Origin of the sequence: Phocaeicola fibrisolvens, from assembly GCF_025567125.1 — a bacterium.
Taxonomy (GTDB): domain Bacteria; phylum Bacteroidota; class Bacteroidia; order Bacteroidales; family Bacteroidaceae; genus Phocaeicola; species Phocaeicola fibrisolvens.
The window spans coordinates 1-57,671 of sequence record NZ_JAOQJI010000021.1; the positions used below are offsets into that span (position 1 = coordinate 1).

At 44.8% G+C, this 57,671-nt stretch carries 33 protein-coding genes and 2 pseudogenes (1 of these 35 running past the window's edge); 6 read left to right on the plus strand and 29 right to left on the minus strand.

The window, feature by feature from the left end:
- Positions 1 to 384 precede the first annotated feature (384 nt).
- From OCV81_RS09970 to OCV81_RS09980, 3 genes are all read left to right on the plus strand, one after another.
- Positions 385 to 753 (plus strand): helix-turn-helix domain-containing protein, encoded by a 369-nt coding sequence (locus OCV81_RS09970; RefSeq protein ID WP_148329881.1) that lies wholly within the window; start codon positions 385 to 387, stop codon positions 751 to 753.
- Between the two features lie 65 nt (positions 754 to 818).
- Positions 819 to 2,465, plus strand: a complete 1,647-nt coding sequence (locus OCV81_RS09975; protein WP_148329882.1) for an NAD(P)/FAD-dependent oxidoreductase — start codon at positions 819 to 821, stop codon at positions 2,463 to 2,465.
- A 12-nt stretch (positions 2,466 to 2,477) separates the two neighbouring features.
- The gene (locus OCV81_RS09980) at positions 2,478 to 3,062 is read left to right on the plus strand and encodes a response regulator transcription factor (protein WP_148329883.1); all 585 of its coding nucleotides are present in this window, start codon (positions 2,478 to 2,480) and stop codon (positions 3,060 to 3,062) included.
- A 1-nt stretch (position 3,063) separates the two neighbouring features.
- Here the strand turns inward: OCV81_RS09980 and OCV81_RS09985 are convergent, their stop codons facing one another.
- Positions 3,064 to 4,260: an esterase gene (locus tag OCV81_RS09985; protein ID WP_148329884.1), complete on the minus strand. Its 1,197-nt coding sequence runs from the start codon at positions 4,258 to 4,260 to the stop codon at positions 3,064 to 3,066.
- Between the two features lie 129 nt (positions 4,261 to 4,389).
- Here OCV81_RS09985 and OCV81_RS09990 point away from each other — a divergent pair, with 129 nt between their 5' ends.
- Positions 4,390 to 6,846, plus strand: coding sequence for a TonB-dependent receptor (locus tag OCV81_RS09990; protein ID WP_148329885.1), 2,457 nt, complete (start codon positions 4,390 to 4,392; stop codon positions 6,844 to 6,846).
- 224 nt (positions 6,847 to 7,070) lie between these two features.
- Here OCV81_RS09990 and OCV81_RS09995 read toward each other — a convergent pair whose 3' ends face one another.
- The 5 genes from OCV81_RS09995 to OCV81_RS10015 are packed head-to-tail and all read right to left on the minus strand — an operon-like array spanning position 7,071 to position 14,397.
- Positions 7,071 to 9,080: an alpha-glucuronidase gene (locus OCV81_RS09995; protein ID WP_148329886.1), complete on the minus strand. Its 2,010-nt coding sequence runs from the start codon at positions 9,078 to 9,080 to the stop codon at positions 7,071 to 7,073.
- A complete protein-coding gene (locus tag OCV81_RS10000; protein WP_022353021.1) occupies positions 9,073 to 10,050 on the minus strand; it encodes a glycoside hydrolase family 43 protein in 978 nt (325 codons plus the stop codon). Before OCV81_RS10000 ends, OCV81_RS09995 begins: the two co-directional genes overlap by 8 nt.
- Positions 10,051 to 10,098: 48 nt before the next feature.
- The gene (locus OCV81_RS10005; protein WP_148329887.1) at positions 10,099 to 11,247 is read right to left on the minus strand and encodes an endo-1,4-beta-xylanase; all 1,149 of its coding nucleotides are present in this window, start codon (positions 11,245 to 11,247) and stop codon (positions 10,099 to 10,101) included.
- 19 nt (positions 11,248 to 11,266) lie between these two features.
- Positions 11,267 to 12,763, minus strand: a complete 1,497-nt coding sequence (locus tag OCV81_RS10010) for an MFS transporter (RefSeq protein WP_148329888.1) — start codon at positions 12,761 to 12,763, stop codon at positions 11,267 to 11,269.
- 2 nt (positions 12,764 to 12,765) lie between these two features.
- Positions 12,766 to 14,397, minus strand: coding sequence for a sialate O-acetylesterase (locus tag OCV81_RS10015; protein WP_148329889.1), 1,632 nt, complete (start codon positions 14,395 to 14,397; stop codon positions 12,766 to 12,768).
- A 347-nt stretch (positions 14,398 to 14,744) separates the two neighbouring features.
- Between OCV81_RS10015 and OCV81_RS10020 the strand changes: the two genes are divergently transcribed.
- Positions 14,745 to 18,839, plus strand: coding sequence for a hybrid sensor histidine kinase/response regulator transcription factor (locus OCV81_RS10020; RefSeq protein WP_148329890.1), 4,095 nt, complete (start codon positions 14,745 to 14,747; stop codon positions 18,837 to 18,839).
- Positions 18,840 to 18,896: 57 nt separating this feature from the next.
- On the opposite strand, the pseudogene OCV81_RS10025 reads toward OCV81_RS10020, so the two are convergent.
- The 13 genes and pseudogenes from OCV81_RS10025 to OCV81_RS10085 form a co-directional block, all read right to left on the minus strand.
- Positions 18,897 to 19,754: pseudogene (locus OCV81_RS10025) on the minus strand (sialate O-acetylesterase); the annotation flags it as partial.
- A gap of 54 nt (positions 19,755 to 19,808) precedes the next feature.
- Entirely contained in the window at positions 19,809 to 22,307 is a 2,499-nt protein-coding gene (locus OCV81_RS10030; protein ID WP_148329891.1) for a glycoside hydrolase family 31 protein, read from the minus strand.
- Positions 22,308 to 22,493: 186 nt separating this feature from the next.
- Positions 22,494 to 23,828: a glycoside hydrolase family 43 protein gene (locus tag OCV81_RS10035; RefSeq protein ID WP_262640316.1), complete on the minus strand. Its 1,335-nt coding sequence runs from the start codon at positions 23,826 to 23,828 to the stop codon at positions 22,494 to 22,496.
- Between the two features lie 71 nt (positions 23,829 to 23,899).
- Positions 23,900 to 26,298 (minus strand): annotated as a pseudogene (locus OCV81_RS10040) (TIM-barrel domain-containing protein).
- A gap of 41 nt (positions 26,299 to 26,339) precedes the next feature.
- On the minus strand, positions 26,340 to 27,674 hold the full coding sequence (locus tag OCV81_RS10045) for a glycoside hydrolase family 43 protein (RefSeq protein ID WP_148329894.1): 1,335 nt from the start codon (positions 27,672 to 27,674) through the stop codon (positions 26,340 to 26,342).
- Positions 27,675 to 27,711: 37 nt separating this feature from the next.
- Entirely contained in the window at positions 27,712 to 29,430 is a 1,719-nt protein-coding gene (locus OCV81_RS10050) for a family 43 glycosylhydrolase (RefSeq protein WP_148329895.1), read from the minus strand.
- Positions 29,431 to 29,449: 19 nt separating this feature from the next.
- Positions 29,450 to 30,835 carry a glycoside hydrolase family 43 protein gene (locus OCV81_RS10055; RefSeq protein WP_148329896.1) on the minus strand — a complete coding sequence of 462 codons (1,386 nt, stop codon included), beginning with the start codon at positions 30,833 to 30,835 and terminating at the stop codon, positions 29,450 to 29,452.
- A gap of 16 nt (positions 30,836 to 30,851) precedes the next feature.
- A complete protein-coding gene (locus OCV81_RS10060; RefSeq protein ID WP_148329897.1) occupies positions 30,852 to 32,813 on the minus strand; it encodes a glycoside hydrolase family 97 protein in 1,962 nt (653 codons plus the stop codon).
- 68 nt (positions 32,814 to 32,881) lie between these two features.
- Complete coding sequence (locus OCV81_RS10065; RefSeq protein WP_148329898.1) at positions 32,882 to 34,930, minus strand: TlpA family protein disulfide reductase; 2,049 nt, start codon at positions 34,928 to 34,930, stop codon at positions 32,882 to 32,884.
- A 129-nt stretch (positions 34,931 to 35,059) separates the two neighbouring features.
- Positions 35,060 to 37,453 (minus strand): beta-L-arabinofuranosidase domain-containing protein, encoded by a 2,394-nt coding sequence (locus tag OCV81_RS10070; RefSeq protein ID WP_394802533.1) that lies wholly within the window; start codon positions 37,451 to 37,453, stop codon positions 35,060 to 35,062.
- 30 nt (positions 37,454 to 37,483) lie between these two features.
- Complete coding sequence (locus tag OCV81_RS10075; protein WP_148329899.1) at positions 37,484 to 39,091, minus strand: glycoside hydrolase family 43 protein; 1,608 nt, start codon at positions 39,089 to 39,091, stop codon at positions 37,484 to 37,486.
- 36 nt (positions 39,092 to 39,127) lie between these two features.
- Positions 39,128 to 41,578, minus strand: a complete 2,451-nt coding sequence (locus OCV81_RS10080) for a glycoside hydrolase family 95 protein (protein ID WP_148329900.1) — start codon at positions 41,576 to 41,578, stop codon at positions 39,128 to 39,130.
- Between the two features lie 6 nt (positions 41,579 to 41,584).
- Entirely contained in the window at positions 41,585 to 42,457 is an 873-nt protein-coding gene (locus OCV81_RS10085; protein WP_148329901.1) for an alpha/beta hydrolase, read from the minus strand.
- 421 nt (positions 42,458 to 42,878) lie between these two features.
- Between OCV81_RS10085 and OCV81_RS10090 the strand changes: the two genes are divergently transcribed.
- A complete protein-coding gene (locus tag OCV81_RS10090) occupies positions 42,879 to 44,516 on the plus strand; it encodes a glycoside hydrolase family 43 protein (RefSeq protein WP_394802534.1) in 1,638 nt (545 codons plus the stop codon).
- Positions 44,517 to 44,613: 97 nt separating this feature from the next.
- Here the strand turns inward: OCV81_RS10090 and OCV81_RS10095 are convergent, their stop codons facing one another.
- The 10 genes from OCV81_RS10095 to fucP form a co-directional block, all read right to left on the minus strand.
- A complete protein-coding gene (locus OCV81_RS10095; RefSeq protein ID WP_148329903.1) occupies positions 44,614 to 47,115 on the minus strand; it encodes a glycosyl hydrolase family 8 in 2,502 nt (833 codons plus the stop codon).
- Between the two features lie 87 nt (positions 47,116 to 47,202).
- The gene (locus OCV81_RS10100) at positions 47,203 to 49,023 is read right to left on the minus strand and encodes a RagB/SusD family nutrient uptake outer membrane protein (RefSeq protein ID WP_262640314.1); all 1,821 of its coding nucleotides are present in this window, start codon (positions 49,021 to 49,023) and stop codon (positions 47,203 to 47,205) included.
- Positions 49,024 to 49,047: 24 nt separating this feature from the next.
- Positions 49,048 to 52,137, minus strand: coding sequence for a SusC/RagA family TonB-linked outer membrane protein (locus OCV81_RS10105; RefSeq protein ID WP_262640315.1), 3,090 nt, complete (start codon positions 52,135 to 52,137; stop codon positions 49,048 to 49,050).
- Between the two features lie 660 nt (positions 52,138 to 52,797).
- Positions 52,798 to 53,085 (minus strand): winged helix-turn-helix domain-containing protein, encoded by a 288-nt coding sequence (locus OCV81_RS10110; protein WP_148329906.1) that lies wholly within the window; start codon positions 53,083 to 53,085, stop codon positions 52,798 to 52,800.
- Positions 53,079 to 53,696, minus strand: a complete 618-nt coding sequence (locus OCV81_RS10115) for a hypothetical protein (RefSeq protein ID WP_022352921.1) — start codon at positions 53,694 to 53,696, stop codon at positions 53,079 to 53,081. Before OCV81_RS10115 ends, OCV81_RS10110 begins: the two co-directional genes overlap by 7 nt.
- Positions 53,697 to 53,831: 135 nt before the next feature.
- Positions 53,832 to 54,053 (minus strand): 2TM domain-containing protein, encoded by a 222-nt coding sequence (locus tag OCV81_RS10120; RefSeq protein WP_317259223.1) that lies wholly within the window; start codon positions 54,051 to 54,053, stop codon positions 53,832 to 53,834.
- 206 nt (positions 54,054 to 54,259) lie between these two features.
- The gene (locus OCV81_RS10125) at positions 54,260 to 55,645 is read right to left on the minus strand and encodes a cytochrome-c peroxidase (RefSeq protein WP_148329908.1); all 1,386 of its coding nucleotides are present in this window, start codon (positions 55,643 to 55,645) and stop codon (positions 54,260 to 54,262) included.
- A 47-nt stretch (positions 55,646 to 55,692) separates the two neighbouring features.
- Complete coding sequence (locus tag OCV81_RS10130; RefSeq protein WP_022352924.1) at positions 55,693 to 56,475, minus strand: cytochrome c biogenesis protein; 783 nt, start codon at positions 56,473 to 56,475, stop codon at positions 55,693 to 55,695.
- 45 nt (positions 56,476 to 56,520) lie between these two features.
- Positions 56,521 to 57,408, minus strand: coding sequence for a cytochrome c biogenesis protein ResB (locus OCV81_RS10135; RefSeq protein ID WP_148329909.1), 888 nt, complete (start codon positions 57,406 to 57,408; stop codon positions 56,521 to 56,523).
- Positions 57,409 to 57,525: 117 nt separating this feature from the next.
- Positions 57,526 to 57,671 carry the 3' portion of an L-fucose:H+ symporter permease gene (gene fucP, locus OCV81_RS10140; protein WP_148329910.1) on the minus strand. The gene runs 1,168 nt beyond the window's last position, so only the last 146 of its 1,314 coding nucleotides appear in the window; its start codon lies beyond the right edge, outside the window — the gene reads right to left on this strand; its stop codon occupies positions 57,526 to 57,528.

The window sequence follows — 57,671 nt, forward strand, 5'->3', positions numbered from 1 at the left end:
AAATTTTCAGCATATCATTGACTGACAAAACCCACTTACGTGACCTGTTCGACAAGACTAATTTCAATGATGTCAAAGATCTAAATGATCCCCTGATTCCGGGCTATTTGATTAATTGTTTAACTCGTCCCATTTTAACGGGACACTAATGAAGGTTAATATATAACTAAAATCTTTTTCCTATTAAAACCAAAACCATTGATATCATTGTTATATTTTATACATACACATCGTGTTTAAATGGACAAAACCAGGAGCCCAGCACTCCTTCTTTTCTTTTCATCTTTTTTTATAACTTAGCTGCATGAATCAGTAAATCACAATGCAAATATCAAACATTTGTTTTACATAACCAAATATTTAATTGATTTTTTCGCTATTTTTATGGATATCATTGAAAGATTGCAAAAAATAATTGAACATGAAAACCTAAGTGTTTCTGCCTTTGCAAGGAAAATTGGCGTTGTAGACCAAACAATTAGAGGTATAGTCGTCCAAAAAAGGAATAAGCCCAGCTTTGATATGCTTGTAAAAATTCTTCAAACATTTGATTGGCTCAGTGCCGAGTGGCTTATAATGGGCAAAGGAAGCATGGAAAAGACAAAACCAACAGAGAAAACAGACGATTCACAACAATTAATCGAGTTTATGAAATATTTACGGGAAAAAGACGAAAAGATAGAACTTCTCATAAAAGAGATGACAGAGTTAAAAGCAAAATACGATATTGTTTCCAAAAAGTTAGAAAAATAAAGACTCTACAAATCGCCTAACCGAGCAAGAAATCTTATCTTTGCAAAAAAGTCACCATAAAAAATATGATTCACGAATACCAACTCCGCATTCTGCCCGAACAGGCAGCCTGTGAACAGTCACTCAAACAATACATCAGTCGGGAAAAAGGGCTGGACATCCGCACTATCAACGCTATCCGTACCCTGAAACGCAGCATCGATGCCCGCCAACGTACCATTTACATCAATCTGACCGTCCGTGTTTTCGTCAATGAAACGCCTTCGGAAGAAGAGTTTGAACGCACGAATTATCCCAATATAGAAGGCCGCCCCGCGGTAATTGTCGTAGGAGCCGGCCCGGGAGGTCTGTTTGCCGCCCTGAAACTGATAGAACTGGGATTACGCCCCATCGTGATAGAACGCGGAAAGAATGTACGTGAGCGAAAAGAAGACCTGGCCCGTATCAGCCGGGAACACAAAGTAGATGCCGAGTCTAACTACAGTTTCGGCGAAGGAGGAGCTGGCGCTTACTCCGACGGGAAACTCTACACCCGCAGCAAGAAGCGGGGCAGCGTAGAAAAAATCTTGAATGTGTTCTGTCAGCACGGAGCCAGTCCGACCATCTTGTCGGATGCACACCCGCACATCGGAACCGACAAACTGCCAAGGGTCATCGAGAATATGCGAAACACCATCCTGGCCTGCGGCGGAGAAGTACACTTCCAGACCCGAATGGAGGCCCTCCTGATTGAAGGACAGAAAGTGAAAGGCATTGAAACTCACGACGGAAAGACTTTCTTAGGACCGGTAATCTTAGCTACGGGACATTCTGCCAGGGACGTGTACCGCTGGCTGTATGCCCACGGTGTACAACTGGAGACCAAAGGAATCGCCATTGGCGTACGGTTGGAACATCCGTCCATGCTGATTGACCAGATACAATATCATAATAAAAACGGGCGTGGGAAATACCTTCCCGCCGCCGAATACAGTTTCGTGCAACAGGTAGACGGACGAGGAGTCTACAGTTTCTGCATGTGTCCGGGAGGATTTGTGGTTCCGGCAGCCAGTGGCCCTCACCAGCTGGTGGTAAACGGCATGAGCCCGAGCAACCGCGGTACAAAGTGGAGCAACTCGGGCATGGTGGTCGAGACGCGACCGGAAGACTTGCTGCTTCCGGAAATGCAACTCCAGGCAGATCCTATCTCCGGTTCCCAGGAAGCCCTCACAGAAGAACTGATACTCCGCGACGGAAAGCTGCCCGATGGCACTGTCCATACACTGGCCATGATGCGTTTCCAGGAAAAACTGGAGCAAATCTGCTGGCAACAGGGAAACATGCGACAGACAGCTCCTTCCCAACGTATGGTAGACTTTACCCGGAAAAAGCTGAGTTACGACCTGCCGGCCACCTCGTACAGCCCGGGACTGGTATCCTCCCCCCTGCATTTCTGGATGCCGCCGTTCCTGAGCGAACGCCTCAGCAAGGGGTTCCAACTTTTTGGGAAAAGCTCCCGCGGCTTTCTAACCAACGAAGCCGTCATGATTGCGGTAGAAACCCGCACTTCCTCTCCTGTACGCATCGTACGTGACAAGGATACCCTGCAACACCTCACCGTGGAAGGCCTGTTCCCTTGCGGAGAGGGAGCCGGTTATGCCGGAGGAATCGTTTCGGCCGGAATCGATGGCGAACGCTGCGCCGAGGCTGTAGCCCATTACCTGAACCATTAATCCCTACGCCTTATGCACCAGCCTGAAATAGCCATTATCGAGCCCAATACCCTGACAGCCCTCGGATTGCGTACCATCTTGGAAGAACTGATTCCGGAAGCTGTCATCCGTACATTTTCCTCTTTCGAACGACTGATTGACGACACCCCCGACATGTATGCGCATTATTTCGTTTCAGCTCATGTCTATTTCGAGCATACCTCGTTCTTTCTGGAACGGAAGCCCAAATGCATTGTCTTGTCTGCCGGAGAACCTTCCTTGCTGACAGGCATCCCGAGCCTGAATATCCTTCTTCCACAGGAACAGCTGGTGAAAACCATCATGCAGACCCGGAAAAGAGGACACGAACTGACCCATCATCCCGTACCCGCCGCACCGACGGATACGGAACATGAACTGACTCCACGGGAAATAGAGGTGCTCCGGCTGGTGACCAAAGGACTCATCAACAAGGAAATTGCCGAGAAACTGCACATCAGCCTGACCACGGTGATTTCACACCGGAAAAACATTACTGAAAAATTAGGCATCAAGTCCGTATCCGGCCTGGCCATCTATGCGGTCATGCACGGATACGTGGAAGCCGACCGGGTGTGATTCAGCGGAACAGCTCGGGGAGCAGATGGTTCAGGTATTTCCGCCAGTTGCGCCATTCATGGCCGCCGTCGGTTTCCATATACTCATACTTGTATCCGTGCTTGTCAAGCAGCTGACGATATTTCACATTGTCCTGATACAGGAAATCCCCGTTGCCGATGGCAATGAAATACAGCTTGGGAGCCTCTGCAAACTGGGCAGCCAGCTTTTCTTCCAAGTTCTCATAAATATACGCATTCTCACTTTTTGACTGACGGTTGATGGCGGCAGAAAACAGTCCCACGTAGCCGAACTTATCCGGATAATTGGCCGAGATATACAAAGAATGGAATCCTCCCATCGACAGCCCGGCAATGGCCCGGTGTGCCTTGTCATTCACCGTGCGGTAATGCGTCTCCACATAGTTCATAATATCCGGAAAGGCCTTTTCGAAAGAACCTTCCATGGTTTTCGGGTTTATGAACGAAGGCTTGTACATACTGTTCGGGTATTCTCCGGGCACAGCCTCCTGCCCTCCGTTACCGTTGGGCATCACCACAATCATCGGTTTTGCTTTTCCCTGTGCAATCAGGTTGTCCAGAATCTGCACGGCACGTCCCAACTCACTCCAGGCGTTCTCATCGCCACCGGCTCCGTGCAACAGGTAGAGCACCGGATAACTTTCCTGACTGTCTTCATACCCGGCCGGAGTATAGACCGTCATCCGGCGGCGTTCCATCCCCAGTGTGGGACTCGGATACCACACCTTTGAGACGGTACCATGAGGTACTTCCCGTACCAGATAATTCTGCGACAGCTCCCCGTCGACCAGGAAATAGTTGGTATAGGTGGCAATGTCGCGCAACATATACACATTGTTGGGATCGAGCATACGCATGCCGTCTACATAGAAACAATAGGTGTGCAATTCCGGCGCAGGCACCGAGGTGGTATAAGTCCACACTCCGTTTTCTTCTTTCTGCATTGGAATCTTTCCAGCCACTTCCACTTCTCCCAGTGGAGTCTGTTGCCGGGTCTTCTCAAAAAAATCGGCCTCCACAGACACGTGCTTCGCTTCCGGAGCCCACAGACGGAAAGTGACGGTCTGGTTCTTTACTTCGGGCGAAACCAGATTGCCCGTATTCACAGCCACAGTTTCCTGCGCCCAGACGCCAAGTGCGCACACACACATCGCCGCCAAACTCAAAAATCTTCTCATATCATATACCTTATTATATATAACTCCTTCACGATACACAAAATTAGCAAAATCCTCATTTATTAGGATTGCCCGTCCCCTCAATTTGCGTTTACTTTGCACCCGTTAACTAAACTATATTTCAACAGAATGAAAAAAAATACCGCTATCGCTTTTTTATGGGCTGCTTCGGCATCCAGCGTATGGGCTGTGGGTACTCCCGTGGATGCCTTGCCCAAAGACACTACCAAAGTCATCGACATTGAAGAAGTAGTCGTCATTGCCACACCGAAGGAAAACAACCGTCTGCGCCAGCAGGCCGCTTCATCGACCTCGTTTTCCCAAAGTGCCCTGCGCAACCAGTCGGTCACTTCCGTAAAGTCTTTGTCGGCTCTGGTGCCGAACCTGTTCATCCCCGACTACGGTTCCAAGCTGACCACTTCTGTCTATATCCGCGGTATCGGTTCACGTATCAATACACCGGCAGTAGGTCTCTACGTCGATAACATTCCTTTCATCGACAAGTCGGCTTTCGACTTCAATTACTCGGATATCGAACGTATCGACGTCATGCGCGGACCACAGGGAACGCTCTACGGACGCAACACCATGGGCGGACTTATCCGTGTGTTCACCAAATCACCCTTCACTTATCAGGGCACAGACCTTCGCTTGGGAGCGGCCACTTACAACAACTACAACGCCTCGCTCACCCACTACCACCGTATTTCCAGCCAGTTCGCCTTCTCGGTAGGTTTGTTCTACGACCATAAGGGAGGGTTCTTCAAGAATGACTTCAACGGCAAACGGATTGATACCGACAATGAATTCGGCGGACGTATCCGTGCCATCTACCTGCCCACCGACAACCTGAAACTTGATTTCACCGTGAACTACGAATACGCCAACCAGGGAGGTTATCCGTATGAATACACCGGAAAGGTAAAAGGAGAGGAAGACCGAGCTCAATACATCGGACACATCTCCTACGACAATGCCTGCGGCTACAAGCGTAACCTGCTGAACACCGGATTGAATCTAGAATATCAGGCCGACAATTTCATTCTGAGCAGTGTGACCGGCTTCCAATACCTGCGTGACCACATGGATTTGGACCAGGACTTCACGGAACAGAACATCTATACCATGATGCAGAAGCAGAACTCCAAGACACTGAGCGAGGAAATTGTCCTCAAATCCAAACCCGGACGCCGCTGGCAGTGGACTACCGGAGTGAGCGGCTTCTACCAATGGCTCGACACGGAGGCTCCCGTCACTTTCCAGAAAGACGGAATCAACTGGCTGAACTCTACCATCAACACCAATGCCAATAAATACATGCCGACCATATCGGCCGGTCCGATGACCATGAAAATGACTTTCAATGACGTCATCAACGGCGAACAACTGGTCATCCCGGGACAATTCAGCACGCCTATCCTGAATGCGGCCGTGTTCCATCAGTCCACCTTCAACGACCTTTTCGGTCTGAAAGGTCTTTCACTGACCGCCGGTCTCCGCATGGACTATGAAAGCCTGAAGCTGGATTATTACAGCGGTTGCCAGTTTACTCATACCTACTCACTGAGCGGCACACTGACTCCTGGTGACAAAGTCATCCCGATGGTACCGGCACAGGACTTCAACGTGAACAACAGTTACAACGGAAAACTGTCGCACGACTACATCCAGCTGTTGCCGAAGTTCGCCTTGCAATACGACTTTGATTCACGCAACAATATCTACGTCAGCGTAAGCAAAGGTTACCGTTCGGGAGGATACAACATCCAGATGTTTTCCGACTTGCTGCAAAACGACATGCAGGCCAGCATGATGAAAGATGTGGCCGATGTAACAATTCCTATTGTCAACAAAGTGCCCATGCTGAGCGACGAACAGAAACAGATGATTGCAGGTATGCTGAACGGTATGGCACAAGCACCACAAACCGACGTGAAGGCTGCCACACTCTACAAGCCGGAATATTCCTGGAACTATGAAATCGGTTCGCACCTCACCCAGCTGAACGGAAAACTGCAGGCCGACCTTTCTGCCTTCTACATGGATACCCGCGACCAGCAATTGTCGCGCTTCGCCGAAAGCGGACTGGGACGTATCACAGTCAATGCCGGAAAGAGTCGGAGCCTGGGAGCCGAAGCCAGCCTGCGTGCCCAGCTCACCGACAAGTTCAGCCTGAACGGAAACTACGGTTATACCTACGCCACTTTCACCGACTACGTAGTGAGCGAAACTGAAAACTACAACGGAAATTATGTACCGTTTGTACCCAAACACACCTTTACCGTAGGCGGACAGTACATCTTCCCGTTCCGTAACAATGCGCTATTGGACAATATTACCCTTGATGCCAACTACCGAGCGGCAGGCCGTATCTACTGGACAGAGCAGAACAACGCCAGCCAGGCCCTCTACGGCACACTGAACGGACGCCTCAGCCTGAACAAAGGTAACGGACAAATCGGTATCTGGGTGAACAATGCCCTGAACAAGGATTACCAGGCCTTCTACTTTGAGACGATGAGCCGCGGTTTTGCCCAAAAAGGTCGCCCCGTACAAGTGGGTATCGACATACGTTGTCGGTTCTAAAACCGTCCTTTCAAGAGACATAAAAAACGCCTAAGCGTTCCAGTCAAAACGCCCTTACGTTTGAATGGAAACGCTTAGGCGTTTGACATAAAACGCTTCGACGTTTTGATCGAAACGCTTCGGCGTTTGAAGACAAACGCTTAGGCGTTTTCAGCAAGTCTTTAAATGTCTCGAAAAATCGACATAAAGTCCTCAGAAATCTACTTACATCTTCATCCCAATTGTTACTTCCGCGGAAGCATGCCGGATGTAGGACATTCATAATTACTGATAGGCAGTTTCACCTTTTTCAATTCCTTCAAGGTAAATACCGGAGGTTCCACTCCTTCAGGATATTTCTTTTTTGAGAACGTGCGGAAATACTCCAGGCAAGCATCTTTCCACCACACGGCATCGCGTGCCTGAATATCCAGCCGTTCGGCCACCGCCTGATAGCGTTCCGCATCGACATAGGGCTGCATATCCTTCCAAATCCGCTGGAACGCACGCACTTCGTCTACCCCTTTCTGATACTTATAACAGAGTTCATCCCACAAGGAGCGCCCTGAACGAAGTTTCTGATTCCAATTCACATGATGAAACCAAAGCAGATATTCTTCCGGACATTGCTCCAGCGAATCGAACACCCGGGCCAACGAATCCGGATACTGTGACACGGCATCACTTCCCGTACGGCTCCGGTCGAAACCCAATCCCTCCTTGTCCGCCTGATGGTAATACGAAGGCAGCCAATCGGCACGTGCCCCAGGCACCTCACACCAAGGTTCCGGCCCATAATGATGTCCCCAGGCAAAAATATGGTGCAAGCCCAGCGGCATCATGTAATCCACCACTGCCTCCCGGCTCTCCATCATGACCTGCGTCATGGGCTCCACAAACCGGCGGTCGGTCGTGAAAGTCTGTGCCAGCCACTCGCGGGCAATCTCTTCCGCCGACAAGTCCGGATTCCAAGCCAACCGCCCGTAAGCATACCAGTTGGCCTGTGCAAAATCATGTCCGCACCAGTTCACGTGATCGCCTACATTCACTACACCCGCTACCCCCTTCAGGGAAGAAGGCTGCACATAGCGGTAAAACTCGTTCCACATAGTGGCCAGATAAGCCAGGTGATTGGAATGTCCTAAGTATTCCTGCGTTATTTGAAACTCCACCATCAAGGGTGTATGCGGCATGGCCCCGAAGAGCGGACTGTAAGGTTCCCGCGGCTGAAAGTCAATCGGCCCGTTTTTCACCTGCACCATCACATTATCCCGGAATCGGCCGTCCAGCGGCTGAAATTCCAGGTAAGCCTGCTTGGCCCGGTCTGCATCCGACGGACTGTAGACAAAGGCCCGCCACATCACGATTCCCCCATAGGGTTTCAAAGCCTCCGCCAGCATGTTCGCTCCCTCGGCATGCGTATGCCCGTAATCACACGGGCCGGGCTGTCCTTCCGAATTGGCCTTCACCAGAAAACCGCCAAAATCAGGAATCAATCCATAAATTTCCTGTACTTTCTCTTTCCACCAACGGGCCACCTCCTCGTCCAGCGGGTCGGCCGTAGACAAACCTCCTAACTTCATCGGCGAAGCAAAATTGACCGAAAGGTACACCTTGATGCCATAAGGACGGAACACGTCGGCCAATTTCCGCACCTTTTGCAGGTAGTCGGAGGATAGAATCTCGGGCGAAGCATTCACATTGTTCAGCACAGTCCCGTTGATACCCACCGAAGCATTGGCACGGGCATATTCCCGATAACGGGCCGACACGGAATCAGTCAGGTCCTCCCATTTCCACAAAGAACGTCCCGCATAACCGCGCTCAATCGTGCCGTCCAGATTGTCCCAATGGTTCAGCACACGGATGTCAAAGGCCGGCTTTTCCTGAATATCCAGCCGGGTACAATCCGCTCCTTCCGCCTGCAACCGCAGCAGATGGTAAGTTGCATACAGCAATCCCTGTTCCGTAGCGGCCTCCAGCACCGTCTTTCCTTCGGAAGTACGTATGGTGTATCCCTCTTTGCTCAACCGACGATGTGTCTCATCGGCACAGAGCTGCAAATCCACTTCCCCTCCTTTCCACAAAGCGGCCAGTTCCTCACGTGCCACAGTGAGTGTAGGAGAAGTCACTAAACAACAGACAGACGCTTGATTCACAGGCGTCTGTCGTAACCAAAGTCTGCTCCCGTCTTCAGCCCACAACGTCAGGGCCAAAGACAGGAAACAGACACTACCCCAAAGTCGTTTATTCATCCGCACTGCCTTTTACAGTTTGAATCTTGCCGTCCTCGTCATATTCCAGTTCGACCACCTTCAGGCTGCGAAGCCAAGTCTTTCCACCCGAAGGCACACAGTCGTGATGGAACAGATACCATTTTCCCTTATATTCCGCAATGGAATGGTGCGTGGTCCATCCCACCACGGGTGTCAGAATCACTCCCTGATACACAAACGGACCATAAGGATTGTCGCCTACGGCATAACACAACAAGTGTGTATCGCCAGTGGAATAGGAGAAATAATATTTCCCTTTGTACTTGTGCATCCAAGAAGCCTCAAAGAAGCGGTGCGGATCACCTGCTGTCAGCGGTTTTCCGTCTTCCCCTAACACAATCACCGGACGAGGTTCTTCTGCAAAACCGAGCATATCATCCGACAATTTTACCACCCGGCTCGGCAAGGCTGGTTCATCAGCTTCCGGCAGAAACGGATGTTCAATGGCCTTATTGTCACGATAACGCTGTAGCTGTCCACCCCAGATACCGCCAAAATACATATAATAACTGCCATCCTCATCACGGAACACAGCCGCATCGATGCTGTAACTGCCCCGAATCGGGTCGGGCTGAGGAATGAACGGGCCTTCCGGCTTGTCACCGATGGCTACTCCCATGCGGAAAATGTCGTTCCGGTCTTTCAACGGGAAATACAGGTAATATTTTCCGTCCTTACAAGCAATGTCACAATCCCAAAGCTGGCGCCCGGCCCAAGGAATATCAGCTACTTTCAAAGCCACGCCATGGTCGACGATTTCTCCATGCATCACGTCGTCGGTAGACAGCACATGATAGTCATTCATGTCAAAATGATCACCGTTGTCATTTTCCGGAATACCGGATTCACGGTCGTGTGAAGGGTAAATGTACAAGCGGCCATTGAATACATGTACCGACGGGTCTGCCATGTAATCGGCAGGAAACAGATATCTTTCTTCCTTTTTCATACTATGTAATTTTATGAGACCATTTGATGTTGGTCTCCAGTTCAACATTTATTTCTTTGCAGACGTTACGGAATCGGATGCTTCTTCTATCATTTTCCGTACAAAATCTTTAGGCTGGTAATTCCGGTCGAAAAGCAACGGATAGTCCTTTCTTCCTCGAATCGGGAAATTATTTTTCCAGGAATCCTCATCGGTCACTCCCCATGCGGTCACCCGTTCCACAATGTCGGCATGCTTTTCAAAAAGCTGAAAGAACTCTTGCATTCTTTTATTCCATGCCTGATTGACAGAATCCGGCAAAGCATCCGGATAGGGATTCAAGGATTTCTTGAAAGCCACCGTATCCGAAATATTGGCACTTCTGCGGGCCGTTGGCAAGGCACTCATGTCCCATTCTGTAATCATCACCTTCACACCGGCTGCCGCAAAGGCAAGCATGCTTTCCTCAAACCGGCGGATGTCCGGATAATCCATTCCCATGTGTCCCTGCATACCCACCGCGTCGATACGCAAGCCCTTTTCTTTCAGCGAACGAACCAGTTTTACCACTCCCTCACGGCGTCCCGGCACATCCATGCCGTAATCATTGTAATATAATTCAGCATCCGGATCGGCTTCGTGCGCATACTGAAAAGCCAATGGAATGAACTCTTCTCCCAAAATCTCGTAGAACTTGCTCTTGCGGTAAGAACCGTCTTCCATAATGGCTTCGTTCACCACATCCCATCCTTTAATCTTGCCTTTGTAGCGTCCGACTACCGTCTGAATATGGGTTTTCATACGCTGTTTCAATACTTCAGGAGAAACATTCTTTCCTTTGTCATCCACACAAAACCACTCGGGAAGCTGTGAATGCCATATCAGGCAATGTCCTGTCACCGTCAGGCCGTTATCGAGTCCCAACTGAACCAAACGGTCGGCATCCTCAAAATGGAACTCTCCTTCCTTCGGTTGGATTTCCTCACTTTTCATACAGTTCTCTGCCACAATGGCATTGAAATGCCGTTTCACGATTTTCAGTGCGGAAGTGTCCATACCCGATGACTGTCGGACATTAAGTGCCACTCCCATCAGAAATTTATCCCCAACCACCTCTTTTAATGACTTTTCCGAAACGGTCATTTTGGAAACATTGCTTCCACATGCCATCAGAAAAAGGCTACATAATGCCATCGATACAATGTGTTTGTTCTTCATTTTTCTGTTTATTTCCTAATTAATAATCGTTTTTACTTCTGCGTTCGCTCAATTCAGCCTGCATTTTCTCATTATATTCCTTGCTGATAGGATAGAAAAACAACGCTACCACTCCCACTAGGAAGAAAGCGGCAGGAATCAGGCTGGAAGACAAGATGATACCATGCACAGCCGTATCGCTCTGTACGGCACCCGAACCGGAAGCGTAGCCAAATCCGGACAACAAAAATCCCAATACGGCACCACCAATGCCTAATCCCGCTTTCAAGGCAAATACCACACCCGAAAAGACAAATCCCGTAGCACGACGATAATGGATATACTCAGAATGGTCGGCCACATCGGCAATCATCGCCCAAAGCAAAGGCACCGTAGGCGCATAGGCCAGACTCTTCAGGAAGTTCAGTACAAACATCATACCCACATTATCTTTAGCAGGGAAATAGAACAGGGCTGTAAAGACGGCTGTCAGTGAGAGGCACACAATAAACGTACGCTTCTTGCCGTATTTGTTCGCCAAAAACTCAGATAAGAAAATCACTCCGAAGAACTGTACCAGTGCCCCGACCATATTAAAGACACCAAATCCTACTTCGTATGCCTTATCCGGTGATGTCACAATCAATCCAAAGGCATTGAGCACATGATAGCCGACCGAGTTCCCAGGTTCTGCTGCCACCAACCCAATATTATCCAGAAAAGCAAACAACGCGACCTTATCCACGTAGTTCTCAAAATAATAGTTCATGGCACTTCCCCACATGGCCAGTGTGATGAAAACAAACAAGGTCAAAATAAACATGGCCCGCCAAGGCACACTACTCAACACGTCTTTAATATCCTGACGGGTATCATTTTTTTGGTTAGCCGGTGGAGTAATACGTTCCCTTGCCGAGAAAAATACAATCAGAAGAAAAATAAAACCGACTGCCGCAAACAGGGAAATCGTGCAAAGCCACCCATGCGCTTTGTCTCCCCCATCCGAAAATTTGCTCACCAATGGCAAAGTAAGTCCCTGTACCACAAACTGGGCAATGGTAGAAAAGACAAAACGTACGGAAGTGATACTGGTACGTTCCTTAATGTCCGACGACATCACTCCTCCCAAAGAGGAATAAGGCGTATTGTTAAAAGAGTACATTGTCATCAACAATGTATAAGAGATGGTTGCATACACCGCTACCAGCCCTTTTTCCTCAATACCCGGATTATAGAAGGCCAACACATAAAATACCATGAACGGGAGAGCCGTCCACAATACCCAGGGACGGTATTTTCCCCACCGTGTCTGAGTGCGGTCGGACAAAATACCCACAGTAGGGTCTACAAAAGCATCGACAATACGTGCCACTAACATCACGGTACCTGCAATTGCTCCTTCCAGACCAAACACGTCCGTATAGAATTTGGTCTGGTAAATCATCATCATCTGAAAGACGAGATTCGCAGAACAATCGCCCAGTCCATAACCGACTTTCTCGGCCATGGACACTTTCTGACTTAGAATATTACTCATTTTTACTTATTTTGTTTTTCATTCTGTATTACTGCTTCCACCAAGCGAGTAGCCGGTGTTTTCTTATCCAGCGGATGAATATCATTCCATTCACCCGTATCGCTATTTTTAATCAAGGTTACATAAGGACTTTCCTGTGCCGCTTTTGCCTGCTGTTTCCTCAATTCTGCCCAAGCTGCGCGTCCAGGGTCATTCGGTGCCAGGAAATCGGCCAATTCCACCACATAGAAAGGTAAGTTTTCATTCTGAAAAAGGGTTCTCCAGTCTGCAATCATTGCCGTAAGCAAGGAGGAATATTCCCGCCAGCGACCCACATTCGACTCGCCCTGATACCATACCACCCCTTTGAACACATAATGCTGCAAAGGATGTATCATACCGTTATACAAACCTGTCGGTATATAATGGAAAGCCGTAGAAGAAGGGGAAGGAGGCATCACCGTTCCAATCTTATGTTTCCATGTACCTTCCAAGCTGACTTCCTGATTGCCACACAGCAATTTATACGGTTTTTCTTTTACAAAGGAAGGGCAAGAACCGTAGCTGAACAAACGTACGGTCAGCTGGTTTTTTCCTTCTTTCAGGAACCTGGCCGGTACCTGATAAATCCGCGGCGGATACTGATAGGAAACAGACCCCACAAAATGTCCGTTCACATACACAGAATCAGCATCGACCATACAGCCTAACCGCAATACTACGTCTTTTCCTGCCCATCCATCGGGCACTACAAACTCTTTTCGGAACCAATGGGTCCCATTCAATGGACGACCGTTACGAAGTGCCCAATTATCTGAAAACATATCTACCCTTTCCCAATCCGTATCATTGTATGACTCGGCATACCAAGGCATTTCACCATGCAGCCCGGCATCCGACCGATACAATTGCTTATTCCATGCCGACTGATGCAGCTGTTCGGTCTCCTTTATTTGAGCCACTAGTGCGGCATCTTCATATAAGGTTTTCTGGTTTACATACTCCGGAAAATCTTTCAACCCTTCCTCGCTAATCCATGCTTCGGCCGGTGTACCTCCCCAGCTGGAATTAATAATTCCGACCGGTACTCCTGTCTTTTCCTCCAGCAGTTTAGAAAAGAAATAACAAAGAGCAGAGAAGTTCTGGACGTATTCTTTCGTCATCGGCTGCCATTTGATTGTCCGTACATCCTCCAACGGACGTGAAAAATCATACGCATACGGAACCTTTACATACCGAACAGATGAATTTTCATACGATGCAATCTCTTCGGCATACTTATCCATCACCCGGTTTACCGTCAATTCCATATTCGACTGTCCTGAACACAAGAACACATCCCCAATCAGAATGTCCTTTAATAAAATGTCATTGACAGTCATAGAATAAGGACCTCCTGCTTTCAAAGCAGGCAAAGCAATCATCCAATTTCCAGTTTCATCCGCTACGGCATGATACCGTTTCTTCATGAAAGTCAAATTCACCTCTTCACCCGGACTGGCTGTACCCCAAATCTTCAAAGGAACGTTTCGTTGAAGCACCATTCCATCGGAAATCAACGCAGGTAAAGTGACTTTGGCTGACAATCCAAAACTACAACAAGAAAGCAAAAGAAGAGTCCAAAATACCCTACTAAAATAAGCCTGTGTTTTCATACATTATATCTTGTATTTTTCATCGATTCTTACCACTACAAAAATAGTAAAAGGCCATGGAACAGGCTCTCACACAGGATACCAACCTCATATCTATTGTTACACCATCCTTTCTGTTGTAACAAAAACTTACGGAAATGTTACATCACAAAAGGAAAATCCTCCCCAAAGGCTCTTATATAATTTTCCAGGTAACTTTTACAAGAACTCTCTTACACCCCTTAAAATCTATTTTCAAAAGCCTAAAAAATCCATGTTTTTTTCATTGACTACTAAAGAAAAATAACTTACTTTGTATCTATTAAATAATATTTTGATTCAATTTAGTCCTACAAACCACGTCAATAATGAGAAATAAAACATTCATTATAACCGTTATTTTCTGTCTATTGCCCCTCTTTTGTAAAGGGCAATTTTGCAAGTTATATACTACCCATGGAGAAATTTCCAGCAGTATGATCAACAATATATATCAGGATCAAAAAGGATATATATGGGTAACTACAGAGGACGGGGTGAATAAATTTGATGGAGCAAAGTTTACTAGTTACAGGACTCACAAGAACGACTCCACGTCATTAATAGGAAACCATGTATACAAGGTATTTCAAGATTCCAAAGGTCATTTGTATATTCTTTCTACCAAAGGACTGCAAATCTACGACTACCGGTCGGATACATTCAAAACCATCAAGAAATCGAGTCCGTCTTATAACAATAAAAGTATCACAGAACTTCGTAACGGCAACATTCTGATTGGAACCAGCGGATACGGAATGAAGACTCTGTCAACAGACAGCAAAGAGAATTTTCTGATTCAGGACTGGAATCCTTCCCTGAGTGGATATACTATCAACGAAATCATGGAAGACAAAAACGGAAATATCTGGATTTGCACAGAATACCATGGCATCATCCGAATTGATAAAAACGGAAAGCGGTACGATTATTCGCTTGGCACACACAACGGCAACCAGTTTATCAACTGCTGCACAGAAGATTCATACGGCAATGTATATGTAGGTACCACCGGACGTGGAGTATTCGTTTATCGAAAGGCTGACGATACGTTTCAGCAAATCTTTAAATCCGAGTTTCCCATCAAGGACCTGAAACAAAAAGAGCACTTCATGCTGATTGGCATTGACGGAGAAGGTATTGTTTCCTATAATATTTTGGAAAAAAAGATTGCGGATACAGATTTTTATATTGATAATGTCAACATCAAAAAAAGTAAAGTACATTCCCTTCTAATAGACAACAGTACCAATCTTTGGGTAGGTATTTATCAGAAAGGGGTAGCCTTTATTCCTTTACAAGCCAATATGTTTGGTTATATCGGAAGTTATTCCTCTCTTCGAAACTACATCGGGAATAACTGCATCACAGCCTTATGCGACTATGATGACGGGAAACTCATTGTCGGAACTGATAACGATGGAATCTACCAGCTAAATAACCATTACAATTTTATCCGACATTTGACACCTGAAACAAACCCTGACATACCCTCCACAGTGATGTGTCTGTTCAAAGATTCCCACAAGAATGTATGGATAGGCTCTTACCTGAGTGGACTTTCCTTCATGAACAACAAAGGAGATAGATTTACCAAAGTATCTTTGAAAGACAAAAACGGAAACGAAATCAAACGTGTGTACTGCCTGGCTGAAGACGCTCATAAAAGATTATGGATTGGCACAATGGGAATGGGACTCTATTTCACCGATTTACAAACGTCCATTCAGGAAAATATCAACGTGTACAATACCAAAGAATTGCAAGATGTCAACCAATGGATTGATGCACTTTACTATGCCCAAAATGGAAGATTATACATCGGTACTTATGATGGCATTAAATGTATAGATACTCAAACTCTAAAAGTAGCAGGAAAAGAAAAAGCATTGCTCGGACTTGTTATCTATTCCATTGCAGAAGATCATGAACATCGTATCTGGGCCGGTACATCCGATGGTATTACGGTTATGGACAAGGATTTGAATGTCCTCGAACAATTCACTACCCAAAACGGATTGCCTAACAACTCCGTTTCATCCATCGTAGTGGATAAAAACAATGACATTTGGGTCAGTACCAATCAGGGCATTGCCAAATACAACCCGCAGAAAAACTCCTTCATTCCGTTTTATACTTCCGACGGCTTATACAACAACGAATTCTCCAGAAATGCGTTCTGCCAATATCCCGACGGTAAAATCCTGTTTGGAGGAACCAACGGAATCATTTTCTTCAATCTAGATGACATCAAGATTCAGAAATTTCAAAGTAAAATCAGACTTACAGGATTTTACTTACATGATAAAGCTGTAAACGAACTTACAAAATCCGGGAATTATCCTGTAATAGACAGTGACATATTCAATACAAAAGAAATTAACCTGGCACATTACGACAACTCTTTCTACATTGAATTCGCTACAGACAATTTCATCGTTCCTCAAAGTTATGTATACTCCATGAACAACGGAACATGGAATTCTTTGCCCAAAGGAACTTCCCGTGTATCATTCAGCAACCTTCCGGTAGGAAAGTATGAGTTTAAGATTAAAGCTATCAATGGCTCTGCAGAATCGGAAATAAAAACCATATTCATCCATATTCATCCAGCATGGTATAACTCGACTATAGCTTGGATTATCTATCTGGCCATCATTGGCAGCATAGCTGCCGTCTTCATACATCAGGCAAAAGAAAAATACAGGGTAAGGCAAGAAATGCTGAAACACAAGCATCTGGAAGAAATCAACGAAGCCAAACTGCAATTCTTCATCAACATCTCGCATGAGATTCGAACGCCGATGTCGTTGATAATAAGCCCGCTCCAGAAATTAATCTCTACCGACAACGATGCGGAAAGACAGAAGAGCTACTCCCTGATTGAACGTAATGCACAACGCATATTGAACCTCATCAATCAGTTGATGGACATCCGGAAAATAGACAAGAACCAAATGAAACTCAGTTTTACAGAAGTGGAATTAATCGGTTTTGTCAACGACATCAAGGACACATTTGCCTATCAGGCTGCCAGCAAAGGAGCCCAACTGAACATTATCACCCAACTGGACCAACTGAAAGTATGGCTGGACCCGAACAATTTTGACAAAGTGATTTTCAACTTGTTGTCCAATGCTCTCAAGCACATTCAAAATGACGGAAAAATTAATATCTACATTAATTCCATTCACGACAGCAAAGAAAAAGCTCCATTGAACAACTATGCCGAAATCATTATTGAAGACAACGGTTCAGGCATCAAGGAAAGTGAAATGAAACGCATCTTTGAACGCTTCTACCAAGTGAGCGACGACAGGTCACGCAGCAAAGGAACCGGAATCGGACTTCATTTGTCTATGTCACTCGTAAAAATGCATCATGGCACCATTACGGTCAAGAACAACGACAACCAACCAGGATGCAGTTTCACCATACACATCCCGCTAGGATGCAACCATCTCTCCCCAGAAGATATGGCCTCAAACTCCTCTGATACAACACCTCTATCTTCCACAGAAGATCATACGCTTCAGCACATTCCACTCCCTCCAGAAGAAAATGAAGGGGAGGAAAACAGTAAAAAGGCACCGAGAAAGAAACATTCTGTCCTCATTGTGGAAGATGAAGACGACATCCGGAATTACTTACTGACCGAATTAGGCAACCATTTCCGTGTATTAAGTTGCAGCAACGGAAAAGAAGCCATGGAAATCATCATGTCGCACATGCCGGATTTGGTGCTCAGCGACATCATGATGCCGGAAATAAACGGAATTACCTTGCTTAAAAAGCTGAAACAGAATATCAAGACTAATCATATTCCGGTCATTCTTCTGACAGCCAAGAACAGTGAAAAAGACTACATTGAAGGGCTTTCATTGGGAGCTGACGCCTACATTGCCAAGCCGTTTAATCTGGAAATTCTAATCACCACCATTGAAAACCTGATTCGAAACCGGGAAGTACTGCGTAACAACTTCAGTGGCAAACAGGAACAAGATGGACAGATTGAAGTTATTCAACCTCAGTCGGCAGATGAGAAACTGATGAAAAAAGTGATGAAAGCCATCAACAAGAATCTGAACAATCCGGACCTGAACGCAGAAATGATTGCGGCAGAAGTGGGTATAAGCCGAGTACATCTATACCGGAAACTTAAGGAAATCACGAACCAGTCCACACGAGATTTCATCCGGAATATTCGACTAAAGCAGGCGGAGATTCTACTGAAATCAGAAAAGAATTACAGTATTTCTGAGATATCCCAACTAGTAGGATTTAACAATACCACTTATTTCTCGAACGCATTCAAAGAATTATATGGTGTGTCTCCAAGCAAATACATGGAACATTGCAAAGAGAACAAAGATAAACTAGAAGAGGACACTCGGAACGAACAAGATAAAACAGAAAAACAATAAAAAGACATCACTAAGAAAGTCTGGCCGCAACTTAACGACCAGACTTTTTAGTTTTTATTCTGTTTTCAGAATCTGAAGCATCGTAAGCGCATATCTTTTACCCAGCTCACGATATCCGGCCGCACTGAAATGCAGTCTGTCGGAAACCGCCTCACACCCTTCGGATGAAATGACATGCGCGGAAGGTATTGTTTCCGGCAATTTCTGAATCACCGGATTCATAGAGGCACAAGCTCCTCCCTGCCCTTCTGACACAAGTTCACCCACCAACAGAGGCAATGAATTGGGTTTCAAATTAAGATCGGAAAGAATGCTGTCGTACACTTTCTTAACTTTCAACGGCCACTCCGAATCACCAGTATTTGACTCTCCCTGATGAAACAGAATCCCTTTTATGACTCCACAGCGGGAAGCCTGTCTGGCCAATTCAATCAATCTGGCATAAGGATTTCCATCATACTCGGCCACCATGTTTTTCAGCCAGTTCGGAGAAGTCTCTACGTATGAAGTATAATCATCTTTATCAAACAATTCGATTTTACAACCTCCTACGGCCACATCAATCACTCCCACCTGTACATTGGCTGGAAGACTATCTACCATTGTGCGACCGAAATAATCTGCAGGAGTCAATCCGGTGCCACATCTTGCCAAAGGGGGAACTGCCGTGTACCACTCCCCTTTCTTCCGTCCTAAATCCGGACAATCCACAGCTTGAAGCACTTTAAAACGAGGATTCACATCCACTGTATCGCATGCTTCTATTTTTGCATTTCCCTCCATATTCGACTGACCCAAACACAAATAAATATGAAAATTCTCATCCACCTTGCCTGCTTCTGTATGAACCTGTGCAAAAACAGGTCCAAAAGTCAAAGCCATCAACGATGTCAGCGTCGCAATCATTTTCTTCATTTCCATTATTCACAAATTTAGATTCCACTTTTCATTTTCCTTTTTTACACTCTATCAGAAAGTAACTTTCAGCTCCTCTCCCTTATATACGACCGACTTCTCGGCCACTTCTACCGCCCCATTGGAAGACGAAGCGACTTTCACAATCTTCAGTTCCCGAACAGGCTTCATTCCCGCAAATGTCCCCTTCCGTTTACCTATCACCAACGTAGCGTCTTTCTCATTCCAGGTCAGACGGATACAGGAACAAGCTCCTTTTTCATACTCACAGTCTGTTCCATTATCTTCATACAGCTGATAAGTACCATCCGTTCCGGTATACACCCGAATTTCCCACTCCGATTGCAAAGCTGTCTTAGCCTCGTCCGTATAGCCAGAAGCCAAAGGTAAAATTGTACCCGATTTGACAAATACAGGAATATAATCCGGAGAAACTGAGGTTTGAACCCATCCTGAAGACAAATGCCGATTGTCATAAAAATCGTACCACCCACCTCGAACGACAGGCAAGTACGTTTTCCAAGTAGCAGGTCCCTCTTCCACAATAGGAGAAACCAGCAGAGAACGACCAAACATATACTGGTATTTCAAAGATAACGCCAACGTATCCTTCGGAAAATCCATCACCAAAGGACGCAACATTGTTCCATCTTCCAGCGAAACCCATGCAGACTCTGAATAGATATAGGGTAGAAGGCGATAACGCAAGGCCAACGATTTACGGGCCATTTCCGTCACTTTGTCTCCGTAGTTCCAAAACTCTGTATTCGTCATATATCCATGTACACGCATCAAAGGCAGAAAAACCGAAGTCTGAAGCCACCGGGAAAACCGTTCATGAAAATGGACATCCGTATACTGTGCATCTCCCGGCCGGAAGAACCCTCCGGCATCGTACGTCCACCAAGGCAGACCACAGACAGAAATTCCCAATCCGGCTACAATCTGACGACGAAACGTATCCCAATCGTTCCCGACATCCCCCGACCAGGTGGCCACTCCATACCGCTGAATGCCCGGGAAGCCACTACGGGTAAGCAAGACCGTTCGGGGACTAAAGAAACCTTGTTTCCCATTGGAAGAAAGGCTTCTCAGACCTTCATATACCGTTTTATTAACCACCAATGGATAGACATTCCGGAACACCTCTCCGGGACAACTTGAGTGATTTACCCGACGCCCCACCAAATCGTCATTCTCCGGTTCTGTGGCATCCAGCCACCAAGCATCTATTCCTATCGGGAGAACCAAGCTATCCCGAAAATTCTGCCAGTAAAAAGAAGCTGCCTCCGGATTAAAGAAATCAATCCAAGGAGTGCCTGGAATATAATAGGCTTTCTCGGCCATCTTTTTTCCCAGCACCGAGTTCTGGTCTACCTTCGACCAGACTGACAGCATCAATCTCATATCCATCCGGTGAAGGCCGTCGACCATTTCCCGAGGAGAAGGGTAATCTGCCTCATCAAAACGCATGGCGTTCCAACCATATTTGCCCCAATACTGCCAGTCCTGCACCATCAAATCGACCGGCAATTTTTCTCTTCGGAACCGAGAGGCCGTTTCCAACAATTCTTTCTGAGAATGAAAACGTTCCCGACAATGAATGTATCCCAAGGCCCATGCCGGCAACATCGGTACTTCTCCCGTCACAGCCCGATAAGAAGCAATCACCTCATCGGCCGTCCCGGCAAAGAAGGTATAATCGATGCCATTAGAAACCGGAGAACGAAAGGTCGTAGTCTGGTCTACTTTCCGGAAATACAGCTTAGGAGTATCCTCCTTCGTCAACTCCGCCTTCAAACGATGTGTTCCCGCTTTCAAGTCAATCAGTACAGAAACTGTAGGTGGCAGCCACAAATTATTCAAGTCTACTACCGTACGTCCGTCAATTTCCAAGTTGTGCCTGCGAGCCATGGAACTTCCAACGTCCAGCATCAAAGCATATTGCCCGTCGGACTCTACTTGCAGGCTACCTGCAAACACATTACTTTCACGTACTTCTTCCTTACCTCCTTCGGTAGAAGTCACATTCACAGTCACCTTATCACCCGAAGCACCCGTTTTCTGGAGCGCAATCACCGAAGAAGACGGGTTAAATTCCGTCAGACCGTAGTTGTTCCACAAAAGTCCGTATCCCTTATTCGACATCACAAAGGGGATGGCAATCTGCGTATTGACCTGAGTCAGCCTCCGCGTCAATCCACGCACATTCAAATACCCATCCTGAAACTGCCCCAGTCCATAAAGATATTCATCGGAAGGAGAATGGAAAGTCTGTGTGGACACATACGTCTGTTCCCCTTGTACAGAAGAAGCCTGAATCTGACCTCCTTCCTCTCCCAATATCACCTTTCCATCCGAAGAAAGGAACGAAATCCGTCCGTCGGATACTGACACCTTTACTCTTACATTCTTTAAAGTCAAAATATACCCACCGTCCTCCTTCTTAAGTGTGTAAGCTGGAGCCTTCACTGGAAGATACACCAATTCCGGAAGCTCATGCGCAATCCCCCGGCTTCGAACCACCCTTACAGCACCTTCGGTCAACGGCATTAGCCTCAACCGGGTATCTGCCCGACGGAAAATAACCTGGTCAGTTTTTTTTTTTCAGCGTCCATTCTTCTACCTGACAAGTAGACGAGAGGCCGGGGATGTTCCCGGCCACACCTTCTCCTCTCCACCATACACAAGCAAAGAAGAACAACAAACATAGATAACCCCTCTTCATGACATGCACAATTAATAATTCAGTTTCCAATAATCAAAATAAGCAAGATCCTTCGGAGCCTTTCCATTAAAGATAAAATACAGGTCGTGTACTCCTGTCACTTTCGGTATCTGTGCCTCCACAATCCGCCAACGGTCACTTCCCCCCGTCCGCGGCACCTTTATCTTTGCCAACACCTGTCCATCCAGTCCGTCAAGACGTACCTCCATCGTAATCTCTGCATTGTGAGTGGTAGACAAACGGGCTGAAAAACGAGACGGAGCCTTTTCACCGAAATCCACAGACCGAACTTTTGTATAAGCTCCATCCGCTAAAGCAGTAATAAAAACCCCAACTTGAGCGTTATATGAACTTTTCATTTTTTCCGACCAGGCCATGGTCTCTGCTTCCACCTTCCGGTATGGACAAAGAGGTTTCAAGCTTTTTGCGACTCCCTCTTTCACCATCTTCACACACGGAATCTTCCCATCTGCCTGAAAGTCCAGCTCTCTGACGCAAACAGAACGAGTAAAACCACTTCCGCCTGGGAGAGAAGCGTCATGATAGAATAAATAAGTTTTTCCTCTGAAATCAGCAATACCCGGATGATTCGTAAAACTTCCTCCTTCAGTAGCCATCAATGTACCTCCGTAATTCCACGGACCTTCCGGACCTTTTGATGTGGCATAAGCCAGATGTTCAGGCACCGGTCCTCCTGCATAGAAAAGATAGTACATTCCCTTACGCTTATACAACCAAGGAGCTTCTTCATACAACGTAGGACGCTGCGGATCTCCCTCCCTACGTCCAAAAGCTTCCGGTTTCATCGGTACCGCATGTATTCCTCCTTCATAAGAAATCATGTCCTCATTCAACTTCACATAATAACAATTAGGATTTCCCCAATACAAATAAGCCTGTCCGTCGTCATCGACAAAGACAGTAGGATCGATATTTCCGTATTCAGCCTGCACAAGCGGAGTTCCCAACGGGTCATAGAAAGGTCCATAAGGACTGTCGGACACAGCCACTCCGATAGCAGTCTCCCCCTTCAAATCCGTCACAGGTACATACATATAAAATTTCCCGTTGCGTTCCATACACTGAGCCGCCCAGGCATCTCCTCCTGCCCACTCAAATGTTTTAAATGACAAAGGCATGGGATGTTCCGTCCAATTTACCATATCATCTGTAGAATAAAGTTTCCAGTCATTCATGGTAAACCAAGTAGACCCATCTTCATCGTGACTGGTATAAAGATACAATCGGTCATTATATACCAAAGGAGCCGGATCGGCTGTATAAGAAGTCTGAATAATAGGATTTTGCGCAGCCACAGTCAAACTGGACAACAGAGCTACCCCCATTGCCAATTTACGCCACCGGTTCTTACCATAAATCTTATTAGCCTGTATATATCTCATCAGAATTAGTTGACTCATAATTTTACATTGATTTTTTTACCCGTATAATTAATTGTTTTTCTTTTCCATCTGCCGTTTTCAAGAGGAAAGTCCGTTCATGGAGCATTCCTTGATATTCGCCTTTTCTGCTTTCAATCGTAAAGGTACGCTTTTTGTCATTCCATTTCATCCATATTTCTGAATAAGCCCCCTTTTCGTAATTATAGTTATCAAACTCATCTTCATACAAACAGAAAGTACCATCTGCACCAGGATAAATATGAATATCCAGCTGTTGCCATGATTTCTGCCGGGCATACTGCACCTCCGGTCCGATAGGAATAATACTTCCAGATTTTACATACAAAGGCATCACATCCAAAGGAACTTCTTTCTGCACAGATACACCTCCTGCCAGTTTCTCTCCAGTCCAATAATCATACCAGTCTGCTCCCTCCGGCAAATACACTTCGGTAGACTTCACTGACGAAAAATCAGAAACACGTTCTTCGCCCTGCATTCCAGTGTACATCGGGTCCGTTACGGGCTTCACCAGAATGGACTTCCCGAACATATACTCATTGTTCATGTCCCACACCTTCCTGTCTTTTGGAAAATCCATTACCAGCGCCCGCAAGAAAGTAGACTGACGTGAAGTGACTTCCCAAGAAAGAGAATAGATATACGGTAACAAGGAGTAACGAAGATGAATAAACTTTGCAATCGCATCATAGTAAGGCTCTCCTTTTTTCCCGAACTGATAGATTTCACGAGGCGCATCCGCACCGTGCGAACGCATCATCGGACAAAAGGCACCAAACTGCAGCCATCTTACATACAGTTCCTTATAATCCGGATCTGCCAGTTTCTTCGGATATTCACCCAAGAAGAATCCCCCTATATCCGTATTCCAGTTCGGAATAGCGGAAAGAGAGAAATTCAATCCAGCCGGAATCTGCCGCTTAAAAGAATCCCATGTCCCTTGAATATCTCCCGTCCATGTATTCGCCCCATATCGCTGTTGTCCAGCAAATGCGGAACGAGTCAAAATAAACACACGCTTATCGGAAGAGACCTTACGCTGATGGTCGTATACCCCTCCAACCGACATCAACGGATACGCATTACGCACTTTCCGGAAACTTCCCAAGAAAGTCTCTTCATTCAGGTCTTCATCCTTGAAGTTCAGATGGTCAGGTTCCGTAGAATCCATCCACCAGCCATCCATTCCCAAGGTAAACAATCCTTTGTTCGCATATTTCCAATAGATATCACGGGCTTTTGGATTATAGGCATCGTAAACCCGTACCCCCGACAAATAATCTTCCCGTGGAGGCCACAAATCAGGTCCTGCCAAAGGCCATGTCTGAAAGTTGAAAAGCATTCCCTTCTCATCCAGTTCCTTATAAGGCTTTGTCATCGGTCCAAAAGAAGACCAGATAGAGATTATAGCCTTGGCATTCATGCCATGAATATCCTCCATCATTTTTTGAGGATTCCAAAACTCCCCGTTCAGGAATTCCATGGCATTCCACAGATAATTTCCACCCCAATACTGCCAGTCCTGGATGATACCGTCGAGCGGAACCTGCAACTCACGATACTTGCTCACCACTCCTACAATCTCATTCTGACTCTTATACCTTTCCCGACTCTGCCAGAAACCATAAGTCCAAAGAGGGAGCATCGGTACCTGACCTGTCAGTTCACGCATATTGGCTATTACCCCGTCGGCGTTACCACCGGTCATGAAATAATAATCGATGAACTCTCCTACTTCCGATTCAAAAAAGGTTGCCTTTTCATTATCAACAAACCAAGTAGGAGAATAATTGTCCCAAAATACACCATATCCTTTCACAGACTGGAAGAATGTGACCACATCTTCCACGTTTCCTTGAATAAGATACTTATCCTGATTCCGCTGACTGAGTTTTCCACTCTGCATCTGCCCCAAACCATAAATAGGCTCATCCTTGTCCAACTTAAAGACCTGTTTGATACGGTAATCGCCCGTATTTACTCCTTCTTTATATTGTATTAACACAGGTTTTTCCTGTTCTTCCAGCAACTCGGCTCCATTCTTGGTTTGGAAAGACACATTCCCAGTTTCTTTATCCAGCAACACCATTACTTCCGATGACGTAACGGTATATTTCCCGTCGGCCTCCCCATAAGAAAGTTTGCATTTACGAGGAGCCAATACCACTGAAAGATTATTACGCTCTGGTATCGTATCGGAAGAAGAAGGATATTTCACCACCCGAGCTATCTCGGGGGTATAAAATACAATTTCTGTCACCAGCTTATCTTCCTCCATATTCAATTTAAGCCCACGTGCAGTTTTTGTAAGCACATTTCCGGCCAACAGTATTCCAGAAGAAGACAGAACAGAAGCAAACGATAAAACGCCCGTCAAAATAATAGCTTTCATATTCTCATACGATTTATTGTATTTGACCCTTTATTCCACACTCACTTACGTTTGAATTCCCAATAATCCAACTCAAACAAGTCCTTCTTATTCTCACCTTCAAAACTAAGATACAAATCATGGACTCCACTGACCGCATTGACCTCACAGGAATAAAGTTGATATTTGGACGTTTCGTTTCTCTGCGGTATGGTTACGTTTCCAACAATCTTTCCATCTGGAGCATCCAAACGAATCTTCAGATTTCCTCCCTCAAGAGGCAAGGCGGAAACCTCAAAGCGACGGGCCTTATTCTTTCCAAAATCCACCCCACGTACACAGATGTACTCTCCATTATTCACATCTACCACCGAAAGAGATTTATCCGCATTGGGAACTGTTTTCAATCCATATCCCCAAGCCATCGTTTCAGCCTCTACCTTTCGGAAAGGATTGAAGGTACCCACCTGCTCCAGTTTGGTGTCTGCCCAATAAGGCACTTCCTGAATGGTTCCATCTTCATTATAATGCATCTCAGCGACCGATACCGAACGACGTTCATAATGAGTATCCGTCTCCAGTTTCAACAAGTCATAATTCAAGCCAAAAACATACGATTTCCCTTTATAATCCATAATACCCGGATGGTTTCCACGGCTCCTGACTGTAGGACGCATGATATATCCTCTGGTCGTCCACGGACCTGTAGGACTGTCACTCATGGCATAGCCGATACCTTCCGGACAACAGGTAGAAGCAAAAGCCAGATAGTAGTGTCCATTGCGTTTATAGAACCACGGTCCTTCCTGATAATGCTCCGGAGTTTCCTTCAATTTCACGATATCTCCGGAATATGAAATCATATCCTCATTCAATTTCACATAATAACAATTAGGATTTCCCCAGTACATATAAGCTTGTCCGTCCTCATCGATAAAGACGGTTGGATCAATATCATCCCAGTGTTCTTTCTGCCATACCAGAGGTTTCCCAAGAGGGTCTTTGAATGGTCCGTAAGGACTGTCGGACACCAGTACACCGATGCCATTTCCATGAATCGGGCAATACATATAGAATTTCCCATTGCGTTCAACCACTTGCTCGGCCCAAGCTCCATTGTCACGTTTCACCCAATCAAAACTTTTGAGTGAAGCCACTGCTCCATGGTCGGTCCAGTTTACCATATCCGTAGAGGTGTACAACAACCAATCCTGCATCTTAAATCCTTCCGCATCATCCTCATCGTGAGTCGTATAAAGAAATACCGTATCATTATATACCATCGGTGCCGGATCGGCTGTATACTTTGTCTGAATAATCGGCCGCTGCGCATTTACATTCAAACAATTCAATAAACCACAACTACCACAAAACAACAGAATCTTACTGATATTCATAATATTCAAAAATTTAAGTTTTTACAAATTCATCTTTTCATTTACGAGGAGCCACACTCACTCCAGAAGAAGTCAACTCAATCGGTTGAATCGTACCATCTTCATTAAAATAAAGATACTCTACACATACATGACGACGACAATCTCCTCCCGGTTGCCCATCAAGAGAATAAGAACCATCATGATAGAAGAAATACCATTGTCCGTTCAATTCCACTACTGACGGGTGGATTGTAAAGCCAAAATTTGCCGGTCCGGTAATAAAACCTCTATAAGTCCATGGACCATTGATGTTTTCGGCCGTAGAGTAACAGATTTTTTCGGGCTGTGTACCCGGGGCATCTGCCGCATAGACATTATAATACAGATTCTTCCGTTTGAAAAGCCAGGGCCCTTCCGAGTAATTCCGAAAAGGCACTTTCTGAATCTCCCCATCCAGTTCAATCATGTTTTTCTTCAACTTCACCATATAACAGTCCCCGTTTCCCCATGCCAGCCAAGGAGTTCCATCCTCATCCATCCACACGGTTGGGTCAATATCGGCGTTCCAGCGATGCGAATCACGTGTCATGGAATCCGTAATCAAGGGTGTTCCATCGGTACGGGCAGGCTTAAACGGCCCCAAGGGACTATCTCCCACTGCCACATCAATTTTATGTTCTCCATTGTCTTTCCGATCGAGTGTGACATAAAAATAGAACTTTCCATTACTTTCCACCATCTGAGCAGCCCATGCTCCATACGGATTGGAATTAGGAAAATCGCTTGCACGCAATACCATGCCATGGGGAGTCCAATGTTTCATATCCTCACTGGAATAACACAACCATCCCGGCATATTGAACCAGCCACCCACTCCGGCTTTGTCGACACCTACATAGGCATAGGCTTTATTTTTGTAAACCGTCACAGCCGGATCTGCAGTAAATTCATCACGGAACAAAGGATTCTGACCAGGCTCATACGGACGTTCCATCCCTTTTATGGATACCTCATCGATATACCCGTCTAATACCTGCAAACTATTGGGATATCCTCCTGGAAATCCACGCCCCACAATCCACATTCCAGCATTGTGTCGCACAGCCAATCCCTGATAAGAAGTGTCTGCAAATTTATATTCCTCCTTTTCAGAAGGCTTCACCCCTAATTTCAAGACCGTTTTATCACTCTCCTTGTCATACCTCGCACAGACATACAAATCGTACCAGACACCGGCTCTTACTTCATCACCCGCTGCCATACGCACCGTTTCTCCCTTATCCGTGGCCACCTCGACAAAAAACTTTTTCTTCATCGGATCAAAACCGAGAGAAATATCCCCTGTCAACGTGCCTTTCTTCCCTTCTTTACAAAGGAAAACCTGCTCTGTTCCCAGCTGGTTACATTTAAGGCTCAGACTAACCGTCCATCCATACTGCATATCAGAGAAAGGGAGAGACTCATTAAAAGGTACCTTGAACTCACTGTTATTCAATTTCAATGAGGTTCGATTCAATCGACCTTCTCGAGTATGAAAAGGCACATCTTCACTGAAAAGTTCAGAAACCTTTACTCCTTGTTTCAACTGAAGTGTATTCCCATTTTGAGAGTCGTCTGTCACAAATGCAGGGGCGATGGAATCCGGATGTACTTCCGTAGCCAGTTCAAAACTCCAGTATGAAAGCTGTTTATATCCCTCAGACATACTCCAAGCAGTCATGGGCAGCATTGCCACACATAAACCACCGACAATATTTTGCATGTACTTTCTCATAATCCAACCTTAACAACAATTACTTTTTCATTCTCCACCAGTCAAAATTGAAAAGCTTACAGCCCTTTCTACCCTTAAAACAGAAGTACAAATCATGCACGCCCGAAACAGGCTTTCCATCTTGTTTCACCGCGGTTTCCAACGTCTTCCACATTTCCCATCCTCCGGTATGCGGAACTTGCACTTCCGCAATCAACGTTCCACCTATACTGTCGGCATGCACTTCAATGGTTCCCCCTCTCAACGCACTTGCCACACTAACTTCCAATCGGCCGGCACCCTTCTTTCCTAAATCAACTTCCCTCACCTTCAGGTAATCACCGTTATGAATGTCCGACACATAGATTCCTGTCTGGTCATTCGGTTCCGTCTTCACTCCTTCAGAAAAAGCCATGGTCTCCGCTTCCACTCGTTGATAAGGATTGAAGGTGCCTATCGGTTTTACGCCTTCTTGCGTAGCATTGATCACAGGAAAAGTTCCATCTGCATTATACTTAAACTCTTCCACAGCTACAGAACGTCCGAATCCACCTCCTCCCGGCAACTTCCCGGTATGATAAAAGAAATAAGAATTTCCTTTATAGTCAATCACCCCGCAATGATTCGTAAATGAACCTGTATCCTGCAAAGGCATGATTTCTCCCATATACTTCCAAGGACCCACCGGCGATTTACTCATGGAATATGCAATATGTTCCGGAACACCTCCTGCTGCATACAGCAAATAATAATTATCCTTCCGTTTGTAGAACCACGGACCTTCCGTATAAATATCCTTGTATTTTTCTCCCTTCACACGCTTTTCCGGATTCGGAGCTCCAAAACTTTCCACAGTCTGCTCCTGCTTTTTCACCTCTCCCTTGATGGATATCATATCTTCATTCAATTCCGCATAATAGATATTCGGATTTCCCCAATACAAGAAAGCCCTTCCATCATCGTCAATATACACGGTAGGATCAATATAATCCCAACTGCCGTCACAAAGCGGTTTTCCAATGGCATCCCGGAAAGGCCCCACAGGCGAATCACCCACTGCGACTCCAATGGCCATCGCCCCTGTAAGTTTCGAATGCAGGCAGACATACCAATAGAATTTGCCATGACGTTCCACGCACTGCGCAGCCCATGCCCGGTCATCCGCCCATTCAAAAGACTCTATGGCAAGCGGAGAACCATGGTCAGTCCAGTTGACCATATCCTCCGTAGAATATACCCTCCATTCCTGCATCCAGAAAAAATCAGCTTTATCCTCGTCATGCCCTGTATACACATAAAGTCTGCCATCGTGTACCATAGGAGCCGGATCTGTCGTATAGCAGGTCTGAACAATCGGATTCTGCGCCAATAGTATGGGAGAAATTAATCCTCCCAATGCTGCCAATATTACTTTATTGCTTATCATAACTTTTTCTTCACAATTATTTCCGAGTAATTACTACACCTCCATTTTTAGGAATAGAAAGATTCACAACTTGTTTCTTACTGATAACCTGTTCCTTGACAGAGCCTGCCAGTTTATCATTATCTTCATACACACAGACAACCTCTCCTGCCGCAAACAAGGACGAAACATCAATCTTCAGTTTAACGGTTTCATCCTGTGCATTAATACCTGCCACATACCATTTACCTGCATGTTTACGTGCCATTACGATATATTTTCCAGGATATCCGTCTATAAACTTCACCTCGTCCCATGTGGTAGGCACCTTCTTCATGAAATCGACTGCCCAAGCCGGAGCATCCGTCAAATTATTAGGTGCCAATGCAAAATGTTGCACCGGACTCTGGAACAATACCGCCGTAGCCAGTGCAAACACATCAGAAGTGACTCTCATCCGTCCACCCGGCTCATTTTTCGCATTATAATATTTATTCAAAGTACTTCCTCCAAAATCCATGCTCCCAATCGTGTTGCGCACAAACGGATGAATGCATGCATTGAATGCTTCCGCATCACAGCTTCCCTGCGAGAAATTCATATTCTCACTGGCCAATACCGCTTCACTGGCCGCATAATTAGGATACATACGTTCCCATCCACGCGGAATAGTACAACCATGGAAAATGACCAAGAGTCCATAATCATTTGCATCGGCTAAAATATCTTCATAAAGCTGCATGGTGACCTGCTTGTCACTACCCACAAAGTCAACCTTGATTCCTTTAATACCGATACGCTGCATCCACTTCATCTCTTTTCGACGGGCAATAATGTTACTCATCTTTCCACGAGGACCTTGAGGCGCATCATTCCAGTATCCATTGGAATTGTACCACAAATACAAGCCTACATTCTTCTGTTTGGCATAAGCGGCCAGCTCTTCTATTTTATCATAGCCCACCTGCGTATCCCAAAGCGCATCGACCAGTACCGTACGGTAACCCATCGCTGCACAGAAATCTACGTAACGTTTCTGGTCGTCCATATTCATGCTGGCATCGCCCGCAATAATCCAGCTCCAGGTTCCACAACCATATTCAGCCGCATAATCTTTCGACGGTTCATACAAAGGTTCTACCACATCAAACGGTACGGTTGTTTCTACGATAGGAGCCAGCGTTGGCCCCAAGGTTATGGTACGCCAAGGAGTCTTGCCCGGAAGAGCGATTCCTGGAGAGGTTGTACCATTACCATTAAATTCACCTTCCTGCGGAAAACCAATGGTATAAAGTCCGTTCTCGTGTCCGATCAGGCGACTGCCACAATAATAGCTGCTCACCCCAGTTTCGGATATTAATACCCAACCTTTGTCAGAATTTTTGAATAGACAAGGGAATGTGTATCCTTCCCCCCAGCCATTTTTTCCCATCGTATCATCTACTGTATATGGAGTCTCATAGCTGGGAGAAGTTCGGGCAAAACCACCCATCGGCCCACTTTGCGGACACAAGAAGGTAGTCGTTCCTTCCGGCAACACAAAACCCGTAGCTTCCTGCTGCACGACGCAACACAAGATATCTTTCTTAGGATACACTGTATATCTGAAAGCCACGTCATTGTTACTTACCCGGAATTCCACATCAAAAACCTTCTGTCCTTCTTTGGTAAACGGAATGACAGCCGATTCAGCCACATATTCCACCTTACTTTTTTTGATGTTGGGTAAGCGGTAGTTTTTTCGGATAGCAGCCTCCTTGATTTCACCTCCCAATGACAAAGAAGAAGTAAAATCATCGATAGTGGTCTTCATACCCAACGGAGATTTCTTGATAAAAGCCACTCCGTCATAGAATACCTGATAAGAAGGAATTCCACCTTCATCCGAAACAACCACTTTCAAGCGTCCATCAGGACTTAACACATCTTTTTCACCTGCATATAGCCCGGTTATACACATCATTGCCGCAAAAGACGATAACAATACACGTTTTATCATAGACATTAGTTTTTAATTTAAACTTATATACCTCTACTTAAATTCTTCTAAACGAAATTTATCTATTCCTATTTTTCTTTTTCTTCATCCAAATTCACTCCCAAGGCCTTCAAATCCTTCTCCAATGCTTCAGACTGATAAATATGCAGATAATCATTCGAAATGATTTTTCCATCGCGTCCCACAAGTATATAACGTGGAATGCCATTGAAACTAAATAATTCACGCAAGCGCTGATAGTCGGATGACGGAATGCGATAGACAGCCTCTCCTTTTAAATTCTTTTCTACATATTCTTTATAAGGTTTCTCCGGAGACTCACCTTCACTGGTTATAAATATGAACTGCACATCTTTATGCCCTCTCCATTTCGCTCTCAAGTCTGCACTTCTCTCAATTGCAAACCGACATGGTCCACAACCGGTCGACCAAAAATCAACCAACAAAATCTTCCCTTTATAAGATTCCGTAATTTTTCGAAAAATATCCGTTCCTTCACAAGGGGGTAGTTGGTAAGGTTGCTTCTTGAGATACTCCTGATAAGAGCTTTCTATTGCCTGTGTCAGCACAGGATAAGTAATCATTGCACAGAAAGAATCCTTCAGACACGACATCGTCTGTGTAGTTTTCAAATCCTGCTGAGTCACTTTTTTGTTAGCTTCCGCCTCCAACACTGTACAAATCTTATTGCACAAAACCAACTGCCACAAAAAAGGTATTTCATTCATATTCAAATACTCCATCAGAATCTCTGTCTGTATTTTATAAGGATAAAACATTCTCTCCGCAGTCTGTAAAGGAGTCATATCAGATGGAATTACCATTCCATAGCATGCTTTGAATTTTTCATACGCCTGCTTTTGCAACCAATCCATAAACGCAAAACGATTGATAAAGATGGAAGCTTTATTTACAGCCAAAATTTTTTCATCATTAAGCGGCATATCGCGCAAAAAGCTGAAAAACTCCATGGGTAACGGCGCCTTTCCGGTAGTATCATTCGCTAACCCATAAGTATAATCCATCGCGTAATCCAGTAACCAATATGCTCCAGATATCTTTTCATCCAATGGCAACAACTGTCGGACCTTAAGACATACCTGTTGCTTATCCATGTATTGAGACAACTTATCGTGCCATAAACTCACAACTTCATCCCATTTCTCACGTACCTGCTTTGGAGTCAATTTACTTTCCATTTCTTTCATTTCCAGATAGCCAAGCGTAAACTCCGGTGCTCCGGCAAGTTGTCGGTTTATTTCACCCAACTCATCTCCATACATCAGATTGGACAACGGATAGTTCCAGTCTCTAGCTCTGCTGCGGGCAAGCATATCTTCAAAATCGATATACAGCGACAAAGTCTTTCCTGGTTCAAGATAAATTTTTCTATGCAGTGAATTATTTTCTCCTATCACCATTAAACATTGGGAAGGATGCTCTAAAAATACTTTTCCCTCTAATTTTCCGTCCGGATGAATCTTTATGACTACTGGTCGGTCTTTATCTTCCAGCATATCTTGTACATAAATGATACCGGTATCAAATCCCAATATAGGATCATAATGATCAAGTACCCCAGTCACATAAGTCGTATCCGAGTGAAAGAAATGAGTAAATCCCTCCTCCCTTCCGACTGACGTTCCCGTCTGTGGATTTTGAGCAAGCCATCTTTCTCGTTTTTCAGAAACACCCAACCCTTCTCCATCTTTTGTCAAATCAATGCCGTATGTATTATCTTCTGACGAATCTGGCCGAATCCAGTTCACCATTTTTACCGATTCCGGCAACGGAGGAAAAGTCAAGACCACATCCGTTTCTCCCGAATCCGGCATAAAAAACCGTTCACCAAACTTCATCCCTTCTATCCCTGTTGTTTGGTAACGTAAACCTGTAGACACATCTTCCAAATAAATCGTACTATCCAGGCAAACCCACCAGTGAGGACGAAATACCACATGTACGAACAATTTGGTATCAGCATCCGTTATTACCACCTTAGTTATCGTATTGATACTCCCGGTTCTCGCTTTGAAAGAAGGATTTACGACCGTCCTTTCCACCACTTTGTTCACATTTTGAGCAGAAGTGGATAAAGAAAACAAAGCGATAAACAAAGTTTTATGTAACGATATCCCACCATTCTTGTTTTATAAGTTCTTACTTTTTGTTTCAAGTATGAGAACCCGCAACAGGAACAACCCCATTGCGGATACTCATTCTTTATAGATTCCCATTGAGAATAATTATTCAGTAAGCAAACGCAGCATGAAAATTCCACCTGCCACATTATTGTCCTTACTTCTAAACATGACTTCAATCTGATTCTTTCCTTTTACCAGAGCTTCGGGCAATTTATATTCCACATCCACAAATTCTTCCTTGTTCCATTTGCCCACGATATTCTCAGTCGCCACAACCGTACCATCGACCACAATTTCAAAATTCCGGTTACCTTGTTCATTCCCCCAATAAGTAGCCATAAGGGAAGAAGGCTGCTTGCCGTTGGTAGAAAGTGTGTATTTGAAATACCCTCCATTGCGGGCATCCCTCCACTTCTTACCTTTCAATAATCCGGTTTCAGAGTTCTCCTTCACCATCTTATGATCCACTTCAGGCTGCTGTTCACCGACACTTACCGCATCCAACGTACGCGCATCCAATGCCATCAACCGTTTTTCCTCTTCTTGTGTACGCTTCGTATACGCAGCATATCCATCTGCCGTCATGCATAACCAATACATCATGTATCGGCAATCATGAATACGGGAGAAGGGTTCCAACACCAGACCGTCAAACTTCGAATCATTGAATATGCCCGACAATTTATAACGTAAAGTCTGACCTTCCATGGGTTTCAGCCCATTCAGGTAATCGGTCACCTCTTCTTTACTTCCAATCAAGACCGGAGTTTCACTTAATGGCACCAACTTGCCTGAAGCAATATGTCCCCAACGCCCGTCATCTGCCACCAAGCCATCCAAATTATCTGTACCTACAGATGCACCCATCAGGATAGGACCACGCATAATGGCCACAAAATCATCTTCTCCCTGAAGAGTTTCCAGTCGCATTTTCATGGGCAAGAATACTTCCACCTTATCGCCATCTTTCCATTTACGGTCAATACAGATATAAGAAGAACCGTCTGTCTTTTCCGAAGCCTCCACTACCTTTCCATTGCATTTCACTTCATATCCTTCTGTGACCCATGCCGGACGTCTTACCAACAACTTGAAATGACGAGACTTTCCGCCTTTCAATCCCACCGTAAATCGAGAGGTCTCCGCATCAGGAAACTGGGTTTCCTGCGTAATCGTGACTTTCTCCTGTTCCCAGTTCAGCCGTGAAGGAATGAAAAGATTGACAAACAGCGAATCAGAAGCATGCGTATAAATAAACTCCCCATACTTCCCATGATTCTCCATTCCGGTACCTACGCAACACCACATGGCACTGTTAGGCTTCGAGTACACCCGATAGTGTGCCGGACGAGCCGAAGTGAAGTACACGTAACCACCGTGTTCCGGATGCTGTGTTGACAAAATATGATTATACAGGGCTCTCTCATAAAAGTCCGTATATGTAGCCTTTCCTGTCATCCGGAACAAACCTTCCGTCAGTTTCAACATGTTATACGTGTTACAGGATTCCGGACCTTCCCGCACTTCTACATGACTTCTGAAATCGTCCATGGCCGAAAAATACTCCCGCCGACTGTTTCCGCCTAACGCCAGCGAACGCTTGCAGGCTACAATGTTCCAAAAGAAATCGGCTGCATCCAAGTATTGATTATCTCCACACACTTCTGCAATACGCTGATACCCGATAACTTTCGGAATCTGTGTGTTCGCATGTATATTGTCCAGATTATCCTTGTGTGCTGCCATACTATCGAACAACCACCGATGAGAGAAACGCTTGGCCGTAGTCAGATATTTCTGCTCACCCGTAATCTGGTAGGCATCGGCAAAAATTTCATCCATTCCCCCAAATTCATTGGCCAGCATCTGTTCCATCTGATTGTCTGAAAGTCCTTCTGTGACAGAAATACCCCAGTCACACAATTTTAAGAACATACCCAGTGCTTCTTGATTTCCCGTATACATCCAGGCATCCCTCAATCCGGCAAAAATTTTATGTACGTTATACCACGGAGCCCAATATTTCCAGATGGACTCTACTTTTCCGTTCTTAATATCCGTCCACAGCACCTTTCCATTAGGAATACCTCCGATATAGCCGTCTCCATTGCTCTCCTGGCAACGTTTCAATTCACTCAGCATATATTCCATCCGCTTTTTGCATTCCTCATTGCCTGTAGCTGCATAATTCATCGCCATAGCCGATAAATAATGTCCACCAACATGTCCGTCCAGACCGGCCCAGTTAGGAAATGGCTCCGCTTTTACGGGCAACCCTGCTTCTTTCAAGAAAGGAGCCAGGAGGCGATCTACATCATATTCCATCAAGACCTTGAGGTTTAATTCCTGAGCATGCTTAAACGGTCCGTCAAGCAATTCCACATCCCCTAACGGAAAAGTATTCCTGTACAATCTATCTTGAGCCTGAATGTTTGAGGAGATACCATTCCACATCATCAAACACAGGCATCCTGCAATCAAATTCCGTTTCATCATTCCAACCTTCATAAAATTCCAAATCCACAATTACTTCTTAATGTGTTTATAATCGAAGAAATCTATATCCACAAAACCTCCCAGAGTCTTTGTTGCATAATTAAACAAGGCAAATTTGGTTCCCATAAAGAAACGACGATAGTCAAAAATCATTTTGAAATCAGAACCGATTTTCTTCCAGTCCTTATTATTGTAACTATAATAGAAACAGGCCATGTCCTTGTTCAACCTGAAATCTCCATCCAGACGAAGGTATATCACATCCGACGTCAAGTCGACAGTCTGCATCACATTCCGGTCGATACCTGTCACGGCCTTGTTCGTGTCATCCAGCCGGACACTTTCCGTCTTCATGGTCAGGTATTTCCGGTTCCCTTCACAAGTCACGGACAAGATGCCCGCATCTCCATTAAAGGCACTCAGTCCGGCTACATCTCCATCCTTCATGCCTGAAAGGTCCATACAAACAACTCCCGAACATTCCGGCCCTTCCATGCGCTGAGTCAACGTATTGGGAGCCACAAACAAATTATCAACCACCCGTCCGGTTTTCAAACGCAAATATCCTTTGCGTTCAGTCAATGACCAGCAGTCATTCATCGGATTGTGGTTCCACTGCCAGTTCAATTTCAACTTGTCTCCGCTAAAATCATCGCTGACTACTAACCCTTCGGAAGAATACCCTTGTACAGGTTTGGTCATCGTAGCCGGCACATGTCCGTTTTCGTCACCCAGCATCGGCCAGCCGTCCACCCAACGGCAAGGCATCACGGTCAACACGCGACCTACCCCATTCCGATCCTGAAAAATAACGCCATACCAGTTCCCTTTTCCGTCATCCACAATCGTACCTTGTGCCACATACGGAAAACCTGCAAACGCATCTTCCAATATCACCTTTTTCTCATAAGGTCCGGTTATCTTATCCGCCCGATAGCATACCTGCCGGCGATTGCCTCCCTGAGGCCATGAAATCATCAGCAAATAATACTTTCCATCGTGTTTAATCACCCTACTACCTTCCAGCAAGGCATTTTCCTCCTTATCTCTTTCGAATATCTTCATATCGACCCCACCCGGCATGACACCGCTCAAATCAGGCTTCAACTCACGCAGCTGTCCGGTTCCATAAAAGATATACGCTTTTCCGTCATCATCGAAAAACAACGATGCGTCATGAAAGTGAGGAATTCGCGACAACAAGGTCCATCCCTTTTTCGGATCGGAAGTCGTATATACATATCCTTTGTAAGGAGTGTCATTCGGAGAGAAATACGCATAATACATTCCATCATGGTAACGCAAGGAAGTAGCCCACTGTCCTCGTCCGTAAACTGTCCCTTCCTTCAAGTCATAATTAGGTTTGTCATCCAGCCGATCGTACAGGTAACTGACAATCTCCCAATTCACCAGATCCTTTGAATGCATGATGGGCGCTCCGGGAACCAGATGCATGGTCGTACTCACCATGTAGAAGTCATCCCCCACACGTATGACATCCGGGTCGGGCACATCTGCCCAGAATACCGGATTAGAAAACGTTCCATCCCCGTTATCTCCACATTGCGCATTGGCCGGACCGGCCCATATACCTCCCATAGCCATTAACAGACAAGCTAACAAAAAGTGTTTTTTCATGATTATATATACTTTTACAAATGATTCGTTCAAATTCTATTTTGCGTAAACTACATACCGCTTTCCCGGCTTCGTCTTCAAATCGTATTCATACACCTTCCTCAATTCAGGTTTTTCCGGTTGTATCAGTTTCTCCGAAATCAGTGGCGCAGAAATTTCTGCCTGCCTCAACAAGTCATTCAGACAATCACCCGAAGCTTCCTTCAAGCCTTTTCCTTTCAGAGGAACATAAGACCGTAAACGAATCACTCCCCCAATTCGGGAATAGACTACCGCCTGCGTGAGATTCGTATTCTTCCAGTCCATATCCACCACGAAGCCTCCTCGGGCCACCAAACCTTTTACACTTCCCTCCTGCCACTCATTGGGTATGGCCGGCAGCAAATGTACAGCCCCGTCATGACTCTGCAAAAGCATCTCAGCCACTCCAGCCGTAAAGCCGAAGTTCCCGTCTATCTGAAAAGGTGGATGCGCATCCAGCATATTCGGATACGTACGTCCCAAAGGATATCTTCCAGCCAGACTGTCGCACGGTAACAAAGAAAGCATATTCCGGATGATTCGATATGCATGATTGCCATCCAGCATGCGCGCCCAGAAATTAATCTTCCAGCCAATACTCCACCCGGTTGCCATATCCCCTCTCTGTATCAAGGTATTTTTGGCAGCCTGGAACAATTCCGGACTTCGATAAGGAGATACCTGATTGCTCGGATACAAACCATACAGATGAGAGATATGCCGATGCTGGTCTTTCGGATCATCCACATCCTCCAACCACTCCTGCAACTGATTGTACCGTCCGATCTGCATTGGAGGCAACTGGTTTATCAAGTGCTGAAGAGAGTCACAATATGCCTGGCTTTCCTCCAATATCCGTGCCGCATGCAGCGTATTGCTCAATGCATCAAAAGCAATCTGGTTGTCCATCGTACATCCTGCCACGATGGATACCCCGTTCGGTCCATGCTCTGGAGAAACAGAAGGAGCCGTCACCATCCAACCATAACGGGGATGCTTGGTCATGAACGACAAAAGAAAATCAGCCGTACCCTTCAACACCGGATAATACTCCCGCAGAAAATTCTTGTCACCGGAATACAGATAATGCTGCCAAAGATGCTGAGCTACCCATGCCCCTCCATTGGGCCACATACCTGCATCTGCAAAATCCACCGGTCCGGCCGCCCTCCAAATATCCGTATTATGGTGAGCTACCCATCCTTTGGCCCCATACAACACACGGGCTGTTTCACTTCCCGTTACAGAAAGGTCACGTGCCATCTCGAAGAAAGGACGATGCGTCTCCGACAGGTTAGTCACTTCTGCCGGCCAGTAGTTCATCTCCGCATTAATATTAATGGTGTACTTGCTGTCCCAAGGTGCATACAAATCCTTGTTCCATATACCCTGTAGATTTGCCGGCTGGCTACCTGGCTGCGAGGACGATATCAACAGATAACGCCCATACTGAAACATCAATGCAGCCAGCGAACAATCTTCTACCTTATTGAAATCATTGATACGTATGTCTGTTTCCCTCTTCGAGAATTCAGAAGAAGGCAAACTCAGATCCACCCTTCCGAACTGCTCAGAGTAAGTTTCCTTATGTTCCTTATACAATATTTTATTCGGTTTGCCCCAAGCTCCTTCGATGGCACGGCGTGCTTTAGCGTATGCATCTCCCGACACATCCTGATAATTGACGAAATTAGTTGCCGAACTCAATAAGATGGTAGCCGACGATGCATCCTTCACAGAAAGGCTTCCATCCTTGCATACCACTTTTCCATCCGACTTTACACGCATCATCACCACCGCATGAAGCGCAGCCGGAACACCTTCATGTTCCGCACCATTACAATACATGACAAGGTATTCCCCTTCATTTTTCACCTCTGAAGTCAGTGGACAAGCATATCTCAAGTCAACTCCCAAATTTTTACTTCCCTCACCCGCAGCCAGTTCAATCACCATGACATTATCGGCAAAGGAAGTAAACACCCGACGGGTATATTCCACTCCACCACAACGGAAACGGACAGAAGCCGTCGCATCCTCCAAATTCAAGTCACGAGAATAAGCATCCACCTCTCCTTCGCAATCAAAATCCATCCGCAGACTACCCAAAGTCAGGTAACGCATTCCATGCTGAGAAGGCATGAACTTTGCATCCAGCAAACTCCTGGCCTCTGAGTTTTTCCCTTCAAAAATCAGTTTTCTCACCTCATTTAAATAAGCGGATGCCCCTTCTCTATTATTATTGTAAGGACCACCTGCCCAAAAGGTTTCTTCATTCAGCTGAATTTCTTCATGTGCAACTCCTCCAAACACCATTCCTCCTATATGAGAATTACCTACAGGCAATGCTTCCCACCAGTTACGTGCCGGAGCCGAATACCATAATTTCAAAACCTCCGTCTCTGCAGCGATTAACCCCAAGACAGAAGCTATCAGAAGCACACATACACACAGAACTTTTCTCATAGATACCTATCGTTTATCAAAAGTCCTTGACACAAAAGGCAGACACATATACAAAGCAGAATGCCAATATTCCCAGTCGTGCCCACCGTCTCTAACTCTGAACTGACAGGGGATACCTGCCTTACGCATAGCCTGAAAGAACTCAATATTCCGATCAAGCAAAAAATCATCATCTCCACAGTCAATGAACCATCTCACCGATTTTAATGCCTGAACCGTATTTTCCTCCGCCTCTGCCACACGTTTTATGCAACTGCGGTCTATCACGGCACGGGTTAATATAGCCAGTTTGCTGTTTGGATTTTCAAAACGAGCCGCCCCTTCTTCCGGAATAGACATCAGCGCACTCATGGCATAAACAGAAGCAAACTTATCTGCATGCCACAAGCCATAACCTGTGGCCCCGCCACCGCCCATAGACAACCCAGCTACGGCACGATTTTCCTTATCACCGATTATATTGTATTTACTTTCCACATGAGGCAAGAATTCTTCAAAAAAGAAATCCTCATAAAGCCAACCCGGCATGTTAAAAAAGCCGTTCCAGACTTCCTTGTAAATATCACCACCTGCGTCCGGCATCACAATAATCATCTCACTGGCCTCCTGTGCATAAATCAAACGGTCGGCCACTTCCTGCACATGTCCGCGCCACACCCAATCCTGATTGGTCTGCGACATGCCATGGAAAAGATAAAGTACCGGATATTTCTTTCCCGGAACTTCACCGTATGAAGGAGGCAGATAAATGGAACAGACTCTTTCCGTATTCAATTTCTTACTAAAAATCGTATCATTCACTACCCTGCTACGTGAAAACAATGAGACAGGAATCAAGCCTAAAACAGACAAAATAACAATAAAAACATGTTTATTCATAGACATAAATTTTAATCTACACAAAAATACTTCACACATAGAAAAATTACAAGAATTTACGTTACCAGTACTTTTGTTTACGTTACACACAGCACCTAATCCATTTACAAAACGTACATTTTATATATCCTCAGATTACATTTCACCTTATAATACGCTGTTTTACATATATTTACAAAAGCTGTGACTTCATTCCATAAAATCAGCCACATCGTAACATACAATAAGAAATCTGCAACATACCGTCACATCCCCCCCATACAAAACACGTACATTTGCATTTAGAAAGATTACACTTCATTTAACCACAAAATCATTCATTTAATTACAAGTTTAATTTTTTATCATGAGAAATCAATTTAAACTACTTACACTAGGGACATTAGGTCTTCTGGCCGCCTCTTGTAGTAACAAGGTGACTATGCCTGAACCTGGAGTCCCGGTTTTCGGTCAGTTCACCTACACAGGAAAAGATGCGGTGTACGAAAAAAATCCACTCAACGAAGGCGAATTCTACAATCCGATACTACAGGGCTGCTATCCTGACCCCAGTATCTGCAAAAAAGGTACCGACTATTACCTGGTATGCTCTTCTTTTGCCATCAACCCCGGAGTGCCCATTTTCCACTCCACCGATTTGGTCAACTGGAAGCAGATTGGACATGTGCTCGACCGTCCGTCACAACTCAAAGTAGAAGATTCTGGTATCAGCGCCGGCATTTACGCCCCCACCATACGATACAATCCCTACAACGATACCTTCTATATGATTACGACCCAATTCTCAGGAGGTATGGGAAACATGATTGTAAAGACTAAAGACCCCATGAAAGGATGGGGCGACCCAATCAAACTGAATTTCGAAGGTATCGATCCGGATATTTTCTTTGATGACAACGGTAAAGCATACGTCACGCATAACGATGCACCTGAAAAGCCGTTATACGAAGGACACAGAGTAATCAAAGTGTGGGAATATGACTTGGAAAAAGACCAAATCATTCCCGGAACAGACAAAGTTGTAGTAAACGGAGGCGTGGATTTGTCTAAAAAGCCCATTTGGATAGAAGCACCCCATCTTTATAAGAAAGATGGAAAATATTACCTCATGTGTGCGGAGGGAGGTACAGGCGGCTGGCACAGTGAAGTCATTTTCATCGGCGACAGCCCGAAAGGTCCGTTCAAACCTGCACCGGAAAATCCGATTCTTTCCCAACGTCATCTTCCGGCAGAACGTCCATTCAAGGTAGACTGGGCCGGTCATGCCGACTTAGTAGAAGGTCCTAACGGACAATACTATGGCGTATTTCTTGCCATCCGTCCAAATGAAGCCAACAGAGTAAATACCGGTCGTGAAACCTTCATACTCCCTGTCGACTGGAGTGGAACTTTTCCTGTCTTCAAAGGAGGCTTGGAACCTATTCAGCCCAAACTAGCTATGCCACAAGGCGTGAAGAATGAAACCGGAAAGAATGGATATTTCCCTAACGGAAACTTCACTTATACAGAAACCTTTACGCAAAGCCCGCTGGATTACCGATGGGTAGGAGTCAGAGGAGCCAAAGAAGGATTCATTTCTACCACAGCAGAAGGACTGAAAATAACGCCTTATGAAACCAATATTAAGGCCGTGGCTCCCACTTCCACTCTATTCTATCGTCAGCAGCACATTAATTTCACCGTCACTACGACCCTGAAATATGTTCCCCGCACTGAAAAAGATCTTGCCGGAATCGCCTGCTACCAAAGTGAGAAGTTCAACTACGTATTCGGACTGACCAAGAAAGGGGAAGAAAACTACATCGTCCTGCAACGGACTGAAAACGGAAACTCTTCTACTCTTGCCAGCGAAAAGATTGAAAAGGATACTCCTGTCAACCTGCGGGTAAACGCTGAAGGCGACAACTATACATTCAGCTATTCCGTAAAAGATGACAACTATCAGACCGTAGGAGGAACTGTTTCCGGAGATATCCTCTCAACCAACGTAGCCGGAGGATTTACAGGTGCCATGATTGGATTATATGCCACCACATCCAATGATGCGGAAGCGTTATAATATGATATTTATTTTGCTTTTCCAATCAATAAAATCAGCCCACTGACCGCTAAAAGTTGGTGGGCTGATTTTTTATCGAATACAAAACACTGTTCAATCACTGTGGAAAGATTATCTGGTAACGCCCGCTCAAATGCATAAAGGCAAACAAGCGCAACAAACCATCATAATATTTATCCAAGTAACCATCTTCATAAGGCTCATGCTTTGCCTCCCATAGTTGCTTTACAAATTCATAACATTTTACATCTGTAGCCACTAATGATACAGCAGCAGAGGTAGCCACAAGTCCTAAAGAATGACGAAGCTGTTTATATTCACCAGCTTGCAATACCTCTTTTACTGGGCTTCCATCAACATTATACTGATCTTTAAAATCATAAAGCCCCTGACTATATAGAAAGTTCTGTATTTTATTGCCATATTCCTGCTGCCATTCTTTGTCAACACATGCCCATGAATAATCCAAGGCAATGTTCATGGGCACACGCCATGAATCAAAACGAAAAGCATCCCCAATGATTCCGCTAGAATTGAGCAAAGAGCCGTCATAGTTATTATAATCAGGATTCAATCCTGTCACCGGATGAATGCTTTTATGCAAATACTCACGGCTTTTCTGGGCACATTCTCTCCAAAAGCGACTTCTACCATCATTAGCCCATCTGGCCCACACCTCATAAAAGGCTGGCAGATGATAAGACGGGTCTGTAAATCTCGATCCAAAACCTGTAGAAGTAAAAGTAATCAGCTTTTGCTCCACATTGATAAAAGGAGTCACTGCATCCATTCCGGTCTTTTGCATGGAACAATCCAAGATATTCTGTGCTTCCGCCAGATAATTGACTCCTGAGCTGTTTCCCCATCTGTTAGAAGCAAAAATCAAAGATGTCACATAATATAACTCCCCGTCGGATGCCGGTCCCTCTGAGTTACGAGTTCCATCTGTCTGACAACTCCACGCAAAATAACCTTTCAACCTTCCATCCTGATGCTGCATATATTTTTTACACCACCTCCACAAACGGTCAAATATGTCTTTCCGGTCAAACTGGACAGCTATCATCATACCATAGGACATTCCTTCCGTACGCACATCATGATTCTTCACATCACTAATATACGCCATAGAGTCGCCTACCTTAAAATAGACCTTGTTTTCCCCATAAAATACCTCATTGAAGACCTCGTTCAGTTTTGCATCTATTTCAGCCTGAGAATATCCCATCTCCGCAAAGAAATTCCGATATTGATGAGTCTCAAAAGCTCCGGCAGGCCATGGCACCGCATCAAAGCCTAACCAATCAATCTCCACAGCCTCTCCCTGCTGGAGTATAAGCCGTACGTCCTGTATTCCCTTTGGTACATCACGCACAGATTCCCTTATAATACACCAATCCTTACATGCCGGAACTTTGATTTGCGCCACTTTCTTATCTGCGACCTCCACTTTCAGTGTTCCGCCATGGAGAGACTTTACCCGCATCTTCACTTCCTGTACTGGCTGAGTACCGAAATCCACCTGATTATAACGGACCCAAGATTTCACTTTTGCCAGTTCACATTTCCATCCTTCAAATTTATTCTTTTCATCCACAAATGAAATCCCCACTCCTTTCTTACTGGCTTCACTATACCGGTCTATCTGTATTTTCATACGTGCATTTGTCACGCCTACTCCTCTCAGTGTAGGTTTCACCTTCCGGATGGTCCCATCCGCATTAAAGCACAAAGTATCAATCCGGACCGAACGGCGTTTGTCTGCTTCCGGCGAGAAATCGTTATGATGATAAAAAAGGTACCACTGGCCTTTGTATTCCACCACAGAATGATGATTGGTCCAGCATCCCGTAGGAGATTCATCCATCATGATTCCTTTGAAATCAAACGGCCCCATAGGTGAATCTCCCATTGCATAAGCCAGAGTTTCCGTCTTATCCTTTACCCACGGGAAAGTCAGATAGTACTTGCCATTTCTTTCAAAAACAAATGGTCCTTCCTTAAAGCCCTCTGGAAGGCCTTCTATCAAGACCGGTTCGGAAGCCAGCTCCCGCATATTATCTTTCAGTTTTGCCATACGCAACCCATTTCCAGCCCAATAAATATAGGCACTTCCATCCTTATCCACCATCACACAAGGATCGATACCTTGAATTCCACTTATCGGCTTCCAATCAGGCATAAATGGTCCCGACGGATTATCGGCTACTGCCACTCCCACAGAAAATCCTTTTGCATTTTTCGCCTTAGCCGGAAAATAAAAATAATACTTTCCTCCTTTAAAGACACAATCAGGTGCCCACATGGAATAAGATTCACGTTCCACCCAAGGCACATTATTCTGCGATAGAATCACCCCATGGTCCATCCAGTTTACTAAATCTTCTGACGAATATACATGATAGTCTTCCATACAAAACCAATCTTTAAGACGGGCTACCGGACTTTCTATATCATGTGACGGATACAAATATATTTTCCCGTCAAAAACCCGCGCAGTCGGATCGGCTGAGAATGAATGATTAATAATCGGATTTTGCGAGTAGACTGCCAATGCAGACGCAAACAAAACAAGTACACAGATATATAGATGCCTCATAAATATCAGTATTAGATATAACAAAAAGATAAAAAAAGCTGCCCCAAACTACATGGAGCAGCTTTTTATATTCAACAAAAAATGAAATTAGTTAGCAGAATTACCATGCATATTCGTATTGGTAGAAAGTTCTGTTGAAGGTATTGGCACACGTAAATGACGAGAATAATCAAACGTCTGAGTACCGGTCAAGTTAGTCTGTTCAACCTGAAGGGCATTTTTATTCTTCAAGTTATTCAACATGATACTCTGATCCGGATCATTCGGATTATTGTACCATCTCATCAAGTTGAAGAATCTCCAGCCTTCCCAATACAACTCTACAGAATACTCATGTTTCAGAATTCGACGTACGGTATTCAATTCCATGCCTTCACAAATGACATTACCATTTGTTCCAACCACTCTACCTACAACCGGATGATCCTGCAACAGTTCATCGACAGTAGGCAATGTACCACCTTTCAAATAATCTTTACCAGCATCAGCCTCAGTCGTATTGAACGCTTCGGTATTGTTATTCGCACGATCACGCACCATCTGAATGTATTTTTTAGCTGTTGCCTCATCGTTGTCAGCTTCCAGACAGCACTCTGCATACATCAACAGAATATCCGAATAACGGATAAGACGGTCATTGATACCGCTCTGTTCCTTGCTTCTCACCTGATCAAGACTATACTTACGGCAGCCAAACCATTTTCCTCTCCATTCATCAAATGTATCGCCTGAGAACAAAGTCTCATAAGGAATCCAGTTACCAGACTTTCCTAAGAAATTACAACCGTCTGGAATATACATACCCAGATAAGCACGAGGATCAATAATATTGTCATTCTCATCACGTTCAAACTCATTGTACAGGGCCAAAGAAGGTTGTCCATTCCACCATCTGGCAGACTCAGTAGAGTTAGGTGCACTCATTTCCAATTCACGGATTGTATTTTGTCCGGTTACAACCCAGTCATTTAAGTCACCATTGGCTGCAGGGTTAAAACCGTCTGTTTCTACACTCTGACAGAATTGTACCTCAAACAACGATTCTGAATTGTTTTCATTATCTTCTGTGGCATTGTCACGATAATTATCCACCAATGAATATTTACCGGAATTAATAATCTGCCACAACACATCTTTAGCCAAGGCCCATTCTGCATCTCCCGCCTTTGCTGTACCATCCAATATCGGACGAGCCATATACGTCTTTGCCAAAAAGGCAAGTGCAGAACCTTTGGTGGCACGACCTTCATTCTCTGTTCCTTCGTATGACCAGTCGGTAAGCAACTCTGATGCATCCTGGAAGTCTTTTATCATACGTTTATAAATAGTACCTGGTTCAGCAGGAGCCAACATATAATCCCCTTCACCGGTAGTCACATAATCACGGTCAGGAATTTCATCTCCCCAGAAATACACCAGATAGAACCGGCTCAATCCACGCAAAAAGATGGCCTCTCCTTTTAACCGGTTATATAACTTCTTGTCATCTTCATTGTTCAAATCAAAAGCTCCATCCTGATTTGCTTCCAGTTTTTCAAGCGCTAAATTAGCCGCATACTGCAATACATACAAATCCTGATAACAAGTTGATACACTACCCAAGTCTGCGTTCACATTATACTGAGACAATCTCGCTGTTTCAGGTTCACCAGCAGCCGCTCCACTTGTAAACACATATTCATCACTACGTGCATTCAGCATGAATGGCATCCAACGAGCCCATCCACCAGCTCTTTGAAGAATGTTATACGCTCCATTTACCGCATAAGTCAAATGTTCTTTCGTATTATAATATGTAGCTTCGTTATCTGCTGAAGGATTATTAAAATCCATGTCAGGCTCACATGAACTCATTGTCATTAATAAAGAGCCCAAACAAATACCCATATATGTTTTAATATGTTTCATAAAATTCCAATATTTCATTATTACTTAAAATGTCAACTGCAAACCAGCAAAGAACTCACGATTTGCCCAATATGTATCTCCAGAGTAGTAATATGCTCCATCTACACCACGATTCAAAGTAGAACCATTATTGGGGACTTGCGGGTCAAACATAGAATATCCTGTAATAGTGAACGGATTCTTTACACCCAGATACAAACGTAAAGATTCAATGTGTGCTTTTGAAATCAATGCTTTGTCAAAAGTATATCCCAAGGTAATACGATTGCAACGGAAATAAGAACCATTTTCAATAAAATAATCAGATGCCATAGTATGATTACCATTCGGGTCATTCAGTACAGCACGGGGAACATCGGTATTCACATTGGCCGGCAATGTAATAGTCTCACCACCTGCAGTTGTAAAGGTTACATCTTCCGCACGGAAACGATTGTTCATATCTGCCATCTGATTCTTTGCAGCATAACCACCCATCAACTCTGTCTTCCAGTTATTATAAATCTGGTTTCCAAAGTCACCTTGCCACAACATTGAAAAATCAAATCCTTTATATTCTGCCGTAATATTCAAACCAAAAGAGCAATTCGGTAAAGAAGAACCGATAAATGTCTTATCGTCATCTGTAATTTGTCCGTCACCATTCAAATCCACGTATTTCAAATCTCCAGCTGCAGCAGAAGGTTGAAGACGTTCTCCCTTGCTATTTACATAGTTAGCGGCCTCTTCATCTGTACGGAACAAACCATCTGTCTTATATCCCCAGAATTGAGCTACCGGCTGTCCAACTACCGTCATTGTCACATTACCCGTACTACAAGCACCACCGGCAAGTGAAGCATTGTCACCCAAACTTGTTACTTCATTCCGATAAAGAGAGAAATTAGGAGAAATAGTCAATTTCACATCCCCAATCTGCTCACGATAAGTAGCTGAAAGTTCGATACCCCAGTTCTTCATGCTACCCACATTAGAATACATGGTATTGATATTACCTGTTGATTTAGGTAACTGTACGGCAAGCAACATATCGGTTGTCTTACGATTATAATAATCGAATACCAAGCTGAATTTATTATTAAACATATCAAGGTCAAAACCTACACCTGCATCTCTGGTTGTTTCCCATGATAAATCTGGATTAGCAAAATTTTCAATCAATGGGGCAGATGCATTAGAAGCAGTTCCCTCAGGATTAATCTGGTTAGGACCAAAAGTATAATATCTGTTGTCGGTTACCACTACTGACTGATAATCATACCGTCCAACCGCATTGGCACTACCAATCCAACCCAATGTGGCACGAAGTTTCAAGTTGTTCAACCAACTGGAAGTGGCATCTTTCATCCAAGATTCCTCGCTTACTCTCCAACCTACAGAGAATGATGGGAAATATCCCCAACGATTGCCTTTCTTGAACTTAGAAGATTCATCTGCACGGAAATTGGCGGTAATCATATATTTGCTGTTGTATGAATACATCACTCTGGCCAGATAAGAAAAATAAGCTTCGTTATACTGTGAACTCGTGATGTTCTGACTGTCCGGGAAACGACTTTCCGGACCAAAATCTGCATATTCATTGCTACGACCAGAAATACCCGTAGACCATCCGTCAAATTTTTCTGATACCACACCTAAAACTCCCGACAAAGTGTGTACGTCATTAAAGGTCTTATCGAAAGTCAACAAGTTTTCAATAATCTCATGTCCGCTTCCTCCTTTTGTTGTACTCTGTGAATTATATGACTGTCTTCCATTAGCGGTTCCAAGATCATGTTCCGGAATGAGAGTGGCATCATTGTTTCTGGCAAATGAATAGGTATAAGTCAAACGGTATTTCAACCAGTCAAAAATCTTTATTTCTCCAAAAATACTTCCCAATGCACTGATGGATCGATTGCGAAGCTTTTCATTTCTTAAGAACCAGATCTGGTTGACCAAGTCATTTCCGTCACGTCCATTGTTACCAGTCAAGAAGAAACTACCATCCTCATTATACACTGGAAGGTTGGAAGGAGTCTGTAAAGCATTCATCAAAGAGGCACCCGTAAATCCATTTGTTCTGCTATAATTGGCAAATATACGACCACCGTAAGTAAAACGCCCTACAGTTCCTTCTACATTGGCATAGATGTTATCCACTTTCACATCTTCCGTATGCATCTTATCATCATTGTCTGCATGTGTGGCACCAATACGATAGCTGGCATATTTACTACCTCCACTTACTGACAAGTCATATTTCTGATAGTTTGTATTGCTAAAATATTCATCCCACCAGTCTGTGCTACCAAGCGGACTACTTGGATTTGCCACACCTGCCGGAACTGTTTTATTCCATGTGCCATTGGCAATTGCATTCGCATCGGAGGAATTATAATAAAGTTCATTTACATAAACGGCATAGTCATAAGGATTCAACATGTCTACCTTACTTGTATTTGAACCAAAACCGGCATATGCATTAAAACTTACTTTCGGTTTTCCTTCAGCTCCCTTTTTCGTAGTGACTACAATTACACCATTTGCACCACGCACACCGTAGATAGCACACGAAGCCGCATCCTTCAACACCTGAATAGACTCAATTTCATTATCATTCGGAATGTTACCAGAGGCGTCAATGATACCATCTACTACCCACAACGGGTCTGTACTACCTGTAATAGAAGAAGTACCACGAATACGAATCTTACCACCTGATACATTCACACCTGCCGTACTACCCTGCAAGGCATCTGTAATTCCACCCGGAGACTTCAAAACTTCCTTTGGGCTCAAAGTGGCAATTGCTGAAGTCAAATCTTCTTTTTTCTGAGTACCATATCCTACTACTACGACATCATCCAGTAATTGCGTGTCTTCTTTCAACGTAACAGTCAAATCTGTTCTGCCAGCAACCGAAATTTCCTGACTTTTATATCCTACAAAAGATACCACAATCACCGAATTAGAAGGTACATTCAATGTAAATCCCCCTTCAAAATCTGTAATTGTACCATTAGTTGTACCTTTCTGAAGCACACTCGCTCCAATAACCGACTCCCCAGTTCCATCTTTAACGACTCCTTTTACGGTAATATTTTGGGACAAAGCCCATAAAGGAATCATACAAAACAATATGAGTAGCCATGTAAGGCGTAATCCAAAAAAGTTTTTCATCATAGTTGTATGTTTAATAGTTAATAAATTTCTCTCTTACCAAGTATGTCTCTTCATTTTTCTTTTTAATGTTTACATAAACATAAAATTCACTTTCAACAAAGAATTTTGTTTCATTACAATTTTCTTAAGAAGTCGATAGAAAATAAGAACAATTTTATAAGCCCTTTCTTCTATATTGACTGAAGCAGCAAAACAACTAAAAATAGGGAAAATATCCAGCTATACACTTTACTTCCCCGTCAGTATACTTCAAGGTATCATCCTCCATCATCCATTGTAGTGTCCATATGCATTTTCATTTAAGATTACACAATTACAAATCATTTAACACGCCACAAATGTAGTTCTTAATAAATGAAAGGAATTATACCATATTACAAACACGCATATTACATGTTACATCCAACTCACACGTGTAACATTTTCTTTATCCCATGATACATTCAGGCTATAAAACATAAAAAAGGGCTTTTCAAGACCCATAAACGCAAGTACGTTTTACTTAAAACGCAAGTGCATTTAAAACAAAACGCAAGTGCGTTTTCGAGCAAACGTACTTGCGTTTTTCACGAGGACTCATATCTCCTCCAATGTATTCAAAAATCCTCAAAATCCAGGGAAATATCCTCTCAGTGCTTCCACATATTCTGCCATGGCCTCCCTGCCTTTTGCGGTCATCCGGCAAACGGTACGAGGTTTCTTGCCCGCAAAACTCTTCTCAATCTCGATGTAGCCGGCCTCATTCAGTTTGTCGAGCTGAACACTGAGATTACCCGCCGTTGCCTGGGTCTGCTCTTTCAGGTATACGAACTCGGCTTCCTCCACCGACAAAAGAATGGACATCACCGCCAGCCGCAACTGGGAATGGAGCAACGGATTTAATTCCTTCAACATACCTGACGGGCTTTACGGTTCAAATAATGGCCGGGCAAAACCATCATCACCAGAAACGACAATCCGAAATACAGATTCCAGTCGACCGTGGAAGACTGGTGGATGGTGTAGGCCATCAGCATATAGATGGCAAAGCAGAAAGCCACCAGCGGACACCACGTCACCAGACGGCTGCGGATAACCACACCGGTAATGGAAACACCGATGCCGCAATAAAGCAAGGAAAGAGGAAGCATCAGTGAAAAATCCACTCTTCCATAATAAAAGGTCAGCAAGCACATGATAAGCACCGTCAGCACAAACAGACTTCCTATCACTTTCCAGACCTGCGTAATGGCACGGTCTGTATAAGTAATCACCTCCGCGACCTGCCGACGCTGTTCCCAAAGCATGAAGCCCCAGAACAAAAACATAGTGAACCAACCAAAATTCCAGCGGGAATCACCCGTGTAGTACACCAACAAAAACAACAATACTGAAAGGGCGGTAGTAAAATAGCCCCAGTAAAGAAACTGGTTGCCACTGCCCACTTCCAGATTTTTCCGTGTGGAATGAATCATCTGTGAAATCAGTTCCAGACTTTCCCGTTCTGATAATCTCTTTTCTTCCATAAGGCACTCATTTGTTTTTAGTTTTTCAAAAATAATGTAGTTTATCAAATAAACCAAATTTTCACTTAAATTCTCGGGCCACCATACCAGTGACAAAACTTCTCAATAACAAGCATAAACTCCACAAACGTTTCATTATTTTTCCTCCTTATCCGTGTAATACCATGAAATGATTTCCATGGAAAGACTCAGGCCCCAGCCCAAGGCCACCCATCCTACCCACCAGCAGTGCGGGGAGGTTGCATAATTCAACACTGCCAGGAAAAGATTCATCACCACATATCGCATAATTTTTAGCTTTAAATGTGCAGGCCACCGGCGACAACACCGCCCCCATTTTTTAATCGTTTCCATCATTCCTCCTTTTGATTAAACAAAACAGTTTATATTATAAACCATAAATTGATAAATAAAAGCAAGGAGGCGCGCTTCTCTCTTGCTTTCACTGCAAATATAAATAAGTTTATTTTATAAACCAAACAAAAGCGGAAAAAATAAATAAAAAAACCGTTCCAGCTTGAATGACTGAAACGGTTCTTATTATATAATAGGTATACTCTTATTTATTTCTGCAAATTCACATTCGTCAACAATTTACCTTGATACTCACCCGTCAGCGTCTGCAAGAAAGCAACAATCTGCTTCACTTCCTGCTGCGACAAATCTACACCGACTTCATATTTTCCCATGGCTCTGACAGCATCTTCCAGTGTAGCCTGAGTGGCGTCATGGAAATAAGGCGCAGTCAGTGCCACATTGCGTAAGCCGGGCACTTTGAAGCGGTAACGGTCTCTTTCGTTCTTTGTTTCCTTGAAACGACCGTTGTCTTCCACGGTCAGTTCCGTACCACGGTCGGCAAAATAGTCCTGCTTGATACCCATCAGTTCATACGACTGTCCGCCCATGTTCTCGCCTACATGGCAAGTGGCGCAATTGTATTTCTTGAACAAATCATATCCGGCCAGTTCTTCGGTTGTCAACGCTGCCATATCCCCTTTCAGGTATTTGTCGAAACGCGAATTCGGCGTGAGCAGAGTTTTTTCAAACTCCTGAATGGCATTCGTGATGTTGGCTTCGTTAATGCCGTCGGGATATACTTCCGTAAATGCCTTGCTGAATGCCGCATCTGCTTTAAGCTTATCACAGATTTCATCGAACGACTTGCAAGCCATTTCTACCGGGTTCAAAGGAGGTCCAGCTGCCTGGTCGGCCAATGTAGCGGCACGTCCGTCCCAGAACTGCACAAAATTATACAACGCATTGAAGACCGTCGGTGCGTTCACACCTCCATGCTGTCCGCCTACACCTTCCGAAAACGGCTTGTTGTCTACTCCACCCGTATTCAATCCGTGACAAGAGGAGCATGACACGGTATTGTCGGCCGACAAACGTACGTCGTGGAACAGCAGGTTACCCAATATCACCTTACGCATATCCACCGGCACGGAATCCTGCACCGGACGAATTGCCTCATTCGTCCATTGCTTGTCAGCCAACGGATTGGGGTAGAAAGTTTCACGTTGAGATTTGACCCACGCAAGCGCCATCTGTGTTTCGGTATCGGTCAATGAAGAACCCCAGTGAACGAGGTAATACTTAGCCAACGGCATCATACCATCGGCAATCACTTTCTCCACTTTGGCCAAGTCCACTTCATTGATCTTTTCGCCCTTCTTCAATGCCCCTACCATCGGAGTCATGTCGAAAGAACGATAGCCCAAACGCACATCTTCTTTCACCAATTTGCCTGCTACCGGAAATTCAGCATAGAAAGGCAACTTCGGATCGGCTGAATGGCAAGCCATACAACCGCTGCTTTCAATGATTTCTTCCATTTGCGCATTACTTTCCAAACTGGCTGAAGGTGCTTTATTCACCAACCGGTAGACCACACAAAGCACGATGGCCACCACCAGCACGGAAAGAATAATCTTCGAACTTTTTTTCATAAAAGAATGAATTTAAAATTAAACAAACAGTATATATAAAAATAACACTATGAACGAGAATACAGATGTACACTTTGCCGAGCCGCTGGAAGGTAGTTTACTCCATACCAGCACATCTGAAGCGACAGAAAAGAAACAATTAATATCCAGTACAGCATGCGGGAAGCATTCCTACGGAACAGTCGGAGGTGTACATACAACAAATAGCCCGTCCACGTCACTGCGGCCCAGGTCTCTTTCGGATCCCAGCTCCAATAATGTCCCCAGGCTGCCTTGGCCCAGATAGCCCCTGTAAGCATGCCGACGGTAAGAAAAGCCAACCCTGCATAAACCAGTTTGTCGGCTGCTTCAAGATAGTTCGCACGATGCTTAAAGAGTCCCATGCACGACAAGATAAAGGCGCATCCCAGCACAGAGTAAGAAAACATGTAAATTGTGACATGGGGAATGAACCACGGACTCTGCAAGGCAGGCATGAGAGACTGGTCATGAATTTCGGGTTTCAGAATATTGATAAGAGCAAATACCGCACCTACCACCGTAGAAAAGGACAATATCCAAGGATATTTCCAGCGGATATAGGTCAGCAGTCCGGAAACTCCCATAAAAAAGGAATACCACAACCGGGTCTCACCCATGGTGCGCAAAGGAGGACGCTGCAAGTATATCCAGAAACCGGCAATAAACACCCCAAAGACCAGGATGCCCGACAATGTCAGCAGGATGGCCCACCGGTTACGCTCTCTGGAAAACAACGCAACACCTGCCCCGCTACCCCATAAGGCTATGGCCGAAAGGGCAAACCAATGAAAATTATTCCACGTAATCATGTATGCAAAGTATTCGTTTTAATAAAGTCTAGTCATCAATATTTCTTAATATGAAGTCATTCTCCGCCTGTCGGGCCCAGCCAGAAACAGTAGGACACTTCCGCACAACATCATCACGATGCCCAGCCACATGAGGTGTTTCAAGGGCTCACGCACAATCTGGACCACACAATACCGAGGTTGCGGTGACTGCACATCATAAGACGTCAGATAATAATCTTCGGCCCAGTTTGCCGCATAAGGATGATTTACCTCCAGATGAACGGGCTGTCCGTCTATCGAAACCTCTGCAAAAAAACGACGCGGACTTCCATTGGGATAATGCTCCACGGTGAAATCAGTAAGCTGTAATGCTTTTGGCAGATAAACCTTGGTTCCTTGTTCCGAATAGGCCTCATTGCTAGGGGAATCCCGAAACACCGGGATACGCAGCGTCTGTTCTTCAGCGCTTCCTATCACTCCGGCAAAAAGGGCCAGCCACAATCCGGCATGGTTGAGTACAAAACGCCACCGGTTACGTCCCGGAAGAAATCCTCTCTTCAAGGTAATCATTCCCAAATGGGTGAGCAAAGCGAATAGGCCTGTCACAAAAATCCAGGAAGACATGAAATTGTAGCATCCCAGGCGGGAAAAGATACCCGATTTCTCCGCAGTTTCCTGGGCTGAAAGCTGAGGAAACAAACCGATAACCAGACAACCGGCCAAAAACCAGCCTAATGTCCAGTAAGTACATTGAGGAGAAATCCATAACCTAACGGTTTGGGAGGAACGCTTCTCCTTATACATATATACCATTCCTCCTATCCAAAGCAAGGCTAGGAGAACATCCAACGGAAAAGCGAAAAAGGCAAATGGAAAATTGCCAAAAACACATTGCACTACGATGGAAAGCAGCAACAATGCAATGAATAGTAAGTTAGTCTTTAAGTTCATTCATCATAGGTTGGTGAAATATCTGCAAAGATAAGAACTTAATTGAACATTACAACAAGTTTGTAAATAGAACAAAACCATTTTCCGTTAAAATTTGGAAGATGGGGTTGTTTACTCTTATTTTTCCCGGCGCATCCGGTGGCCATAGACAATAATGACCAGAAAACAAATTAGCGGAAGTACGAACGACACATTTACAGCCGGCATACCCAGCAGGGTCTTGCAATCTATCAGAGAAGCCTGCAAGGGAGGCAGCACCGAAC

Coding starts and splice junctions, on each gene's coding strand:
- OCV81_RS10100 (WP_262640314.1), bottom strand. CDS start 49,023: ATGAAACATATTAAAACATATATGGGTATTTGTTTGGGCTCTTTATTA.
- OCV81_RS10075 (WP_148329899.1), bottom strand. CDS start 39,091: ATGAAAAAACACTTTTTGTTAGCTTGTCTGTTAATGGCTATGGGAGGT.
- OCV81_RS10045 (WP_148329894.1), bottom strand. CDS start 27,674: ATGAATATCAGTAAGATTCTGTTGTTTTGTGGTAGTTGTGGTTTATTG.
- OCV81_RS10080 (WP_148329900.1), bottom strand. CDS start 41,578: ATGAGAAAAGTTCTGTGTGTATGTGTGCTTCTGATAGCTTCTGTCTTG.
- OCV81_RS09975 (WP_148329882.1), top strand. CDS start 819: ATGATTCACGAATACCAACTCCGCATTCTGCCCGAACAGGCAGCCTGT.
- OCV81_RS10020 (WP_148329890.1), top strand. CDS start 14,745: ATGAGAAATAAAACATTCATTATAACCGTTATTTTCTGTCTATTGCCC.
- OCV81_RS10130 (WP_022352924.1), bottom strand. CDS start 56,475: ATGATTACGTGGAATAATTTTCATTGGTTTGCCCTTTCGGCCATAGCC.
- OCV81_RS10010 (WP_148329888.1), bottom strand. CDS start 12,763: ATGAGTAATATTCTAAGTCAGAAAGTGTCCATGGCCGAGAAAGTCGGT.
- OCV81_RS10070 (WP_394802533.1), bottom strand. CDS start 37,453: ATGATGAAACGGAATTTGATTGCAGGATGCCTGTGTTTGATGATGTGG.
- OCV81_RS10095 (WP_148329903.1), bottom strand. CDS start 47,115: ATGAGGCATCTATATATCTGTGTACTTGTTTTGTTTGCGTCTGCATTG.
- OCV81_RS10085 (WP_148329901.1), bottom strand. CDS start 42,457: ATGAATAAACATGTTTTTATTGTTATTTTGTCTGTTTTAGGCTTGATT.
- OCV81_RS10060 (WP_148329897.1), bottom strand. CDS start 32,813: ATGATAAAACGTGTATTGTTATCGTCTTTTGCGGCAATGATGTGTATA.
- OCV81_RS09995 (WP_148329886.1), bottom strand. CDS start 9,080: ATGAATAAACGACTTTGGGGTAGTGTCTGTTTCCTGTCTTTGGCCCTG.
- OCV81_RS10105 (WP_262640315.1), bottom strand. CDS start 52,137: ATGATTCCTTTATGGGCTTTGTCCCAAAATATTACCGTAAAAGGAGTC.
- OCV81_RS09980 (WP_148329883.1), top strand. CDS start 2,478: ATGCACCAGCCTGAAATAGCCATTATCGAGCCCAATACCCTGACAGCC.
- OCV81_RS10090 (WP_394802534.1), top strand. CDS start 42,879: ATGCCTGAACCTGGAGTCCCGGTTTTCGGTCAGTTCACCTACACAGGA.
- OCV81_RS10005 (WP_148329887.1), bottom strand. CDS start 11,247: ATGAAGAACAAACACATTGTATCGATGGCATTATGTAGCCTTTTTCTG.
- OCV81_RS09990 (WP_148329885.1), top strand. CDS start 4,390: ATGAAAAAAAATACCGCTATCGCTTTTTTATGGGCTGCTTCGGCATCC.
- OCV81_RS10110 (WP_148329906.1), bottom strand. CDS start 53,085: ATGTTGAAGGAATTAAATCCGTTGCTCCATTCCCAGTTGCGGCTGGCG.
- OCV81_RS10135 (WP_148329909.1), bottom strand. CDS start 57,408: ATGAACTTAAAGACTAACTTACTATTCATTGCATTGTTGCTGCTTTCC.
- OCV81_RS10055 (WP_148329896.1), bottom strand. CDS start 30,835: ATGATAAGCAATAAAGTAATATTGGCAGCATTGGGAGGATTAATTTCT.
- OCV81_RS10015 (WP_148329889.1), bottom strand. CDS start 14,397: ATGAAAACACAGGCTTATTTTAGTAGGGTATTTTGGACTCTTCTTTTG.
- OCV81_RS10000 (WP_022353021.1), bottom strand. CDS start 10,050: ATGAAAAAGGAAGAAAGATATCTGTTTCCTGCCGATTACATGGCAGAC.
- OCV81_RS10115 (WP_022352921.1), bottom strand. CDS start 53,696: ATGGAAGAAAAGAGATTATCAGAACGGGAAAGTCTGGAACTGATTTCA.
- OCV81_RS10035 (WP_262640316.1), bottom strand. CDS start 23,828: ATGGGGGTAGCTCTGTTGTCCAGTTTGACTGTGGCTGCGCAAAATCCT.
- OCV81_RS10120 (WP_317259223.1), bottom strand. CDS start 54,053: ATGATGGAAACGATTAAAAAATGGGGGCGGTGTTGTCGCCGGTGGCCT.
- OCV81_RS10030 (WP_148329891.1), bottom strand. CDS start 22,307: ATGCCGTTGACCGAAGGTGCTGTAAGGGTGGTTCGAAGCCGGGGGATT.
- OCV81_RS09985 (WP_148329884.1), bottom strand. CDS start 4,260: ATGAGAAGATTTTTGAGTTTGGCGGCGATGTGTGTGTGCGCACTTGGC.
- OCV81_RS10050 (WP_148329895.1), bottom strand. CDS start 29,430: ATGAGAAAGTACATGCAAAATATTGTCGGTGGTTTATGTGTGGCAATG.
- OCV81_RS09970 (WP_148329881.1), top strand. CDS start 385: ATGGATATCATTGAAAGATTGCAAAAAATAATTGAACATGAAAACCTA.
- OCV81_RS10125 (WP_148329908.1), bottom strand. CDS start 55,645: ATGAAAAAAAGTTCGAAGATTATTCTTTCCGTGCTGGTGGTGGCCATC.